The organism is Neobacillus sp. DZ-9 (assembly GCF_059587065.1).
Genome location: NZ_JCAIOL010000011.1, coordinates 115,344 through 173,014 on the forward strand (window position 1 = coordinate 115,344; position 57,671 = coordinate 173,014).

At 37.3% G+C, this 57,671-nt stretch carries 53 protein-coding genes and 2 pseudogenes; 12 read left to right on the forward strand and 43 right to left on the reverse strand.

Features of this window, described 5'->3' with window-relative positions:
* Positions 1-223: 223 nt before the first annotated feature.
* The 20 genes and pseudogenes from AC59HZ_RS25330 to AC59HZ_RS25425 all read right to left on the reverse strand — a co-directional run.
* A pseudogene (locus AC59HZ_RS25330) lies at positions 224-397 on the reverse strand (hypothetical protein); the annotation flags it as partial.
* 203 nt (positions 398-600) lie between these two features.
* Positions 601-1,935, reverse strand: a complete 1,335-nt coding sequence (locus AC59HZ_RS25335) for a flippase (protein WP_496548529.1) — start codon at positions 1,933-1,935, stop codon at positions 601-603.
* Between the two features lie 411 nt (positions 1,936-2,346).
* On the reverse strand, positions 2,347-3,513 hold the full coding sequence (locus AC59HZ_RS25340) for a nucleotide sugar dehydrogenase (protein ID WP_496548530.1): 1,167 nt from the start codon (positions 3,511-3,513) through the stop codon (positions 2,347-2,349).
* Between the two features lie 32 nt (positions 3,514-3,545).
* Positions 3,546-4,673, reverse strand: a complete 1,128-nt coding sequence (gene wecB / locus AC59HZ_RS25345; protein ID WP_496548531.1) for a non-hydrolyzing UDP-N-acetylglucosamine 2-epimerase — start codon at positions 4,671-4,673, stop codon at positions 3,546-3,548.
* Positions 4,674-4,676: 3 nt separating this feature from the next.
* The gene (locus AC59HZ_RS25350; protein WP_496548532.1) at positions 4,677-5,786 is read right to left on the reverse strand and encodes a capsular polysaccharide biosynthesis protein CapF; all 1,110 of its coding nucleotides are present in this window, start codon (positions 5,784-5,786) and stop codon (positions 4,677-4,679) included.
* A 15-nt stretch (positions 5,787-5,801) separates the two neighbouring features.
* The gene (locus tag AC59HZ_RS25355; protein WP_496548533.1) at positions 5,802-6,839 is read right to left on the reverse strand and encodes a polysaccharide biosynthesis protein; all 1,038 of its coding nucleotides are present in this window, start codon (positions 6,837-6,839) and stop codon (positions 5,802-5,804) included.
* A gap of 23 nt (positions 6,840-6,862) precedes the next feature.
* Complete coding sequence (locus tag AC59HZ_RS25360; protein ID WP_496548604.1) at positions 6,863-7,807, reverse strand: glycosyltransferase; 945 nt, start codon at positions 7,805-7,807, stop codon at positions 6,863-6,865.
* 320 nt (positions 7,808-8,127) lie between these two features.
* Complete coding sequence (locus AC59HZ_RS25365) at positions 8,128-9,363, reverse strand: hypothetical protein (protein WP_496548534.1); 1,236 nt, start codon at positions 9,361-9,363, stop codon at positions 8,128-8,130.
* 19 nt (positions 9,364-9,382) lie between these two features.
* A complete protein-coding gene (locus AC59HZ_RS25370; protein WP_496548535.1) occupies positions 9,383-10,429 on the reverse strand; it encodes an acyltransferase family protein in 1,047 nt (348 codons plus the stop codon).
* Between the two features lie 217 nt (positions 10,430-10,646).
* A complete protein-coding gene (locus tag AC59HZ_RS25375) occupies positions 10,647-11,876 on the reverse strand; it encodes a glycosyltransferase (RefSeq protein WP_496548536.1) in 1,230 nt (409 codons plus the stop codon).
* A gap of 113 nt (positions 11,877-11,989) precedes the next feature.
* Positions 11,990-12,790, reverse strand: coding sequence for a hypothetical protein (locus AC59HZ_RS25380; RefSeq protein ID WP_496548537.1), 801 nt, complete (start codon positions 12,788-12,790; stop codon positions 11,990-11,992).
* Entirely contained in the window at positions 12,777-14,087 is a 1,311-nt protein-coding gene (locus AC59HZ_RS25385; RefSeq protein ID WP_496548538.1) for a glycosyltransferase family protein, read from the reverse strand. Before AC59HZ_RS25385 ends, AC59HZ_RS25380 begins: the two co-directional genes overlap by 14 nt.
* Positions 14,088-14,139: 52 nt before the next feature.
* On the reverse strand, positions 14,140-15,060 hold the full coding sequence (locus AC59HZ_RS25390; protein ID WP_496548539.1) for a glycosyltransferase: 921 nt from the start codon (positions 15,058-15,060) through the stop codon (positions 14,140-14,142).
* A gap of 2 nt (positions 15,061-15,062) precedes the next feature.
* Entirely contained in the window at positions 15,063-15,677 is a 615-nt protein-coding gene (locus AC59HZ_RS25395) for a sugar transferase (protein ID WP_496548540.1), read from the reverse strand.
* A 282-nt stretch (positions 15,678-15,959) separates the two neighbouring features.
* A complete protein-coding gene (gene galU / locus AC59HZ_RS25400; RefSeq protein WP_496548541.1) occupies positions 15,960-16,841 on the reverse strand; it encodes a UTP--glucose-1-phosphate uridylyltransferase GalU in 882 nt (293 codons plus the stop codon).
* Positions 16,842-16,893: 52 nt separating this feature from the next.
* Positions 16,894-18,720: a polysaccharide biosynthesis protein gene (locus AC59HZ_RS25405; RefSeq protein ID WP_496548542.1), complete on the reverse strand. Its 1,827-nt coding sequence runs from the start codon at positions 18,718-18,720 to the stop codon at positions 16,894-16,896.
* Between the two features lie 171 nt (positions 18,721-18,891).
* Positions 18,892-19,362: a replication protein gene (locus tag AC59HZ_RS25410; protein ID WP_496548543.1), complete on the reverse strand. Its 471-nt coding sequence runs from the start codon at positions 19,360-19,362 to the stop codon at positions 18,892-18,894.
* 417 nt (positions 19,363-19,779) lie between these two features.
* The gene (locus AC59HZ_RS25415) at positions 19,780-20,544 is read right to left on the reverse strand and encodes a tyrosine-protein phosphatase (protein ID WP_496548544.1); all 765 of its coding nucleotides are present in this window, start codon (positions 20,542-20,544) and stop codon (positions 19,780-19,782) included.
* A 99-nt stretch (positions 20,545-20,643) separates the two neighbouring features.
* On the reverse strand, positions 20,644-21,345 hold the full coding sequence (locus tag AC59HZ_RS25420) for a CpsD/CapB family tyrosine-protein kinase (protein WP_496548545.1): 702 nt from the start codon (positions 21,343-21,345) through the stop codon (positions 20,644-20,646).
* Positions 21,335-22,066 (reverse strand): YveK family protein, encoded by a 732-nt coding sequence (locus tag AC59HZ_RS25425; protein ID WP_496548546.1) that lies wholly within the window; start codon positions 22,064-22,066, stop codon positions 21,335-21,337. Before AC59HZ_RS25425 ends, AC59HZ_RS25420 begins: the two co-directional genes overlap by 11 nt.
* A 369-nt stretch (positions 22,067-22,435) precedes the next feature.
* On the opposite strand from AC59HZ_RS25425, the gene AC59HZ_RS25430 reads away from it, so the two are divergent.
* Both AC59HZ_RS25430 and AC59HZ_RS25435 read left to right on the forward strand, forming a co-directional pair.
* The gene (locus AC59HZ_RS25430; RefSeq protein ID WP_496548547.1) at positions 22,436-23,134 is read left to right on the forward strand and encodes a response regulator transcription factor; all 699 of its coding nucleotides are present in this window, start codon (positions 22,436-22,438) and stop codon (positions 23,132-23,134) included.
* Entirely contained in the window at positions 23,124-24,629 is a 1,506-nt protein-coding gene (locus AC59HZ_RS25435) for a sensor histidine kinase (RefSeq protein ID WP_496548548.1), read from the forward strand. The genes AC59HZ_RS25430 and AC59HZ_RS25435 overlap by 11 nt, the downstream gene beginning before the upstream one ends.
* Positions 24,630-24,667: 38 nt before the next feature.
* On the opposite strand, the gene AC59HZ_RS25440 is transcribed toward AC59HZ_RS25435, so the two are convergent.
* The 7 genes from AC59HZ_RS25440 to AC59HZ_RS25470 form a co-directional block, all read right to left on the reverse strand.
* Positions 24,668-25,189 carry a hypothetical protein gene (locus tag AC59HZ_RS25440; protein WP_496548549.1) on the reverse strand — a complete coding sequence of 174 codons (522 nt, stop codon included), beginning with the start codon at positions 25,187-25,189 and terminating at the stop codon, positions 24,668-24,670.
* Between the two features lie 199 nt (positions 25,190-25,388).
* On the reverse strand, positions 25,389-25,541 hold the full coding sequence (locus AC59HZ_RS25445; RefSeq protein ID WP_496548550.1) for a YwzD family small protein: 153 nt from the start codon (positions 25,539-25,541) through the stop codon (positions 25,389-25,391).
* A gap of 159 nt (positions 25,542-25,700) precedes the next feature.
* Positions 25,701-26,162 (reverse strand): NUDIX domain-containing protein, encoded by a 462-nt coding sequence (locus AC59HZ_RS25450; RefSeq protein WP_496548551.1) that lies wholly within the window; start codon positions 26,160-26,162, stop codon positions 25,701-25,703.
* 61 nt (positions 26,163-26,223) lie between these two features.
* Positions 26,224-26,424 (reverse strand): hypothetical protein, encoded by a 201-nt coding sequence (locus tag AC59HZ_RS25455; RefSeq protein WP_496548552.1) that lies wholly within the window; start codon positions 26,422-26,424, stop codon positions 26,224-26,226.
* A 198-nt stretch (positions 26,425-26,622) separates the two neighbouring features.
* Positions 26,623-27,633, reverse strand: a complete 1,011-nt coding sequence (locus tag AC59HZ_RS25460) for a DUF3231 family protein (protein WP_496548553.1) — start codon at positions 27,631-27,633, stop codon at positions 26,623-26,625.
* A gap of 209 nt (positions 27,634-27,842) precedes the next feature.
* A complete protein-coding gene (locus AC59HZ_RS25465; protein WP_496548554.1) occupies positions 27,843-28,118 on the reverse strand; it encodes a DUF4190 domain-containing protein in 276 nt (91 codons plus the stop codon).
* A gap of 110 nt (positions 28,119-28,228) precedes the next feature.
* Positions 28,229-28,648, reverse strand: coding sequence for a hypothetical protein (locus tag AC59HZ_RS25470; protein WP_496548555.1), 420 nt, complete (start codon positions 28,646-28,648; stop codon positions 28,229-28,231).
* A 90-nt stretch (positions 28,649-28,738) separates the two neighbouring features.
* Here AC59HZ_RS25470 and AC59HZ_RS25475 point away from each other — a divergent pair, with 90 nt between their 5' ends.
* The 5 genes from AC59HZ_RS25475 (at position 28,739) to AC59HZ_RS25495 (ending at position 33,594) form a co-directional block, all read left to right on the forward strand.
* Positions 28,739-29,254 carry a YcxB family protein gene (locus AC59HZ_RS25475; protein ID WP_496548556.1) on the forward strand — a complete coding sequence of 172 codons (516 nt, stop codon included), beginning with the start codon at positions 28,739-28,741 and terminating at the stop codon, positions 29,252-29,254.
* 965 nt (positions 29,255-30,219) lie between these two features.
* Complete coding sequence (locus AC59HZ_RS25480) at positions 30,220-30,414, forward strand: hypothetical protein (protein ID WP_496548557.1); 195 nt, start codon at positions 30,220-30,222, stop codon at positions 30,412-30,414.
* Between the two features lie 330 nt (positions 30,415-30,744).
* Positions 30,745-31,992 carry a hypothetical protein gene (locus AC59HZ_RS25485; RefSeq protein ID WP_496548558.1) on the forward strand — a complete coding sequence of 416 codons (1,248 nt, stop codon included), beginning with the start codon at positions 30,745-30,747 and terminating at the stop codon, positions 31,990-31,992.
* 354 nt (positions 31,993-32,346) lie between these two features.
* Entirely contained in the window at positions 32,347-33,081 is a 735-nt protein-coding gene (locus tag AC59HZ_RS25490; protein ID WP_496548559.1) for a DUF899 domain-containing protein, read from the forward strand.
* 102 nt (positions 33,082-33,183) lie between these two features.
* Complete coding sequence (locus AC59HZ_RS25495; protein WP_496548560.1) at positions 33,184-33,594, forward strand: GNAT family N-acetyltransferase; 411 nt, start codon at positions 33,184-33,186, stop codon at positions 33,592-33,594.
* Between the two features lie 108 nt (positions 33,595-33,702).
* Here the strand turns inward: AC59HZ_RS25495 and AC59HZ_RS25500 are convergent, their stop codons facing one another.
* Positions 33,703-34,914: an MFS transporter gene (locus AC59HZ_RS25500; RefSeq protein WP_496548561.1), complete on the reverse strand. Its 1,212-nt coding sequence runs from the start codon at positions 34,912-34,914 to the stop codon at positions 33,703-33,705.
* Positions 34,915-35,208: 294 nt separating this feature from the next.
* Here AC59HZ_RS25500 and AC59HZ_RS25505 point away from each other — a divergent pair, with 294 nt between their 5' ends.
* Together AC59HZ_RS25505 and AC59HZ_RS25510 are read left to right on the forward strand one after the other, a co-directional pair.
* The gene (locus tag AC59HZ_RS25505) at positions 35,209-35,988 is read left to right on the forward strand and encodes an alpha/beta fold hydrolase (protein WP_496548562.1); all 780 of its coding nucleotides are present in this window, start codon (positions 35,209-35,211) and stop codon (positions 35,986-35,988) included.
* 387 nt (positions 35,989-36,375) lie between these two features.
* A pseudogene (locus AC59HZ_RS25510) lies at positions 36,376-36,821 on the forward strand (YfmQ family protein).
* Between the two features lie 95 nt (positions 36,822-36,916).
* Here the strand turns inward: AC59HZ_RS25510 and AC59HZ_RS25515 are convergent.
* Positions 36,917-37,210 carry a hypothetical protein gene (locus tag AC59HZ_RS25515; RefSeq protein ID WP_496548563.1) on the reverse strand — a complete coding sequence of 98 codons (294 nt, stop codon included), beginning with the start codon at positions 37,208-37,210 and terminating at the stop codon, positions 36,917-36,919.
* 355 nt (positions 37,211-37,565) lie between these two features.
* Between AC59HZ_RS25515 and AC59HZ_RS25520 the strand changes: the two genes are divergently transcribed.
* The gene (locus AC59HZ_RS25520; RefSeq protein WP_496548564.1) at positions 37,566-37,766 is read left to right on the forward strand and encodes a cold-shock protein; all 201 of its coding nucleotides are present in this window, start codon (positions 37,566-37,568) and stop codon (positions 37,764-37,766) included.
* A gap of 186 nt (positions 37,767-37,952) precedes the next feature.
* Here AC59HZ_RS25520 and pdxR read toward each other — a convergent pair whose 3' ends face one another.
* The 13 genes from pdxR to AC59HZ_RS25585 all read right to left on the reverse strand — a co-directional run bounded on the left by pdxR (position 37,953) and on the right by AC59HZ_RS25585 (position 53,824).
* Entirely contained in the window at positions 37,953-39,389 is a 1,437-nt protein-coding gene (pdxR, locus tag AC59HZ_RS25525) for a MocR-like pyridoxine biosynthesis transcription factor PdxR (protein WP_496548565.1), read from the reverse strand.
* A 479-nt stretch (positions 39,390-39,868) separates the two neighbouring features.
* Positions 39,869-40,210, reverse strand: coding sequence for a DUF805 domain-containing protein (locus AC59HZ_RS25530; protein ID WP_496548566.1), 342 nt, complete (start codon positions 40,208-40,210; stop codon positions 39,869-39,871).
* Between the two features lie 402 nt (positions 40,211-40,612).
* A complete protein-coding gene (gene glaH, locus AC59HZ_RS25535; protein WP_496548567.1) occupies positions 40,613-41,551 on the reverse strand; it encodes a glutarate dioxygenase GlaH in 939 nt (312 codons plus the stop codon).
* A 318-nt stretch (positions 41,552-41,869) separates the two neighbouring features.
* Positions 41,870-42,208 carry a DUF3870 domain-containing protein gene (locus AC59HZ_RS25540; protein ID WP_496548568.1) on the reverse strand — a complete coding sequence of 113 codons (339 nt, stop codon included), beginning with the start codon at positions 42,206-42,208 and terminating at the stop codon, positions 41,870-41,872.
* Between the two features lie 27 nt (positions 42,209-42,235).
* Positions 42,236-43,450: an L-2-hydroxyglutarate oxidase gene (gene lhgO / locus AC59HZ_RS25545; protein WP_496548569.1), complete on the reverse strand. Its 1,215-nt coding sequence runs from the start codon at positions 43,448-43,450 to the stop codon at positions 42,236-42,238.
* Between the two features lie 36 nt (positions 43,451-43,486).
* Positions 43,487-44,929, reverse strand: coding sequence for an aldehyde dehydrogenase family protein (locus AC59HZ_RS25550; RefSeq protein WP_496548570.1), 1,443 nt, complete (start codon positions 44,927-44,929; stop codon positions 43,487-43,489).
* 49 nt (positions 44,930-44,978) lie between these two features.
* Positions 44,979-46,460 carry a sodium:solute symporter family protein gene (locus AC59HZ_RS25555; protein ID WP_496548571.1) on the reverse strand — a complete coding sequence of 494 codons (1,482 nt, stop codon included), beginning with the start codon at positions 46,458-46,460 and terminating at the stop codon, positions 44,979-44,981.
* Between the two features lies 1 nt (position 46,461).
* Entirely contained in the window at positions 46,462-46,650 is a 189-nt protein-coding gene (locus tag AC59HZ_RS25560; protein WP_496548572.1) for a DUF3311 domain-containing protein, read from the reverse strand.
* Between the two features lie 98 nt (positions 46,651-46,748).
* Positions 46,749-48,176, reverse strand: a complete 1,428-nt coding sequence (locus AC59HZ_RS25565) for an amino acid permease (protein WP_496548573.1) — start codon at positions 48,174-48,176, stop codon at positions 46,749-46,751.
* Between the two features lie 42 nt (positions 48,177-48,218).
* Positions 48,219-49,394, reverse strand: coding sequence for a Glu/Leu/Phe/Val family dehydrogenase (locus AC59HZ_RS25570; protein ID WP_496548574.1), 1,176 nt, complete (start codon positions 49,392-49,394; stop codon positions 48,219-48,221).
* 106 nt (positions 49,395-49,500) lie between these two features.
* On the reverse strand, positions 49,501-50,949 hold the full coding sequence (locus AC59HZ_RS25575; protein WP_496548605.1) for an aldehyde dehydrogenase family protein: 1,449 nt from the start codon (positions 50,947-50,949) through the stop codon (positions 49,501-49,503).
* 80 nt (positions 50,950-51,029) lie between these two features.
* The gene (locus tag AC59HZ_RS25580; protein ID WP_496548575.1) at positions 51,030-52,703 is read right to left on the reverse strand and encodes a thiamine pyrophosphate-binding protein; all 1,674 of its coding nucleotides are present in this window, start codon (positions 52,701-52,703) and stop codon (positions 51,030-51,032) included.
* A gap of 74 nt (positions 52,704-52,777) precedes the next feature.
* The gene (locus AC59HZ_RS25585) at positions 52,778-53,824 is read right to left on the reverse strand and encodes an aromatic ring-hydroxylating oxygenase subunit alpha (RefSeq protein WP_496548576.1); all 1,047 of its coding nucleotides are present in this window, start codon (positions 53,822-53,824) and stop codon (positions 52,778-52,780) included.
* Positions 53,825-54,175: 351 nt separating this feature from the next.
* Between AC59HZ_RS25585 and AC59HZ_RS25590 the strand changes: the two genes are divergently transcribed.
* Positions 54,176-55,546, forward strand: coding sequence for a sigma-54 interaction domain-containing protein (locus AC59HZ_RS25590; protein WP_496548577.1), 1,371 nt, complete (start codon positions 54,176-54,178; stop codon positions 55,544-55,546).
* A gap of 164 nt (positions 55,547-55,710) precedes the next feature.
* Here the strand turns inward: AC59HZ_RS25590 and AC59HZ_RS25595 are convergent, their stop codons facing one another.
* Positions 55,711-56,310 (reverse strand): pyridoxamine 5'-phosphate oxidase family protein, encoded by a 600-nt coding sequence (locus AC59HZ_RS25595; protein WP_496548578.1) that lies wholly within the window; start codon positions 56,308-56,310, stop codon positions 55,711-55,713.
* A gap of 565 nt (positions 56,311-56,875) precedes the next feature.
* On the opposite strand from AC59HZ_RS25595, the gene AC59HZ_RS25600 reads away from it, so the two are divergent.
* Positions 56,876-57,427 carry a PepSY domain-containing protein gene (locus tag AC59HZ_RS25600; RefSeq protein WP_496548579.1) on the forward strand — a complete coding sequence of 184 codons (552 nt, stop codon included), beginning with the start codon at positions 56,876-56,878 and terminating at the stop codon, positions 57,425-57,427.
* Positions 57,428-57,671 lie beyond the last annotated feature (244 nt).

Here is a 57,671-nt window from a genome sequence, read left to right on the forward strand (position 1 = left end):
AATTTCCTACAATAAAAAGGACCATATTTCGGGCGGTGACAGGCGCCGGAATCAATGATCCAAAATAGCGAAGCTAGCATGATTACTTTGATAGAATCAGATAAAATTTTTGAGGATGTTCTTCAGAATCCTTTTACTAATAATATTACTACAAGTTGTATCGACAAATAAAACAACCCCAATGATGCCATTGAGGTTGTTTGTCTATCCATAATAATCGCTTTTACTTCCTAACCCCATTAGATTTGAAGTAATTCCGCTTTCCACTGATCTTCATCCAACCGGTTTTCATTACACCATTACTATCTAGGTAGTACCATTTGTTGTCTTTTAACCAGGCAGTTGCCATTGCACCAGTTGACTTTAAGAAGTACCAAGTTTCCTTAATCCTGTACCACCACTTAGGGTCTAGTGCCCATCATTATCTTATTTTTTCAGTTAAAATCTCCTCGTGAAACATTTTTGTGATACAAGATTTTCCGGGTGGTGACAGGCAACAGTACCAATTATCGAAGAGCAAAGACTATTTCTTTTCACAAAAAAAATAATACTATAATTCTCCATGTATCTATTCATGAACCATACTTCTTGCAAAAGATATCATCTGTGTAAAAGGTATTTAATCAATCTATTAGGATTAAATGATTTAATAATCATATTTGTGGTTATTCTTGTTTTCTTAAATATTATTAAAACCAAAATATTTGTAATCTGGGCTACTAAAGTAGCAAAAGAAGCTCCATATGCACCAAATTCAGGTATAAGAACAAGATTGAGAATTATATTTACCAACAAACCGGAAATCGTATAAATTAATGTGTACCTTTGTAAGTCTTCACTAATCAACCAAATACTCCGGGCCGATCCTAGAATGGCGAATGTTCCTGCCCAGACATTTATACTTAGAATATCAGCAGCTTCCAGGTATTCCCCTCCATAAAGTATATTAACAATTATTTTTGAAAATAAAAGTATAACTAAACCAAATACTAATCCAGTCCATGTAACAATTGAATATAAAACCTGAACAGAATTAAGATAGTTATTTTCATTTTCTATTTTATTTTTCATAATAACTGGCTTAAAAGAGGTTATTATTGCCATAGGAACGAAGTACCACATTTCTGCGATTGTAACTGCCGCAGAATAAACACCTACTTCTTTAGTATTTGTCATTGATCCTAACATAACTTGATCTAATCTCATATATAGAGTAACCATCAAACCGGAAAGTATTAAATACCAACTTTGAGATAATATGCCTTTTGCATAACTAAAGTTAATTCTCCATCTTGATTTTTCAGTTCTAAATTTAAAATATGAAATTATTAAGGCAACACCAACTAAGATCGCATCAAAAGTATAGATACACGCATACTGAAGAATTGTTCCTTCCATAAAAACCAATAACAGCTTCAATCCTGAAGAAATTACATACACACTCATTCGAATAATTGAAGAAATCTTTGCCCATTGATAGGCTTGTATCCAATATTCAATAACCTCAAAGGCTTTTACAACCATAGAAAATGATATTACCAAAACTAATAAGTGAAGATTGGCATTATGTGGTTGAATGATCCTAATTATTATAGAAGCAATAATTGTTAATATTACACCACCGATTACCCTTAATACCAGACTAGTAAATAGAATAGTTCCCTCACTTACTTTTTTATCTATTATTGATTTTACTGTTAATGTTTCTAATCCCAGAGTAGACAGTGCAGTAAGTAAAGAAACAAATGCCATAGCATAATTAAACTGACCAAACTTTTCTGGCCCAAAGTAACGTGCTACAATTGCAGTAGCAAAAACCCCTATAAACATAGTTATCAGCTTATCACTAACAAGCCAACTAGAATTTTTAGCTATCTTTGAAGCTCTTATATTTTTTAAGATTGACTTTTTTTCTAATTTCGCTTCTTCTATCAATTTAAATACCTCTTGTCTATCTCATATTCAACAAAAGTATGAATTTACATTCGAATGTACTCCAATGGCATTTAAATTGCAAAATATTACAGCCTCTTATAATTGCCAATTGGATATTTCTCTAATTATTTAAACCATATCAAAAATGTTAGTTCAATCTAGATAGGGAGGACCTTAAAGGCTTTACATAACAACCTTCCACCTATTTGAGAACTTCAAGATGTTCACAATAAAAAGGAACCAGTAACTGAAACCTGGATTCCTACTAAAATTTCCCCTTCAATCTCTAGTTTACAATGCACACCTGTTTTCAAAGTACAAACGTCCGAGCAAAGGAAGTTGGAAGCCAGTTAACCTAAGCATTATCATAATTCTAACTTGGTATTTGAGACTCGTCATAGCATAAGCGAATTAATCTCTACTAAAAATATCCCTTGTATACACCTTATCCCATACCTCACGTAAATCATCAGTCAAACGATTCGCAACAATGACATCTGATACTTTCTTAAATTCTTCAAAATCATTGATTACTCTAGAATTAAAGAACTTCATCTCATGAAGTGCGGGCTCATATACAACAACTTCAATGCCCTTAGCTTTTATACGCTTCATAATACCTTGAATAGCTGATTGTCTAAAATTATCTGAGTCCATTTTCATAGTAAGTCTATATATACCTACAACCTTTGGTTTTGTTTTTATAATCATATCGGTAATGTGATCTTTCCTCGTTCTATTTGCATCGACAATTGCCTTCATTATATTATTGGGTACATCCGCATAATTAGCTAGTAACTGCTTAGTATCTTTGGGAAGGCAATAGCCACCATAACCGAATGAAGGATTATTATAATGATTCCCTATTCGTGGATCTAGCCCCACACCTTCGATGATTTGTTTTGTATCTAAACCTCTAACTTCTGCATAAGAATCTAGTTCATTAAAAAAAGCGACCCTCATCGCTAGGTATGTGTTTGCAAATAGTTTAATAGCTTCTGCTTCAGTTGAGTTTGTATATAAAACAGGTATATCTTCTTTAATAGCTCCTTGAACTAGCAATTCAGCGAATACCTCAGCTCTTTCAGACTGTTCACCAATGATTATACGTGATGGATATAAGTTATCATATAGAGCCTTGCCTTCTCTTAGAAATTCCGGAGAGAAAATAATTGTATCTGTCTCAAACTTCTCTTTTATTTTCTCTGTGTATCCCACCGGAACGGTCGATTTAATTACCATTACTGCTTCTGGATTAATAGATAATACATTTGCAATAACAGCTTCAACTGTTCTAGTATTAAAGTAGTTCTTTTCTGGGTCATAATTCGTTGGTGTGGAAATTATGACATACTCAGCATCTTTAAAAGCTTTATAGTTATCAGTTGTTGCAGTTATATTTAGCTCCTTGGTTGCTAAATATTCTTCAATCTCATTATCAATAATGGGAGACCTTTTATTATTTATCATATCTACTTTTTCTTGTATAATGTCAAAAGCTATAACTTCATTATGTTGGGCTAATAATATTGCATTAGATAATCCGACATAACCTGTTCCTGCAATTGTAATTTTCATTTTATTGTCCATCTTCCTTTATCTCAAAGAAATTACATTTTACCCCAAACAACTCTATTGACATAATCTGTATATGATAAGATTATCCTAAGGACTTTTTCCGACACATTAGGCATACTATAATCATTGACAAGCCTTAGGGTATCAATATTTTGTGTTTCTAGGATTTCTAAACCTTGCAAGATTCTTTCCCTTGTTAAACCTACCATCATAACTGATGATTCTTCCATTGCCTCTGGTCTTTCATGAGCTTGTCTAATATTAAGTGCTTTAAAATTTAGTATAGAAGACTCTTCACTAATTGTTCCACTATCACTTAGGACTGCCTTGGCTTTTAGTTGAAGTTTTATATAATCATTAAACCCTAGTGGCTTCAAGGTTTTCACTAATGAATTGAACTGTATCCCTTTAGCAGTAATCATATTTCTAGTTCTCGGGTGCGTACTTATAATAACAGGCATATTATATTTTTCTGCTATCGCATTTAAACTTTCGACTAAATCCATAAAATTGGTTTCTGAGTTAATATTTTCTTCTCTGTGAGCTGACACAACAAAATATTTACCCTCTTTTAGTTCTAGTCTCTTTAAAATGTCTGATTTCTCAATCTCATCTTTTCTAGAATTAAGCACTTCAAACATAGGGCTTCCGGATTTTATAATCCTATCGGAAGGGAACCCTTCTCTTAATAGGTATTCTCTAGCAATATCACTGTAAGTTAAATTTACATCGGCTGTATGGTCAACAATTTTTCTATTTGTTTCTTCTGGTACCCTTTGATCAAAGCACCTATTTCCTGCTTCCATATGAAAAATCGGAATATGCCTTCTTTTAGCTGCGATAGAAGATAAACAACTATTTGTATCCCCTAATACCAAGTATGCATCAGGTTGTATCGCATCCAAAATAGGATCAATTTTTACTAGTATATTTCCTATCGTTTCAACTGCTGTACCTGTAGCTGCATTTAGAAAATAATCAGGTTTCTTAAGATTAAAATCTTTAAAAAATACCTCATTTAATTCATAATCATAATTTTGTCCTGTATGGACAAGCGTATGTTCAATTGCATTTGATTTTTCCAATTTATTAATAACAGCTGATAGCCTTATAATTTCCGGCCTCGTACCCACGACTGTCATTACTTTTAATTTCTTCATTGTTTATACCTCCACGAAGTAAGTATCCGGCTTTTCTTGATCAAAAGGTTCATTGGCCCACATTACCGTAACCAGGTCTGTTTCTCCTATATTTACAATTGAATGAGTATATCCAGTAGGGATATCCACAACCTGTAGTTTTTCTCCACTTACTTGATACTCAATAATTTCATACGAATCTAATTTTCTAAATCGAATTAAACCTTCTCCACTCACAACCAAGAACTTTTCATTTTTAGTATGGTGCCAGTGGTTACCTTTCGTGATTCCTGGTTTTGAAACATTTATTGAAACTTGTCCTCTTTCATGGGTCCTTATAAATTCTGTAAATGATCCTCTTTGGTCGCAATTCATTTTAAGATCATAAGAAAACTTATCCTGAGGTAAAAAGCTTAAATACGTGCTATAAAGTTTTTTAGTTAATGGATCTCTCATATTAGGAACACTTAAATTGGTCCGACTTTCTTTGAAACTTTGTATAATTTCAGCTAAAGTTCCAAGAGAAATCGAATGGGTGACAGGTACAACACAGTAATTGCCTTCAATAGTGGGCTGACCGTCTAATACTCTTAAAAATTCATCTAATACATCATCTATATAACAAAGGTTAAGCTCCGCTTCAGGATTGTTTACCTGGATATCAAAATCTCTTGCAATATTATGACAAAATGTTGCCACTACTGTATTGTAGTTCGGTTTGCTCCATTTACCGAATAGGTTAGGGAGTCTATATACATAAACTTTAGCGTCTGTTTCTTTATAATAGTGAAATAATAAATCTTCCCCTGCTTTTTTACTTCTACCATAAGGATTATCTTTTTCTGCTTGGATGGAGGAAGTAATAAGCACAGGCGCTTTATTTTCATGTTTTTTTAGCAATTCTAGTAAGTGCGACGTGAGTTCTATATTGCCCTCCGTAAATTCCATTTCATCTTTTGGTCTATTTACTCCAGCTAAATGGAATACAAAGTCACAATCCTTTGAATACAAATCAAGTAATGCAGGGTCACTTTCTCTAGTATATTCAAAAATATTATTAAAACCCTTATTCCTAAGCTCGGCAATAAGGTTTTTCCCTAAAAAACCCTTTGCCCCTGTTACAAGAATGTTCATCGTCTAATCCATCCTTTAGTTCATGACGTGAATTTTTTTGTTCATTTCTATTAATTCATTTTGTACGTAGTCTAATTCTAGTAGTTTTTCTTTTATTTGTTGCACATTAAGGATTTGGGTATTATCCGAATTGTATTCATCTATAGTAGTTAGCTTTTCATTTCCTTCCGCAAAATACTTATCATAGTTCAAATCCCTTTTATCAGCAGGAACCCTATAAAATCCACCTAAATCTTCTGCTACTACATATTCTTCTCTAGTTAGGAGAGTTTCAAATCGTTTTTCCCCATGTCTAGTTCCAATAATATTAATTTCATTATCTGCATTAAATAGTTCTTTTATAGCTTTAGCAAGATCGCCAATAGTACTAGCCGGAGCTTTTTGAACCATAATATCTCCTGCTTCAGCATTTTGGAAAGCAAAAACAACTAGCTCCACTGCCTCTTCTAAACTCATTAAAAATCTTGTCATAGAAGGATCAGTAACTGTTAACGGTTGTCCCTTTTTTATCTGTTCAATAAATAATGGGATTACAGAACCACGTGAAGCCATTACATTCCCATATCTAGTTCCACAGATCAGTGTCCTTTCCGGATCAACAGTTTTTGATTTGGCTACTAATACCTTTTCCATCATGGCCTTTGAAATCCCCATCGAATTAATAGGATAAGCAGCTTTGTCGGTTGATAAGCAAATAACTTTCTTTACCCTCGCCTCAATTGCTGCTGTTAAAACATTATCTGTTCCTAATACATTTGTTTTTACTGCTTCTAAAGGAAAAAACTCACAAGATGGTACCTGTTTTAGTGCTGCTCCATGAAATATATAATCTACCCCATGCATAGCGTTCTTTATTGATTGTAAGTCTCTAACATCACCTAAATAAAACTTTATTTTATTATTTTTATATAGTTTTCGCATATCATCCTGTTTTTTTTCATCACGAGAAAAAATACGAATTTCTCCAATCTCAGTATCTAGAAAACGATCAAGTACGGCATTTCCAAAACTTCCTGTCCCACCTGTAATCAATAACGTTTTTTGTTTGAACATATTAAATATCCTCCTACATACGTTTATTTTGATAAAATATTTGTCTTAACAAAATTATAGACTCTTTTGATGTAACCTATATGGAATACATCTTCATACTCAACTTGAATACTTGGATTTATCTCAACATTATCAAATTTTGTTTCTATATATTCATCATCAATATCCACCCAAAATGGATCCGACATTGACGGTTTCCAAGAATGTGTTCCGCTTCCGTCATGTCCAATATTATTTACACGACTTCTTGCTGGCAATATATTGTACATTTCATTTTTCCACATATTGTAATCAAATCGAATTGCCCAAGAGTTAATTTTATGCTTCATTTGTTTATCAAGCATTAACGACTTATCATTACCCCAATTATTAAATGATTTTCTCTTCTTTAAGTTCCACTTCAACGAATTATAATCCAATACTTCCCAATCGATACTTTCCCATCTATTAACCCATGTTCCCCATGCATAACTACTACTTCTTTGGTTCTTAAAAACGTCTTTACCATACCTCTCTTTAATATTTTTCAAAAACGTATATCCACCCACAGACCATATAGTTTTATTCTTTTCAAAAAATTCGAGAGCACCATTCATATAATTTAAGAAATCCGGAGTTGTTACTACATCATCCTCAACAACAATTACTTTTTGATATTTTTTTATTACTTCAGTTACTCCTGTAATAATTGACTGAGCAAGACCTATATTTTTATCTCTAATCACAAGTGTTAAATTAGGTATCTTCCCACTTAATTTCAATTCTTTAGTGTACTCTTTAACCGCTTCAACTTTGGAATCATTCTCAATCTTGGGACCGTCTACAAAGACAAAAACATCAGATAATACGAACTCCGGATTTTTCAGCAGAGACGTAATTAATTTTTCTAAGTGGTTTCGCCTGTTGTAGGCAAAAATCACTACAGGTGCGTACATTTTGGCTCCCCCAATTTCATAGTTTATTATTATATATTTTTTCTAAAGCTTTATTATCATATCTCAATCGTCACCAGACTATTGGCCCTTAGTTAGGGGCCGTTCTGATTCGTTTCAATAAAGCGATAGGACTTCATTTCCAGAGATGTAGAGAGTAATATTAAATTTCACTTCTGCCTTAAGTAACCGAAATAGAATCTTTTTTTACGTGACATTCGTTATTCATGAGTGAAATACTGACCAATCTTCTAATATTCTTTCTTTCATTATTTATTACATAAAATTACTCTCAACTTTTTAACAAGGCAAAACAAATATACAAGTAATGTTTGCTGTTTATAAAGGTTTTAATGTTAATCTGTTTTAGATAAATATGCAGCCAACATACCATCAATTATACAAAACGCTAAAAGCAACTTAGGACTTCCAGCCATGATTGGCTCAATCAGAAATTGAGCCAACATAACAAAATAAAATGCACCAAACAATAATTTATAACTTATGTCCACAGACTTCCTCATCAACAAAGCAAAACATCTCACACAAGCTCTTATCGTATACAACAATATGCATATATAGGGAATGATTCCCGCGGTATCGAAAATGTCCAGCCACAATTCATGAGAATAGCCAACACCGTTCCCTATACTAATTTTTTGTCCACCCCATGGATAAACAAAAAGCAACTTAATGTATTGTAATTTCCTTTCCAAGCGTGAATCTTCAGTTAAGTTTTGTCCCGATTCTGAAAAGAATCGGTGGTATAGATAACTAGATTTCAGAGTTTCTTGAATTCCACCTATATTGTTTTGATAAATAATTAAAGCTAATAAGCTAATTAAACCAACAAAAACCAAAGTTCTTACTAAGATAAATAAACTTTTACTTAATCTTCCTGAAAATAAAATAATTATTACTATACTAACCCCTATTGCCAATAGGGACAGCATAATAAACGAACGCCCACCAAGTTGAAGATTGTAAAATAACGCAAAAAAATACAATGCACCAAAAAACAACCGCATCTTTAGATTTCGCTCTAAAAATATTACGTAAAATACTATACATATTAACATAGTAAATTTAGTTGCTTGACCCGTTGACGAAGATATAGTACCAGACCAAAAATCATATGATCGATTTAAACTTATACTATTATTAAACCCAAAAAGCTGTATATTATATAAAAAATTCAATAAACCGTGAATTGCCATAAATGCTGTTAATATATATAAAACTTTTTTTATTGAATTCAAACCTATTTTATTATACATATTGATGCCCCAAAAGAATGCAATAATACTACCAAAACCAATTAAGCTAGCACCAATGCTCAATGAGGAATTCAATGCTGAAAAACCAAAATACGTCATTGCAAATATATATAATATCCAGACATCATTATTTATCCTAATCCTTGATTGAACATTTCGAATTAGTAAAATAAAAAATCCACAATATAATAAATAGACTCCCATGAGTTTAAAATCTATGGCAAATAGCGCTAAAAAGAAAAATAGAATATAATTTCTTGGATTTTCATGCATCATGTGTAAATCAAATTTCTGTTTTTTTGAAGTTAACATCATTTATGATAATCCTCTTTCATTATTTTTTGCCGAACAAGAGCAACTTACTCCATTTATTAACAGAAATAATATGGATAAGAATTATACATGAAAATATGATTAGAATAAAAATAAATATGCAAAAGATTAACCCATCCAATGTTAGAAATTTTGGTTTCGATACAACATTTACAAGTTCCAGAAAATAGTAATGAAGAATATATAACTCTAGTGAATGCTGTCCAACGAATATAAGATATTTTTTTATTCTGCCATCGTACTGAGCAACAGTGATGGATATAGCATAAAATACTATTGCACATCCCAATAGAGATGCGGTTATCCTTACGATTATGTTAATAATATTATCAGCAGCAAAATATAAATTGGTATTTAAAATAATATATGAATATATCATTATTATGGGTAGATAAATAATATGCTTTGTCTTATTAAACCAATGTTGTTCTGATACTTGTTTTTCAAAAAATCCAAACAGAAAGCCAATATAATAAAACGGTAAATAGTATAATGTTAATTTAATACCCAAGGTATTCATGCCAAAAAGAAAACCTATGGTCAACAAAATTACCGAAAACAGAACAGATATTAATACTGTTAGTATCACCCTAATATGACTTCTTGAGGATAATTTACCTGCAATAAAATTTGATGTTCCAAATATTAACCATATTGACCACAAAGAAAATAGAAACCAATATCCAGAATCCATATTTGTGGAAATCCATCTAATGTATGAAATTAGGTCTGCAATACTATCTCCATTTATAAAAAGTCCTCTCACGAACGCAGTCCAAACTATCCAAGGGAGAAGGTATGCTAAACTCTTCTTCTTAAGGTGATAGAAAAAACTCTTGCCATTAGTTATTGGTCTAGAGTATTTAGTAACATAACCACTTATAAGCATAAATAACGGCATTTGCAAAGACCATATGATATTGTATAAAATTGATTCTTCAAATTCGACACTTTTAGTTGATATGATATGTCCCATCATCACCATGATAATAGCCAATCCGCGAACAACATCAATTGTTTTATTCCGAGAATCCGCTGTTTCTAGCACAAAAAAAGCCTCCTATTACATCATTAAAGTTTAATAACTTTTTATTGATTTTCGCTTCGGCTACGCAGTTTAATAAGTTAATCTCACATATATATTAATGTACCTAAAATATTATTAAACTCGTTTTAGTTCCAAATGAATAGTTTTAGTAAAAACACTAGTAATATTAAAAAAATATTGCACAGCTCATCTGACAAATTGACAATCTAGACAACTATTATTTACTTTTGTAAACCATTGAATTTTGATAGTCTTTTTTTAAAACATCTTGATAAAGCATAATGTATTCATTAAACCTATCTTCTTTACTAAAAATTGATGCACGTTGTATACAGTTCTCTTCGGGCATAGGGTTTTCATAAAGCGACATTATTGCATTTTGCATTTCGTCAATATCTTCCCTATCAACTACAATTCCACTTGTTTCATCAATGCATTCGGGACTTCCACCAGAATTAAATGTAATTACAGGTGTTCCACAAGCGTTAGCTTCTATGTTTACCATGCCAAGAACTTCTTCTCTTGTGGGATTGACAAACACATCTGCTGCTGTGTAAATACCTGCAAGTTCTTGCTGATCGTAAGTTTTTTGAATAGCGATAATATTATCTGGCAACAGTTTATCAACAGAGTCATTAGTGCCAACTAAAACAATTTTAAATCTGTCATCAAGTCTTTTCGCAAGTTCAATAAACACATCTAAGCCTTTCCGTTTTCCCCATCCAATAGCTACACCCAAAATAATAAATTTTCCATTAAGTCCATACTTCACTCTAAAATCGTTTTGTGTTGGTTTATAAATAGATAAATCAATTCCATTATGAATTACCTTTACAGAATATTCACTCAAGTATGATTGTTTAACGAGATCTGCAAGCCATTGTGACGGTGTAACAATAGTTAAATTGTTTACATTTGTAAACAATTCTTTTTTATCTTTATAAGATCTTGCTGAGCGATCTAAAAATAATGAAATTGGATATTCTCTCTTTTGTGGACAATCACCACATCCAGTTTTCCATTTATTACAATTAGCATAATCAAAATAGGCACAATGTCCAGTAAAACTCCAGCAGTCATGAAGAGTCCAAACCACAGGAATATTGCACTTTTTTATATATTTAAATAGGGTTTCAACATTAATGTAATTGCCATGAAGATTGTGAAGATGAATTATATCTGGCTTCACTTTATCAATCCACTTAATAAGCTTAGACGTTGTAAAATAATTATAAAACCCATGTTTACCTAATATTCTTGATTTTGCAGCATTATATTTTTGTGTAATGAGACTTTCCATCGCGTATATTTTATGATTACTAGATTTTCCGACGCCATACGCAATATAGGCTTCATCACCCCGTTCTTCTAAAATCATAGCAATATCACGAACTATCTTCCCTGTACTCCCTATTCCATATACGCAATTAATCTGTAATATTCTCATTTAAATAAGCGTCCTTTTGTAAAAAAAATTTTATAAAATTTACGTGTTATGCCTTAAAAAATATTTAGCTATCAGTCATTATGATAAAGATTCCACTGGCAAATTCATTATGCTCATTCGATATCACTATAAAATTGATGGCCCCTTTTAATTAAAATTCGTTTAATAAATTTAATAAAGCCACTCGGAAGAATTTCTTTCCCATAAAACATTAGATTAAGCTTAATTTCTTGTCTGTGGGATATAAGCTGTCTTGGGCCATCGTATAAATTATGCTTCTTTAAATACCTATTTGCCTTGTGCAAAAGCTTGCCTTTACGTACAACGTCCAGAATTTCGAACTCCTTTCCCTTGCTCATAGCACAAGCCGCGCCTACATCTCTAGCGATTTTAGTGAGCGAAACCTCATACTCCCATGAATTTAGTGATTTTTTGATGGTCTTTTCGATAAATGATTTACGCCACAAACCAGGATAGAGATTTACCTTATAATTACCGTTTAAGTCAACTTTATAAAGTGATTTGTATCCCTGCATCCTTTCTTTTGCTTTGGGCACCGAAAATATTCGAATATAATCGAGATCCTCTTTTTCCATTGCTGAAACTAAATACTCGATTTTTTCTGTCGAGATCTTTTTTGTAAGGAAATAATCGTCGAGAGTAATCAAAACAAACTCCGTATCGATTGACGGAAGAGCAGCTGCAGTTCGTTCGGATAGTTCTTTTCCATTTCCGGTAGAAAGCACCGTTATTCCGTTATAGGTTTTAGTCGTTTCTTTATCAGTTACCAAAAGTGTATCTATATTTCGATCTCCCCAGTGTTTATTAAGGAGGTGCACATGTACATCCCATAAATCTGAGAATTTGTCGCATGAATGGATCAATAAAGTCAGCTTTTCTTTAAGCATTTTCATCTCCCATCCTTTCAATAACCATATTAACAACACTTTCAAATATAGATGAACTTCGCTCTAAATTATGATTTTGCTGAGTTACACTCACAGCATTATCATAGTTACTTCTTTGGAAAGAAGTATTTTCAATTAACCCCTTTATACAATTAACCAAATCTTCTTGATTAACACATACTGCTGCACTGTGTGTACTTTGCAAATATTCGATAGCACCACACTCGATTGACCCATAACCTAAAATATTTGCACCTGATGCCAAAGAATCAGCAACCTTAGTAGAAAGAGAATATCTTGTAATGTCAACATCACGCTTTTTGAAGCCCTCTACAACTACCACAATATCACTCTGCAAAGTCCTGCTCTGTACCTCTGAATATGGAATGGAGCCATGATATCTTATATTCTTGTTGTTATAAAATATTTTATAATAACTGCTGTCAGTTTCATTTGAATATATATCTAGGATATAATTAGGGTTGATTTGCCCCAGTGCAAGTCCTATATCATTTAAAGAGTGATTTCTACCGAGACGGATATTTCCAAAGTAGGATATAGTTGGATTTCCAACATCAATCTCTTTGAATTCTCTCCGACGAATAGAGGATGTAAGGTAAACGGTTTTTCCATCCAGAACGAAGTATTGATTATACTTATCCCTTATCTTATCACCGATATAAATTGCACTTCCTTGATGATTTAAGACTTTACTGATGTGTTTTCTATATTGTGTTTTATATATATAATAAAATGGCGATAAGGAAAATTTGGTATTAAAAAAATAATCATCACCGATTGACGATACAATAGGTATATTAAAACGTTTAGCAACATACAGGGCAATCTCCGATATAAAAAAGTCATCTGAAAAACTAAGAAAAACACAGTCAGGATTAAATTGGTCTAGCCAATTGTTAAAATTTTCTGTACACCAATACTTTCTATCCCAAACAAATTTCCTTATCAGATATACAATTGGTCTTTTTTTACTTCCTAAACCGTATAACTTGGAAAACATTGAACTATTTACTTCAAGAGAATTGTCGGTCCACTCATTAGGTAATTCTTTATCATAAAAAATCACACCAGTTTCTATAGAACGTTTAAATCTTTTTCTTACAAGTCTTTGATCTGTGATTTGAAAAAGCGTAGCACAGTGACCCTTTGCCGGCTTTTTAGTATTAGAAAATACTTGTGCCAAGTTCCCTTTTTCCCAATTACAGAAATAAGACTCAAATGCTCTTGAAGTCGATTTTTTATTGTACGGAACTGTGCCAACAATTAATACTTTGGGTTTCATTTTTATTCACCTTCAATCAACTTCTTATTAATTTAGATTTAGATCCATTTTTTTATCTCGCTTTTTTGTTTCTTAAAATTCTCTTATAAATCAGTTCTTTTACTGCAGTTGGCATATAGACAAACACTCTAATTGATATCATATTTCGAATATACTTCCAAATAGATAACATATTATGCTTTAGCATATACCGACTCAAAAACTGCCAACTTTCAATATACTTTTTATTGCTCCGTCGCAGGACCATTCCATTACCTATACGGGCATGGACAAGATATTCATCTAGATTTCCCAAAATAGCCCCGTTTTTAATTGCTCTAACCCACAAAAAATAATCCTCAAGATACGGGAGATGCTGATATGAACCGCAATTTAAAATGTTTTCTTTCCTAAAGATAACTGTCATATGATTTATTGGATTCCTAAATGTAGCCATTTTGCAAATATCACTATGAGTAGTTGGAAGCACTTTTTTATTTACTGGAATATTATAATCAGAATCAAATTCATCAATAAATGAACCTAAGATTTCTACATTTGGGTGTCTTTTTAGAAATTTTATCTGCTTTTCAAAACGAGTCGAAACACACACATCATCACTATCTGCACGTGCTACCAGTGAATTAGTACATTTAGACAATCCAAACGCTAAAGCATTTCCTAATCCACCATTCTTTTCTAGTCTATATACTTTAACAATATCTGGAAATTGATTCTCGTAGCTTCCTATTACATTATCCAAATCCTTTGTTAATGGTCCATCACATATTAAGACAAATTCATTTGGAGATAACGTCTGTCGGCAAAGAATACTATCAAGTGCAATATCTAAAAATGCTGGTGTTTCCTTATTGTATACAGCCATAAGAACACTAAATTTGTATTTATCACTTTCTTCAACAGTTTGCATATCTATAATTCCTTTATTTTGATATAGATTCATTTCATGTATGCTTTTATTTTCTTTCTTCATTCTCAAGTAGTCCCCTGATCTTTCTGCGACACTCCATTACTACCCTCAACAACCCCATCGCTTTTTAGTACACTAATAATAGTTCCAAAAAAACACTTAACATCGAACCAAAAGCTGATCTTTTTAACATACTCCCCGTCCAATTTAGCTTTAACTTCAATAGGGAGCTCATCCCTACCATTAATCTGTGCCCAACCGGTAAGACCTGGTGGTACACCGTTAGCACCGTATTTATCCCGTTCAGCAATCAAATCATATTGATTCCAAAGTGCTGGTCTAGGCCCGATGATACTCATATGCCCAACAAAGATATTCCAAATTTGAGGTAGTTCATCAAGTGAAGTTTTTCTAAGGAACCTACCTACTCTAGTAATATATTTATCTGGGGTAGCTAATAAATGAGTTGGAGTATCACTTGGTGTATCTATTTGCATTGTACGAAACTTTAAAATATAAAAATGATTCTTGTTAATACCAACACGCTTTTGTTTAAACAACATTGGACCTCTTGAATCCAGTTTGATAGCAATGAATAGAATCAAAAAAATAGGGGATAGCGAAATCAGCCCAATTACAGAAAGAAAGATATCGATTAATCTCTTAATCCTCAAATACATCCCTAAAACTCTCCTTATAAATATTTTTTAGTAGATTAGAACTTATTTGGAAGCTTTGGAATTCACCAATCCAACCAACTACTAATCCACTAAAATACCACCTATTATAATTCCGAGCGTCGTAATCTCTACTAAATCAACCAAACAAAAATTTATTGAATTTTCCGTTCTTTTACGTTCATCGATTTTTTAAAAATTTTTATTGAGCATTAATGCAATCCTAATCACCAAAATTACGGCCCATGTCTATTAGTATGAAACATAGGCCATACATTCAATTCTCTATTTCACTTTCATCTCATTCATGATCTTTTCAAGATATGGTAATAATTCCAACATTAAATTCTGATCCTGTAACGCAAACTCAATTGTCGTTTTTACAAATCCAATTTTCTCCCCAACATCAAATCTTTTACCTTCAAAATCATAAGCAAATACTCGTTGAATTTGATTCAATTTTTGAATTGCATCCGTTAATTGTATCTCTCCACCAGCACCAGATTCCTGCTGTTCCAAAAACATAAAGATTTCCGGTGTTAGAATATACCGTCCCATTATCGCTAGATTTGATGGTGCTGTACCATGAGTCGGTTTTTCCACGAAATTGTTTACTTGAAAACGTCGCCCTTCTTGGGCTGCTGGATCAATAATTCCATATCGATGGGTTTCTTCATTAGGTACAGATTGCACACCAATCACTGAAGAGTGAGTTTCCTCATAAATATTAATTAATTGTTTTAGGCAAGGCGTCTCACTTTGGACAATATCATCACCAAGAAGTACTGCAAACGGTTCTTCACCAATAAAATTTCTCGCACACCAAACCGCATGACCTAAACCTTTAGGTTCTTTCTGCCGTATATAATGAATATCAGCTAGATTAGTAGAATAACGAACTTTTTCAAGGATATCCGTCTTACCTTTTTCAATTAAGTTTTGCTCTAACTCTGGAGCAAAATCAAAATGGTCTTCTATCGCCCGCTTGCCTTTTCCTGTGACGATGATAATATCTTCAATTCCTGAAGCAATTGCTTCTTCGACAATATATTGTATTGTCGGTTTATCAACAATTGGCAACATTTCCTTAGGCATTGCCTTAGTAGCCGGAAGGAATCTAGTGCCCAGTCCAGCAGCAGGAATAATCGCTTTACGAACCTTTTTCATATACACTCCACCTTTAATCTCTTTCTTTTAACATCCGCATATAGCGCTTTATTTAGTTTGCGGTTGATAAAGCAGCTGATCTGTCAAATTTATTATTCGCAACTTCTAATAACGTATCGTGCATTTCCGGTTCTGACATAGTTAACAGACTCTCGATTAACTCAGCTAAAGCAGTAGCATGAATAACCTTTGCCTTTCCAATATGAATCTTTGGAAAAACCTGCTCTGGATTTACTTCATTTTCATTAAGAAGCTCCTCGTACATCTTCTCCCCTGGACGAAGTCCGGAGTATTCAATCCCGATTTCATCAATTGTATAGCCTGAAAGTTTAATAAGATTTTTCGCCAAATCTACAATCTTAACAGGTTCACCCATATCAAGAACAAATACCTCGCCACCACGAGCTAACGAACCTGCCTGTATAACAAGTCTTGATGCTTCTGGTATCGTCATAAAGTAACGAGTCATTTCAGGGTGCGTAACCGTTACAGGTCCTCCTGCTGCAATTTGTCTTTTAAATAATGGAATAACACTACCACGACTGCCAAGAACATTTCCAAACCGTACCGCAACGAACTTTGTATTACTAGTAGCTGATAGACTCTGAATATTCATCTCCGCAAATCGCTTTGTGGCTCCCATCACATTCGGAGGATTAACAGCTTTATCGGAAGAAATCAAAACAAATGTATTCACACCAAATGTATCCGCAGCTTCCGCAACATTCCTCGTACCAAAAATATTATTCTTAACAGCTTCTCTCGGGTTATATTCCATCAACGGTACATGTTTATGAGCTGCCGCATGATACACCACAAATGGTCTATGCTCTTCCATCACTTCAAAGATTCTAACCCGATCCTGAATATCGCCAATAACAGGAACAATCTCGATTTGATTCTGATATTGTTTCCGCAGTTCCATATCAATCAAGTAAATACTGTTCTCTCCATGTCCCAAAAGGACAATTTTACTAGGGTTAAACTTACAAATCTGTCGGCAAATTTCTGAACCTATCGATCCACCTGCACCCGTAACCATTACTGTTTTTCCTGAGACATTTTCAGAAATCCCCGCAATATCTAACTCTACTGGTTCTCTTCCTAATAAATCCTCTACCTGAACATCACGGAACTGATTTACAGAAATCTTCCCAGTCATTAAATCCTCAAGCTTCGGAATAATTTGTGTTTTCACCTTGGTTTTTGCACACTCTTCAAAAATACGATTTAATTCCTTTTTATTTAAAGAGGGAATGGCTATAATGATATTTTCAATTTGAAATCTTTCAACTGTTTGAGTAATATATGCAGAACCCCCAACCACGGGTATTCCTAAAATATCCAACCTGTACTTTAATGGATCATCATCAATAAACGCTACCGGTTTTAAATCAACATCCTGGTTGTTTAATAATTGCCGAGCCACCATTGTTCCGCCTCTGCCAGCCCCGATAATTAACGTTGGTTTAATATTTTGCTGTTTAGTAATAAAATTGTCACGGAACATCCTCCAGGAAAACCGGGAACCTCCAATTAATAGAACATGGAGCATCCATGCGATCATCAATGCTCTCACATATATGTTATGAAAAACAATTTCCTGAACTAATGCCGTTACAATAATGGTGAACGTTACCGCTTTAACAATTGCAATTAATTCACCTACACTCGCATATTGCCATGCCTTATTATAGAGCTTATAAATAGAAGCAAATAAATGATGGCAGATTAATAAGGTTAGCGCAGTAACAAGCAGCATTGGAATTTTAAAAATTTGCAATTCCGGATTAAGTGTAAAATAGCTTATGTAGACTGCTGTTAATACAATAAGTGAATCCAGAATCGACAGAGCGGTTAACCTTTTCCCATATGTCATCCGTCCATTCCCCCTTTTCTAATAGATTTAATCGGATAATACTTTAATTAAATAAAGAACGCAGGCGAATTCCCCCTACCTCCCTTATAGGCATATTAAAAAACGTCACTAACTTATTTTAGTTTTCCTAAAACATAGTCCATGTTTTAGGAATTAAACTCATAAAAAACACTACATCTCCTCTTTCTTTTTGAGTAGTGGTTGAATATCAATTTTTGCATGGTTCACGTTCAAATAAAACAACTCACGAGCACGGTCAACATTAAAACCAGCATTATAAGGTGTAATCCATTTTCGTGGATCTTCAATTGAAAATAAATGTTCTTCTTGATTCCATATAATCACGTTCATATCAAGAAGTTTCTTTAATTCCTCTTTGATTATTTTCTTAGAAATTCCTGCAAGTTCAAAATCCTGCAACTTCGGTATCAAAGCTTCTCTTTTTTGGAAAGCAAATGAGAGCGTCATAATAAACTCAAGTATTACCATCTGTCTTTTAGTGAAACTGTGCCGAAGAATTTGCGAACGAACCAACATGTCATAAACAGCTAAATCGGGATCCCTTGGAGCGTCAAATTGTTCTTTAAATACGACTTTGTAAATCTCAACTTTTTGATCATAAGTAAGATCGGCCCATGCCATTGTTGAGTCTCCATTCAAGTTGAATTTTGTTTACTGTTTTTTAACATTTGAATTATACCCAAGACAGAGTAAATTAATAACTTCAGACGCAAGTTCTCCTGGTTTAAAACGAGTCCAGTCCATGTAATTTTGAATGACATTGTGCATAAAGGCGCTTTCTAAATACCTAATGGAATTGCAAGTGCTTTCACACTTATTCTTTCATTAGATATTTATTGTTTTGGTTTGTATTTCAATGGGCATCTAACCCATCCTCACGTCATTCTTTCGACAACACATGTCTAAGGTCCTCGTAAAAAAGACCCACAAGAAGACCGAGTGCCCCCATGGATAACGGACAGGGTAGCCTCGCCGTTCAGGCCCTTAAGCCTGAAGAATAGTTTAATTGTTTCTGTGTATTCGCATAGGCTTAGTTGGTTAAAATATTTTAAAGAACTTCTTCTTTTTAATTCGTTCCGGTGTTTCTTTGTAAACATGGCCGCCATCAATAATAATGGCTGCATTTTCTTCAAATAAATACACCATTTCATTTCCATACTTCGTTTGAATCGTATCAAACGCTTCACTCATCTTGAACGTACGGCTGCTCGTGTTATGAGCATCCGAAGCAATCACGTGAGTAAGGTTTGCTTCGATTAATTGCAGTGAAAAGTTTTTTATCTTTTTCCCAAAATCACCGCAAACACTTGCTGCTGTAACCTGAGTTAGCGCACCTTTTTCTACAAATCGATAAAGAATGTCCGGTTGTTCAATAATCTGCTGGTTTCGTTCGGGATGTACGATTACCGGAATAAGGCCTTTCATCTGTAAACCATAAAACAGCTTTTCCGAGTATCTTGGAACATGCGACGAGGAGAATTCTACTAACACATACTGTGTGTTATTGATTGGAAGTATCTCACCCGCCTCATATCCATCAACCATTTCACCGTAGATCCGAGTTTCTTGACCTGGAAGAACATTTAGATCTATTTTTTCTTGTACTAACGCGCGATTTAACTCTTCAACTCTAGCAACAATTTGTTGTCTATTATTTTCATATCGATTATTTAAATGATGCGGGGTAGCGACAATCGTATGAATACCTTGTTCAACGGCTTTCTTGGCCATTAAGATACTTTCCGATAAGTCCTTCGCCCCATCGTCTACTCCAGGCAATATGTGACAATGTAGATCAATCATACCCCACACTCTTTTCCAATAAACTGCTATTTTCCTACAACTTTATAATCGCACCACCGTCGAAAGCACTAGGAAATGGACAAAATTTGTCGAAACTTGTTATTTTGAACCATAATAATAGTAATAGTCATTATTCTTTATTTCTTTATGATTTAGAACTACACCTAGTAGTTTACTTTGTGCATTTCCGAGCAATTCCTTAGATTTTTTAGCTTGATCAATTTCTGTTTTTTCGCTATAAACAACGAGAATCGAGCCATCGCATTGGTTTGCAAGTATTTGCGGATCCGCTACAGCTAATAACGGTGGTGTATCAAAAATGATATACTCAAATTGTGTTTTTACTTCTTCCATAAATTGTTCCATGGATTTTGAGCTTAATAGTTCAGCTGGATTTGGCGGAACTGGGCCACTTGTTAAAACATATAAATCTTTTACACTTGTATCGAGTAATGCATTTTCAAGTGTTGCTTGTTTCGTTAAGACGGTTGTAAATCCAATAAGGTTATTTAACCCAAATGTATGGTGAACCGTCGGCTTTCGTAAATCTGCATCAACTAGCAATACTCTTTTCCCTAATTGGGAAAATGTAACCGCTAAGTTAGCGGCTGTTGTTGATTTCCCTTCAGCAGGACCAGAAGATGTAACCATGATCGCTCTGATTTCTTCGTCAACAGATGAATATTGGATATTCGTACGAATCGTTCGATATTGCTCAGAAATTGGTGATTTTGGTGCAATGGCAGTTATTAATTTTCGACTAGCATCACTACTGGTTATTTTCTTCTTTTTAAGCGCCAATGGAATCACCTCTGTCCGTTTTCTTTTTCAATTCTTCAATCTTTTGGTCATCAATTGTAGCGATTACACCTAAGATTGGAAGTTCTAATATTTTTTCGATATCTTGTTCGTTTTTGATCGTGTTATTAAAGTACTCAAGTAAGAATGCAAGTCCAACACCAGCCATTAATCCAACAACAATAGCAATTGCTACATTTAATAATTTTCTTGGTTTAATTGGTGATGGATTATCAGAAACATCCGCTTTTGCCAAAATGCTAACATTATCAACTTTCATGATTTTCGGAATTTCATTTTTGAAAACTTCTGCAGTTTTATTTGCGATTTCAGCTGCATCTTCTGCCTTTGGGTCCTGAACAGAAAGGTTCACAACCTGTGAATCCTTTTCACTTCCTACCGTAATCTTTTCTTTTAATTGAGAAGCCGTCACCTTTAATTTAAGTTCATCAATGACGATATCTAAGATCGCTGGGCTTGTAATAATAACATTATAGGTATTAATTAATTGAAGGTTGGTTTGTACTTCACCTATGTTGTACGACGTTTGGTCGTTTTTCGTTTGGTTTACGAGAATTTGTGTTGAAGCTTGGTAGATCGGGGTTAAGAAAACATAACTTACAATTCCACTGATTAATCCGGCAATGACGGTTATCGAAACGATTAATAGCAATCGTTTTTTCAAAGTCTCGAGCAACTCTTTTAAACTTATAGTCTCTTCCATTTCGTCCTCCTGAATACGTAAATACAAAACATTGTACATTATATCACATTTTGTCACATTTTTATTATTGTTGTAAAAAAATTGTCATAAATTGATTGTACATGAAATATTAAACACTTTTTTGTAATAAATTTGAAGAGGATATTGTTAATTGGTAGATATTTCAATTCCCAACTAAACCTTATTTAATATGACACAAGTCCTATTAAACTACAAAACTCAGAATACCACTACTTACCATTTCCTGAATGTTTTCTGACAGGATTGTAAGAATTTTGTCGTATAATGGACATAGCTCTCAAAAGGGATGCCAGATTGTATAGGGAAACTTAATATTTTTAGCCTTATTGTAAAATAATTATTATAGAGGTGGAGAATTTGCGATTATTACTTTTGGATGATGATGTGGTGATTGGGTCTTTTTTGCAGGAGATGTTACAGGAAGCATCCTTTGAGGTGGATTACTATAATAATGCCAAAGACACGTATATTGCCGCACTGGAAAACGAATATGACCTTATGATTTTAGATATCACGTTAGATCCTTATGCCCAACATGGCTTAATGTGTTCTGGTTTTGACGTGGCCAGAATGGTAAATGAAAAAAAGACGGTACCCTATATATACCTTACAGCTAGAGCTGATCCGGCAGATGTGACACAAGGGCTGTATTCCGGTGCGGAAGATTATATTACAAAACCTTATAATATACCGGTATTGATTGCAAAAATTCAAACCGTTATTCGAAGATTACAAAATTCGTCTAAGCCTTATATCAGCATATTGTCTTACAAAGACCTGACCATATCCTTAATCAATCGGCGGGTAACAGCAGGTAAACAGCTGGTGCATCTCAGCCCTACACTGTTAGATATCCTTGTATGCTTAGTAAAAAACAAAAACCATGCCGTTTCACGCGAGGAAATTGCCAAGGAAGTATGGGGGTACGACGAAATATCCGATTCTGACAAAAACAAAATTGATGTAGCCATCAAGCGTTTACGCGAAACGCTTCCCTATGATTACATCCAAACGGTACGAGGGGTAGGATATCTTCTTGAAGACTAATGTATCGGAATCAAAACGTATATCTGCTCGTCTGTCTATTCGGATCGCCTTCTTTATTACGATTATTTTTGTTGTCTTATCTTTCATCCGTACACCCTTTCTGCTGCTTTCTGAACTAGATGAGGTATTGACCTCTCGCTATCACTGGCAAAATATGAAGGTTAAAACAGGGCCGGATCTTCTGGGCGTCCCAGATCGTGCGATGCCTCAAAAAATAAAAGATAGGCATTTCCAACTGTTGGCCGGAGATGTATATTGTATCGTTACCTACAACCGGGATACCCAAATGGTTTCCAAGTACAATTCTAAGGCCAAACTTCATTTACCGGTGAGTCAATCACCCATCTCTTGTGGGGATGTTCCCATGACTCGAACCCCGCCATTTTTCCATGCCGTTACGAACATGACGGTAGAAGGTTATCGGTTTTTATTGGGACATGGCTTTTTTCAAAAAAATAAAAACATTCATCTTGTAAAAGATCAAGGTCTTTATTTTTCCTATGTAAGCAAACCTGTGGATGTACCTGGATTTCGCGGAGAAATTCGTACCTATGTGAATATTGAGTATGCCTACTTACTGCGGATCAAAACCATTTTATTTCAATTGATTACGGCCTTTTTCATGATTTATATAGCCGCCTTTTTGGCCGCGTATTACGCTGCTAGAGATATTTTCAAACCTTTACATACAGCATTAAAAAAGTTAAAACACGTGAACAAAGATAATTTTCGTGAACGAATTCCTTATCATTCAAAAAATAATTCCTATCTAAATCAATTAACAGATGAAGTGAATTTCATTTTAGAACGAGCGGAACAAGCGGTTCTCTCTCAACAGCAAAGCGCTCGGGAGATTACTCATCAAATACGAACACCGCTGCAGTCGATCCTGCATTCCGTTGATTATTTTCGAATGTTCGGATTTAAAAATGAAAAAAAGGTAGCAGAACGACTCGATATGATTGCTTCCCAGGTTGAACGGATTTCTTCAATGACCGAGAAGATTATTACGTTGTCAAAATTACAAGAAATCGAAACAGAAGGTGGGCATTCCTATAGTTTGTCCCATCATCTGATTGATTACCTTGATCGGAAAATGATGGATGACGAGAAAATCACTTATGAGATGAGCATACAAGAGGGGATAATCACCTTTATTCCTTATGAGCACATCCTCCATATATTGGATTCTATAATCGAAAATGCGGTGAAGTATTCGTTTGAACCAAAATGGATATATACGGGATTGTCTTCAGATGGGGCGAGTATTCAAATCACCATCAGAAATAGAGGCGTGGAAATACCAGAGGAAGAACTATGTCTAATCTTTGAACACTCTTATCGGGGAAAAGCTGTCCAAAAAGATTATGCCGGAACCGGCTTAGGTTTAGCGGTGGTCAAGAGATTCGTGGAGCTGCATAAAGGCCGGACGGATGTTACCAGCAAAAATAATATCACTACCTTTGTCGTGACTTTGCCTAACAAATTAAAGTGACTCAAGAACAACTTGGGTCATTTTTTTTCATTGATCATTCACCTTTTTATGTTTCGATACACCTTATTTTCCATAATGTGCCCAAGGATTCCAATGAGCAGTCCGAACACAATCCCGTTCACAACAGGATAATCTAAGAATCGAACCACGTGATGGTCCATGATAAAGCCGCCGTCATGCCAGAAAAGCCCGAAATCCATTCCGATGACCAATCCAAGGAAGAAACCGGAGAAATAGGTTCTCATTAGTCCTTCTCCCCCTGCAAGTTTTTCATTATTGGCTCTAGCGGAATTATAGGCCTGCCAGATCGCGTAACCATAAATCGATGGATAAAAAAGCCCCCAGCGATAATCAATCGAATGATGAGCTGAATTTATATCACCCATAAAGGTAGTGATAAGGGAAAAGTTTAAGTTTGCGTTCAAATTCACGACAAACTCCAAGACGATCAAGGCAAAGCCGACAAGATAATCCTTATTGTATAATTGGCCGAATCCCGGAAGAACTACCGACCACAACATTGCAGCATTGGGAGATTTATATTGTCGAGTTTGCCTCATCGTCATCTTCACCTCTGATGGAATTATGTGACGTATATTTCTACAAATAATTCCCAAATTCCTCCTAGTTCACAATTTTCAGTCATTACGTCATGCTATTTTTTTACTACTTAGGCAGTAATTCCTATTTTACTTAATGGTTACCCCATAAAAAACAAAAAACTGCCGATTACCTCAGGCAGCATTCAAATCTATATATTTAGCTAATCATCATATTTTTGAGATCGACTTTTATATCTTCAATTAATTTTTCCGGTGTCATTTCATTCTCATTGAGGCCCTTTTCATATGCCTTCTTCACAATCTCCGAAAAATCGGCGAGATTCGAGTTATTTTTATCTTCGCGTTCCAAATTCGACTATCCTCCTTTAATTAGTACTAGTAACATATTTTACTAGATTAGAGTATCAATGTAAATATATTACCAGTTGATAATTGTGGAAAACATATGAATATTGTCGAAGATTTGGAGGAAGATAAGCCAGACCGCTGTAGGACTGGCTTTTTTATGCTAAATGAATTTTTTCATGCTACCTTTTAATTCAGCAATCTTTTCTTTGATAAATGGCTCCATTTCTTCAGGCAATTCATCTAATGGGAAAAATGCAGCCTCGATTGCTTGATTCTCATCTGGCGCGATTTCTCCTTCATAGTCCGTACATATATATCCTATTGCCACCATCTGATACTCATTACTGTCGTCCTCTGGTTTTTCCATTAATGCCGCGCCGGAAAATACCCCAAATAAGGATAATCGGTTCAGCTTTAATCCAATCTCTTTTTGTACATTTCTTTTTAAACAATCTTCAACCGATTCATCTAACTGTAAGATCCCGCCAGGTATTCCCCAACTGCCGGCTGAAAACCTGCTCAGCAATATTTCTCCTTGCTGATTCATGACCGCAACACTTGGCCGTACGATGATCAAAGGGGTGTTCCCAATCATGCTCCGCATCATTTCACAATAATCCATAATCAAGCCTCCTATCGTTATGTATCCAAGGAGCAACCTACTCCTTTTTGGTTGGTACTAGTCAGCCACCTTCTACACAAGTAGCCATTGAACTGCCAACAAAATCATTTAATTCCTTCAGGAGAGTGAGCAGTACATCTGGTTTAACAACTGCTTCTAAGGTCGTTTCCATTATGGGAACATGATATTGTTTCAAAATGGTTGCTGCCCCTTCCCAAACCTCCACAATCGCTTTTGGTGACATGTTTGACTGAATGACCATTTTTTAATCAAGCTCCTTAAGCCTTTTATCATTTTTCTTAATTAATATTATAGGCTGTTTTCTGTTGTTATAATAGACTACGATTCGAAATGATTTTGTTTGATGCCAACTTGTATTGCATCTGATTTTGCCATTAAAAAATGGCTCATTTCACTATCATGAGCCATTTCTTGTTTCAATATCTAATTAAGAAAAACTTCATTTATCCTTCATTGCTAATTTCGTTCTGTCTTCGGCTAATGGAGGTTGTTCCAGCCAACCGTTATCAATCATCATGTCCATCCAATCGGTTCCAATTTTCACATCGCCAGAAATGGCCATCATGTAATGTGGAGTCAAATCCCTTCTGGGTGACGATGCCCATCCCGTCCCGTAATACACCATTGCGGTTGAGAATAAAAATCCGACTTGAAACATCATTAGCTTTTCTGAAAACGGAGAAGTGATAGAATCCGTAACTTCCGCTTCTAAAGTGGGCGGTGAAGGCAGATTTTCTTTATTCAATATGTCATTAAACATTTGGATGTGACTGTCTTTTGTTTTCACGGCTTCCAATAAAAAGTCTCGAACCTTTTTAAACGGAGCGACTTGGCAAAAGGCAACTGTGAGTGCTTTCGCCATGATGCTCTTCTTCAAATTAAAATAAATATCGGTGATCTCAATACAGCTTAACGGTCTTTTTTCACCAAACCATCCCGCTAAAAAGTTGTCGTTTTTGACAAAGTCAGGTTTTTCAGGTGGGTAAACCACAGGAGGGCGATAGTATAAGCCTTTTTCTATCAAAACATTCTTTGTCCGATTACATAATTCAACTGCAGAAGCATTACAGCTCGTATAATATTCCCGAATATCATGTCGAGTACTTGTTGTGACCGCCCCACTGTATCCATGACAGCCATGGATGCTCATGATATTTAAAAAATGCAAACAAAATACATCAGAAAAAAGACGGGGTGTGTTTGGAGTCACGTCATGATTCGTAAATCCAACGGGAACTGGAAAACCTTCACTGACAAGGAATTCTTTTATTTTCTCCAAATGTTTGGTACCGAGAGAAATCGCATATTCAAAAGCATCTTTGATTTCCTTGTCCTCAAGGTGTTCCATCATGTGATTGTGAAAGCAAAGCCCTGCTGTTTCGTTTAAATATTGTGTCCAGAGGGCAGCAATCTCTGCGGAAGTCAATTTGGTTTCATGATTGGAATTCACACAAGACACCTCATTGTTTTTTCATAGATTGTCTTGCATTGCCTTAAAATATACCTTATCTTTATTTACCCGTAAGCTTGGTCACTGCTCCATTTCCTTTGCTATCCCTTTGAAAAACCAGACACAAAACCATCTGGAAAAATCATAAAACACATAAAAAAAGAGCACATTTTGTGCTCCATTTTAGCTATTAATGTTGACCGCCAACTTTAATTGGTTATAGAACTGGATACCGAGAAGAAAAAGGCAACATAACCCAGTACCATTAAAAGTTGAATAACAATTCCAACAATACTACAAATTAAACCTGCGGTTGCTAATCCTCTGCCATTTTCACTTGTTTTATTAATTTGTTTTACAGCTTTTCTTGAAAAGACTATTCCAATAATGCCTAATATGAAACCAATAAAAGGAATTAATAATGATAAAATACCGACCGTTAAAGAGATTACTGAACTAGTGTTTGTTTGATTTTTTTCAGACATTCTCCATCCCCCTTTTTGATAATTTTACCATTTTTTCATTCCCGTTAGGTACTAATAAAAATGACCTACCCAAAAATGCGAGTAGGTCGATATGGCGAAGGAGAATATGCTTATTCGGATTCTTCTTCGGTGGTTTCATCGGTTGGTGGTATGTCGCCGCTTTCGTTGTGCTCGGAGCCTGATGCAATGATGCTCTTCTTCACGATGCTGTCGCGCACTTTGATGCCTTGCTGTCCGCCCGCTTCATCGTTATCATTACCGGCAATCCCGCTTCTGCCGTTGCCATCGGCGAAATTGGAATCGGTATTGGCCGATGCGCTGTGATCAATCGCATTTTGCCCGCCTTGATTGGCGTTTGTGCCCACGTGCTTGTTAATTTGCCCGCCGCCCTCTGCTCGCTGTTCGATATGATTTTCTGTGTTACCTATATTAAAGGTGTAATTGATGTTTATATTGATTTTGCAGCAGTCACATTTGTGTTCGTGTGTGGTTTCTTCTTCTTCCTTTTTATCTTTTTTGCTGCTCGACATGGATAAATCCCCCTTTCTTGTAGTGATACTATCAATATATGGCTGCCGCTAGATTTCGAATGGACAAGTTTAATGCAAAGGAGATTTTTTATGGAGATCCACTACCATTTAACCGAAGAAGACTATTTGAACTTCAATATGTTTCATGTCAAAAATTCCAAAGCTGCGATGCGTTCCTTGAATATTCAACGGTTTTTGCTGCCGGTTATATTTATTATTGCGGCATATCTGGCGTCTCGGTATGGCAATATGCCGTTTGGTACCGCGTTTGTTATTTATTTGATTATGGCGGTTCTTTGGATTATTTTTTATCCAAAGTATTTCTATCGTCATGTTAAGAGGATGACTTCGAAAATGATGAAAGAAGGTAAGAATGCCGGCCTGTTAGGCGATCATGTGCTGAGGATGACCGATGAGGGAATTGTGGATTCTAGCGCAAATGGCGAAACAAGGGTGAACTGGGCTGGGATTGTTGAGATGAAAGAGGATCAAAATAATATCTATCTCTACAACAGCGGGATTAGTGCTTGTATTCTTCCGAAGAGAGAGTTGAATGATGAGACGGGAGTGCGGAATTATCTTGCTGGGAAGATTGGTTCGAGTTGATGGGCAGAGGGTTTTATTTTTAGAAAGGAGTTTAATATGACCAGTTGCCAGCAATATCAAATTGACAATTAATTTACAATTGCTTTATATATTTTTCATAAAAAAGGTGTACACTTATATTATAAAACCTAAAGAGGTGGTCAACATGATGATGATATTCGAAATGCTTATTCGTCTTACTATTACGACTACATTCCTCACCCTGGTTTGCCCTTAATGCCTCTTAATTAAGGCTTTTTTTTTTGCAAAAAAAGATCCGGCACAAGGCCGGATGCGCAACAAATATTTTTATAAGGGGGTCAAAGAGAGAGTTGATTAAGCTGTTCTCTTCATGTACTTATAATACCCCCTACATATGAACAAACTATGAACAAATCTTTAAGGTTATTTAAAAATTGTAGAAAAGTATTAAAGCAGAGGATTTCACAACTAGATTACACTACTTTTAGTGTGGCATAGTCACTAGAAGAAATATTGACTACTGTAAAATTAAGAATACCTAACTTGCTAAATGCTACTTCTTGTTAGGTTAACAAAAACAAGGAATCGCGTTAGTACACCCCTTTTAAAACGTGCGATCCTTCATTATAACAGCGTTGAATTAGGACTTCCTTTCGACTAAATTCCGTATATGCTATACTATTCAATCGTTTGATTAAAACGACTTAAAATGCTTTCCTATCTGAAATTTTGATGGAAAGCAGGATTGAAAATTGTCGAGGTTCGCAAATGTATTTCGCAGGAAATATCCAATCTTTCAACAAAGTTGGACTGATTTCGCTTCCGATAACATCATTCTACCCCTTTCACTCATATTCTTCACTAATCAATCGTTTGATTAAAAATCCCTTAAGCCCATCTAATCATAGAAAAACTATTAACAGCCTAAAAAGTATGTCGAATCTTTTTTTAAACCTGTATTTATCTTTACATTTCCACACATTCTATTAACAGAGGTGAATTTTATGCGCGAAGACCATAAACGATTAAGTAACCCTACTAGTTATAAGGAAAGAAATCCTTATTTAGATACTAGTAATAATCCATCCATACAGGCAAATTTCGCTGGTGGCAGACCTTATTTAGATACAAGTGAGGATCGTTCCACAAGGACTAATTCTGAAGGCGGGAGTCCTTATTTAAATACAATTGAGGACTAATCTACTCTGGTCTATTGAAGGCTTATATTATCTTGGATTATACCATAAAAAACCAACTCCCCTCAGAGGCTGAAGGGAGTTTCAATTTAACAGCGGATAACCTCTATTTACTCTCGTATAGCCTGTCGGAAGGACATTTTTCTCTCAGATAAGCTATACTTACTCTCGGAGAAAGCATCTTTACTCTCGGATAAGTTAAAATCGCTCTCGCATATGCCACTTTTACTCTCAATATTCCCTGACTGGAAGGCATTTCCCCCAAAGCCTGCTCATTCTTACTCAATTTCCAATTCTTGCATAAAAATATAAGGAACGAGAAATATTAACAACATGACAACTCACCAAAATGGACGCAGACAGAGAGCATACCTCGGCACGCTACATCTGAATCTTTTACATTTCACGAATCCATGGGTAACCGTTGCTTGGGCATGGTTTATGCCTGGATTTGGTCATCTTTTATTAGGCCAGTATATATTAGGCTGGATTTTGTTTGTCTGGGAAGTTGTCCTCAATGTCCAAACACAATTCAACGTTGCCATTATTTATACTTTTAACGGACGATTTGATGAGGCTGTACAGATACTAAAACATGAGCATAGTTATTGGCTTTTAACTTATGGAGCTGTATTCGTTTTTACCGTTTACAGCACCTATAAAATTGCGGTAGATAACAATTTATTTTATGAGCTTGCTCATAAAGAGAATGCACCCATTTCTACATTCAAAATCGACCAAATTCAATGGAATTCTCTATCAAAAAGAAGCCCGATTGTGGGAGCTTTATGGTCATTGTTCATCCCAGGTATCGGTGCAGTTTATACGCAGCGGGTTTTAACGGCCGTTTTTGAAGTTTTGTGGTGGAACGTCATCTTGATGAAGTCGCATATTCTTGCAAGTATCCAATACACCTTACTCGGAAAATTTGATAAAGCTGTTTCCGTCCTTGATCCAGAATGGGCGTTATTTATTCCCTCGATGATTAGTTTTACCGCTTACTTTACCTACGTGATTACCGTAGAGCGAAATAAACTTTTTGATAAAGAACAATCAAACTACCTGGCGCAAAACTACCAACATAACAAACGATTTCCATTATGGATAAAGGATGACCCCCTAAAAATGCGATTTATAGCTTCCTTCAACCACTCAGAGCATTTGGAAAAGGCAATCACTGCATTAGAATCGCTCGGCGTTATGCAGGAAGACATTTTTGCAGCTCCGCTTGATAAACGAAATGAAAAGTCGCAATGGTTTGATACCATCCATCGCTCGGATGGGAAAAGCCTGTTCGATGGCATCATGCTTCTTGGTGCGTTAGGCTGTTTTTTCGGAACCGTTTACGGTTTTGTCCTTCACTGGGGGCCAGTTGTTTGGGGAGTTGCCGGGTTTATAGGCGGATGCCTGTTAGGCTGCATAATCAAGGGAATTCCTATTTTACTTACAGCAAAAAAGAGAAAGAAAACACCCAAGACTGAGGTCGTGTTGATTGTGGATTGTGAAGATGACCTCGCTCGTAAAACCGAGGCAGTACTTTGGTCGAACCACGCCTTCGGACTTTCCCAAATCAGAAATTAATATATGTTTGAAAAACTCCTAAGGGTATCATATGAGGAGTTTTTTTACTGCTTTGATCACCTTGCACTTCAGTCTATGTAATCCTCGGATTTAGGCCGGAATTCCGCCGATTACTCTATTAATTCCGCAAAACTACTCTTTGAAAGCATCCGCTACTAAATTACTATGAAGCCGATTCCTTTTAATCTCACTTTTATTTTTTTAACACCCTAACTAATAGAAATCCTACACCAACAATTAAAGCTAAGATTATTAGCGGTACTAATGTATTTGCAATCATATACCCGCCCCCTAAGATTCATTCATCCTTGCTTATATTTTACTATAAAATTCCATTTTTAGGAGATATTTATTTTGGATAGAATAAGTTGGAAAACTGGAAATTGGGGTGTTAATATGGAACACAAAGTTCTGCCAAGGAGCGAATGGCTCGAAGTGCGGAAAGAACTGCTGCAAAAAGAAAAGGAATTTACGAAACTAAGGGATGAACTCACCCAGCAGAGACGAGATTTGCCGTGGGAAGCCGTCAGCAAGTCTTATACATTCGAGGGTCCAAACGGTAAAATGTCGCTGGCAGACTTATTTGCCGGAAGAAGTCAATTGATTGTGTACCATTTCATGTTCGATCCTGGCTGGGATCAGGGCTGCAAACATTGTTCGTTTTGGGCCGATCACTACAGTGGGATGATTCCGCATTTAAATCACCGTGATGTTGCCTTTGTCTGTCTTTCTCGTGCCCCTTTAGAAAAACTGGAAGCATTCAAAAAGCGAATGGGTTGGACCTTTCCATGGTTTTCATCGGGACAAACAGATTTTAATTATGATTTTCAAGCCTCTTTTACTGAGGAAGAAGTCGAGAAAAAACAAGCCTATTACAACTATACCCTTCAGAATCCGATGAGTACGGACAGGGAAGGCGTGAGTGTTTTTTACAAGGATGAGGACGAAAATATATTTCATACCTACTCGACGTACGCCCGCGGCATTGACATGATGAATATCACCTACCAGTTCCTCGATTTGGTGCCAAAAGGCCGACAGGACGACCGCGGACTGCGGCATCGTGATCAATATGTTCCGAAAATATAGGGCCTGATAACTGGTACCATTAAAAAAGTAACTTCTGGAACTTACAATTTTGAAGGCTATTTCATAAAATTCGATTATACCTTTTATTGGAGGATCGAACTTATGGAAAATACTTCTCAAATCATGTACAAAATTAACACGGAAATCAGCCCGGAAGATATGTCAGCTGTTTTTAAAGCTTCAGGAATTATTCGCCCGTCCGAAGACTTGCAACGACTGCAACGAATGATTGATCATGCCGATATTATGATTACAGCATGGATAAATGACAAGATTGTTGGAATAGCCAGGGCGCTAACGGATTACAGCTACTGCTGCTATTTATCTGATTTAGCGGTTGACAAAGAGTATCAAAAGGCGGGGATTGGTAAAGAACTAGTCCGATTAGTACAAGATCGAATCGGAGAAGAAGCAACTCTAATCTTGCTGGCCTCCCCTATTGCGATGGACTACTATCCTAAAATTGGTTTTGAAAAGATAGAAAATGGATTCAAAATTGCTAGAAAAAGTTAGGGTTTCGCTTTTGATGCACTTAAAAAGTCAAATTGAAGTATAAAATTGACGGGCTGTAAACCTTAAAATTAAGAAGAGGAATTGCCGCAGCAATTCCTCTCTTATTGTTTACCCTCGTTGAGTACTTCCTTTTAATACCCGACTATTTTTTAACACGATCACAAAAACCACTACAAGCAGCCCTCCCGAAATTGCAAAGACACTCCGCACGCCAAAGTAATCGGATAAAAGCCCCATGATCAATGAACCAACACCGAAGGTTCCTGTGGTAATGGTACCAAAGGACGTATAGACCGTGGCCAATTGCTCTTTTGGCATACTCGTTTGGATGATGGTTTGTTGCGGAATACTTTTCAACTGCCCAAAAACGCCAATCAAAGCTGATAACAACAAAGCGATAAAAGGAGCACTGGTTAAACTGAAGAGAATGGTGAAAAAACAGTTCAATACGGTGCCTACCATAATAAATCTATATTGATTTCGTTCTAAAAACCGAGGAAACTTAACACACAACAAACTCCCCAGAACTAATCCGATGAAAAAGGCACTGTTAATAAAACCCCACCACTGCTCCTGTGAATTCAATGCCTGCTTGACATAGACAATTAAGATGGCCGCAATCCAAACGGAGTTTGCCATCGCTTCAAAGAATTCCATTTTCGCCAACGTTTTTAATACAGGCGTAACACGAATGGATTCCCATCCTTGTGTTATTAAATCCCGCATTCGTTCTTGTCGTTCCGCTTTGTGGTCTACATTTTTTAATAAAGCTAAAATAAAACTCGATAAAACAAATAACACTGCAACCAACAAGATTAGCTGATTCGGACTAAACACAACCAATAATAGACTGCCAAAAAACCAGGTCCCGATTTGAATCGATTGTGTAATGGTTTCTGCTATTCCATTCGCCTTGATTAGATGTTCTTTTTCCACATAATAAGGAATTAGCGTCTGCCTAATGGGATTAGCACAGCCGTCCAGGAGCGCAATTCCTGCTATCATGATAAAAACAAAATAATAATTGGTTAAAGCTAATCCGCTCATCATAAAAGCACTTAAACCAAACAAAATGACCGTTTTCCCTATTTGTGAACCGACCAACAGCTTTTTCAGATTCACCCTTCCAATCAGAATGGGTGTCAGGATGCTCGAAATGAACATAGCGAAGGTAATGGTAAAGGGCACGATGGCTGAGGCTGCGGCAGATTTGGTTATTTCAAAAATAAAACTGATAACAGCCACGACATATAACACATCCCCAGCATTGGCCAGTGACTGGCCCAACATGAGGAAAAGAAAATCACGATTACGTTTCAAGATGATCCCCCATTTTTAAATTTTTTTAAAATGAGGGGGAATTTAGATTGGATTACTTAACATATAACGAAGCTCCTTTGCAAAGAGGCAATTAGATAAAAACTAAGGGGGACAACTAGTTTTATCATCATTTCCTCCATTTCATCTTCTTAAATTATACTTCGTTTTTTTAGGATGGATACATCATTTTTTCCGTAATTAGAACAGGAACCTAGCACCGGTATAGGTATTCACCCATGTTTACCAAAATGAATATCTTATGCTTAAAACGATATGAATTAAGGAGGAATCGGGATGGGATACTTTGTTACGGTAGAACCGGGTGTGAATTTATATGTTGAGGATATTAACCCAAGCGGCAGCAAGACCATCGTCTTTATCCATGGCTGGCCGCTCTCCCATAAACAGTTTGAATATCAGTTTGATGTTCTTCCCGCAATGGGTTTCCGCTGTATTGGGGTTGATTGGAGAGGCTTCGGGAATTCGGATAAACCTATCAGTGGATACACTTTTGACAGACTAGCAGATGATATTCGCACGGTTGTTGGTACATTACAATTGCAAAATTTCACCCTCGTTGGCCACTCTACCGGGGGAGCGATCGCGATTCGATACATGACCCGCCACAACAGTTACGGGGTGTCCAGGCTCGTCCTTGTTGACGCTGCTGCTCCTACAGGCTTTACAAAGGAAACGGCCGATAAATTTCTTAAGGAAACCTTAAACGATCGCCCGAAGATGATGCAGGAAGTGACAGATAGCTTTTTCTTTCAATATATAACACCGCGATTCTCAGACTGGTTTTTTCAAATGGGGTCACAGGCGGCTGGCTGGTCCACCGCGGCAGTCGTTGTATTATTAAGAGATGAGACACTTTTTGAAGATCTTCCAAAAATAAATGCACCCACTTTAATTATTCACGGTATCCATGACAAAGTGATTCCGTTTGCACAAGCACAGGAAATGAATCAGAAGATACGAAATTCACAGCTTGTCCCGTTTCAATATAGTGGCCATGGCCCTTTCTGGGAAGAACGTGATCGGTTTAATCAGGTTCTGGCACAATTTGTTTGATAGTGAGTCAGCTGCCGTTGGTGCAGCTTTTTTATTTTGCTTGTAGAACAAACCCACCAAGTGGATGGTTAATTTTTAGGTGAATTGGATGGTTATTAAATGATCCAGCTGCGTTATTATATACTTGTTAAAGAAGAACATTATAGTACTAATGCGAGGTGCAGCATGAATATAATGATTGGTTTGGTCATTTTGATCTTAATTTTTTCGGTGGTTTCAACTCTAGTACTTACGAGGAAACCCGACGAAAACTACAGCGGTTCGACAAAAAGGAATACAACAAATTTAACGTTAATATATGTCGTAATTATTTTCATCGCTTTAATTTCATTAGGAATATACATTTGGTTGACTTAATTTAATTTAGAACTACCGGAGATGATGTACATGACTTGGACCGTGCTTTCGATCATTCTTATTAGTATGGTTAAAATTGCAATGACTTGCCTTCCAACCGGCCCTGTGAACTGGCTTATCAAAAAGTTTGAAATCCATTCGAAACTTAGTGATGAGAATGTAACCATAACTATTGACGGAAAGCGGCTAGAAGGGGCAGACAAAGTTCAAATTATTAATGATTTTAACGAGGCTACTTTTATCAAGCAGCAATATATATATCCTGGGACCGAAGAATTTTATTTATATCCAGAGAATCATCGGACACCTATTGTCATTGAAACTAAAAATGGTAAAAAAGATATGACGATATTTTTGTATCACAATAAGGATCAAGTTGATGTTGTTAAACAATATAAGAAGAAAGTAATCGCATATAGTTTGTTCTCCGATCGCCTCCAAAACGTTCTATGTTAGTAACAGGTGATTTATCTTAAAAAGACGGACAGGTACCCCTGCTTGTCTTTTTTTTGTAAAAAAGACAACAGTTTATATGAACTGTTACCTTCCAATGAAGTTAACAAGCTGGAATTCAGAGCTTCCAGCTTGGAAAATCTTCGTCTTTTTGTTTTTCATAATCCGTCATTCTTGAGTATGAGTTTCCTAACCTGCTTACAATGAATCCTTGAGGGCTCGCGGTTTCTTCCTTCCCGTTTAGCTCCTCTAATTTAATCTTTGCAAACATGTTTGCAACTGCAGCTAAACTTTCAATCGTGTCCATTAATGCAGGGTTATCACTGTTGTAACGTTTAGCAATGGAGTAAACATAATCAAGTCTACTTTTAATAAGCTTAAGCGTTTCTGTATCGAATTGTTCCTTTTTCATAAGACTCCACTCCTTATCCATATGCTTATGTGTAAAAAAGTGATTTTGGAACAAAGAAAATATAAATAACAAACAGGTTCTTTTTTCCTTTAAATGATTATATTCGCAACCGGAAAGCATTCTCTACAAAGGTATCTGGGCAACATCCTCCACCATTTCTTTGGGATATCCTACCACTTTTGGTGTCCATAGCCGGTCGTCCCCTTGCGAACACTTTGGAATAGTGCTATTATAAAGAGGAATTATTTTTGTTCGGTGGAAAGAAAGTATTATAGTACCGACTTTCGTCTTGAAGATCACTGAGGGCAAGGATAGTATTACAATGTGTGTACTAACACACTAGGAGGCAACAAAAATGGAAAAAGGCAAAGTAAAATGGTTTAACGGCGAAAAAGGATTCGGATTCATCGAGCGTGAAGGTGGAGACGACGTATTCGTCCATTTCTCAGCTATCCAAGGCGAAGGCTTCAAAACATTAGATGAAGGTCAAGAAGTGACTTTCGACGTTGAACAAGGTCAACGTGGTGCACAAGCAGCTAACGTTCGTAAAGCATAATCTAAATATAGAATTAGCCTCTAAATTTTAGAGGCTTTTTTATATTTATTAAAAAACAAAAAAAACCCCACTCACAAATGAGCAGGGAACATTGAAAAACAGTAAATCAAATGGTAAATCAAGTGTACCATACAATTAGAAAATGTCCTAATTTGGGCAAGTTGTGAAATTCGAGGAGAATACACATTAGGTTGAAACAACCGTTAGAGCATCCGCAAACCTCTTTATTCCTTCATTTATCAATTCTTCCTTTTCCCTAGCAAAAGTAAACCGGACAAATCCCTTCTCCGTCCCCATGGTTGACCCAGGAACATAAATGACTCCTCTTTTAATCGATTCCTCTAACAACTGGGTTTCATTAAACTCTTTTTTGATCCTGCACCACAAATGAATGCCGCCCTCAGGGATATGAAATTCGACTTGATTTTTTAAAAAGGAGTGAAGGCTGACAACCATTTGGTCTCTTCGACTTTCTAACTGCTTCACTAAATTCCCGATGTGGGATTCAAACTCCTTTGATTCTAAAAAATCATTGGCAATCCATTGCGAGTAACTGGCATGTCCAAAGTCGACCTGGTGTTTGGCATCTGCTAACCTTTCGATCACAGCCTTTGGTCCGATAATCCAGCCGATCCTCAAACCCGATGCCACTATTTTTGTCAGGGAGCTTATATATAAAACATTCCCGTGCTGGTCCAATGATTTGAGTGTTTCAATTTTTTCTCCTCTGAAAGAGGTTAGGCTGTACGGATCGTCTTCCACAACCGGAATCCCATATTCAGAGGATAATTCAAGAATCTTTTTTCTCCGTTCAACCGGCATTAGGCTTCCTGTAGGATTTTGAAAAATAGGATTCAAAAAAATCATTCTAATTCTATGCTTTTTATATAAAGTGGTGATGTCATCTGGGTTTATTCCGTCCTTGTCCCCATTTAAATAATAGGTTTTAATTCCCGCAGATTTAAATACAGGCAGATTGTAATGATAGGATGGATTTTCAATCGCCACAGCGTCGCCTGGCTTCAACAAACATTGAACGACCAGATGCAAGGCCTGCTGTGCTCCCGATGTAATTAAGATCGTAGATGGATTGGTTTCGATTCCGCGAAACTGTTTCACATGATTCGTAAGGGTCTGCCGGAGAATCGCATTCCCTTGCGGATGGTCGTATCCCAAAGTTCCGATAAAGGATCTGTTGGCCGTAATCTCTCTTAATGAGTTGAGCGGAAATAGGTCCTGCGACAGTTCCCCACTGGCTAAATTAATGAGTTTATGTTCTGCCATTTCTTTATGTATTCTTTGCGTGACAGGCACATTCGGCAGAAACGACCCGGCCTCAATATATCTGTTCCAGCTGGGAATCCGTTTTTTGGCCAATCCCCAAATATCTTTGCTGACCGTTGTTCCGCTACCTCGATTCCGATCGATAAGTCCATTGGATTCCAACTCGTCATAGGCCGAAACGACGGTGCTTCTGTTTACCCCGAGCTCTTTCGCCAAACCTCTTTCAGAAGGCAATGGTTTATCATGCGGAAAAGTCCCGTCGGCGATCCCGTTTTCAATATACATAGCAAGTTGTTTATAAATGGGTATTTTCGATACTCGATCCGGTTTCCAATCCATTGGTTACATCCTTTTTAGTTAGGTCTTGTAATATATATTGTATACTTTTTTAATTTGAAATTCATTGGGGAAGAAGATACACCCTCTGACGTCGATTTCACTCTTCAAGGGCTATATGAATCGTTCTTATCGACCCTCATGACACTTTTTCTGGCATGACGGGCTTTATGAAACACTCTTATCGACCAGCAAAGCACTTTTTCTGGCATGACGGGCTTTGTGAACCGCTCTTATCGACCGTCAAAGCACTTTTTCTGGCATGACGGGCTTTATGAACCGCTCTTATCGACCGTCATGGCACTTTTTCGGGTCTGAAGGGCTCTATAAAACGCCCTTATCGACTGTAAAGACACTTTTTCTGGCATGACGGACTTTATAAAGTCTGATAAACCTTTAATGAACAAGTAGATTTATATGTTGACTTCCCTTAGTAAAAGAAAAACCGCCTTATCTAAGATAGGCGGTTTATTGCGACAAACTTAATATTTAGGATTTTGACCAAATCGATTGTCGCCCTGGCTGTCTGAGCACAAGAATACAAGCATAATAATCCAGCCGACTAACGGAATGAGCCCAATCAACTGCATCCATCCACTTCTTCCGGTATCATGAAGCCGGCGGGCTGTAACAGCTAGGGTTGGTAACAATAAAGCCAAACCAAAGAGTCCCGTTAAAACATTATTAAGGCCTAGGGCATTTTGTATCAGCGCAAGTATAACGTCAAAGATGAAATAGAAAAGAATAAACATCCAATATTCTTTACGGTGTGCTCTTCCCTCAAAGCCTGCATAATTCTTTACTACTTTCAAAAACCATTCCATTCCAATTAACCCCCTTGGAAGTATTTCACAGAAATATTAATAATTACAATATTAAGTATATCAGGTTATAAGAATAATATGTTAGAGGATTTTGTTATTTTATGAGAGTTAATGTCTAAACTTGGCGAAGGCAAGTTACCTGGCCAGGCTCGCCGCCTGGCTTTTTAAGAAGTGACCGATAAATTTTTATCAAGCCTTAGATTTGGTTAGAATTCCGCGATCTTGGACCAGAATTCCGCAAACTTGGACCGGAATTCCGCGAAATGTTGATTTTATTCCGCCAATCTGAACCAGAATTCCGCGGATTACTCTATTATTTCCGCAAGGTGTATACCCCACTTTAGTGCACCCAACTAAAAAAAGAACAAATCCAAATGAATTTGTTCTCTTTAAGGATGTTAATTATTGATTAAAACGTCCGCGCTGACGAAGTAATTCGCGGTTCAGGTTAGGGTCTACCTCAAAGGCTGCACGCCCATGAAACCAGAATATATTGTTAACAATAACTAAATCCCCGACTGGAAGTCCAAGTTCTGTAACACTCTCATCGGTTTCCAATGAATGTGAAAGGTCACGAAGGTATTTAGCTTCTTCAATGGTTTCAGGACAAACAAATTGGTCGATGAAACATGCACCTGGCTTATTGTTGTAATTGAAGAAGGTTAAGCGCTGGATTTCTTGATCTACATTTTTACTAGATGGTGCTTTGTAAGTAAACTTATGGTTAGCTAATGGATGATTTACAAACTTATCAAGGTCTTTCCAATCATCAAGGTGTAATAATCGGGATTCACCACCCCGCGCATTTTCCTCCACTATTTTCATCATTAACAACCAATCGGTTGGCTCATCTACGAATGTCCCATCTGTATGAAGCGTGAATAAGCGATATGCTTGACGAAGATAGGAGTCACTGTTATCGGTATGTTTGACAGAAAAGCGTGCGTAATATTTACCTGACATCGAATCAAAATTTGATGAACCTAACAAATAAGAAATAGCAGTGGAGAAAATAACGTATTCATCTGTATCATTCGTAACACCATCCAATCCAATAGTAAACCCTCCTGATTCACGGTCATGAACGATGTTTCGAAGCAACTCGCCGAATTCTTCACCAACCTGATCTAATAGCAAGGAAGAGACAATAAGACGAGCATATGGTGTATATTCTAAATGCTGGACAGAATAATTTTCTGCTTTGACGGCATTTAAAAACCCTTGAATTGCCTCTTTCGAAAGTTGAATGTGGTATAGACGGTCCGTTTGTGGATGAACTTTCACTTCATACATTTTTGTTTTTGTTTCAAATTTTCCTCTTTGTTTTACTAAGATTGCCATTTTTCATTCCTCCAGTTTTGTGTAAGATAGGTAAACATATGGAAGCCAGGGAATATAAAAAGCCAGCTGCACAAAGTTCCCTAAAATAGCAGGGACTCTCAATGTACAACTGGCTTATATTCACTTCACAGCTCTATGGTTAATAGAGTCACAATGAATTAGCAGTTAATTATTATTTATATTTCCTGTTTCCAAGTATTTATAATCTATCCACGGTTCTGAAAGGGTGTTGTATCAGAAGGCGGAAGTATTAGAAATATTTACTATTTATAGTATAATTTGTATATACTAGATTGTCAATTAGTTATTTTATAAGATTTATAATACCTTCTGTTTTTCCTCTGTTTTTATTTGATGGAAATGAAGGCCCAGATCCTTTAATGCCGCAACAATAGCATTTGTCGCCTTGCCTCGATAGTAGGCTTCAATTTCTTCGATTGCATCTTCTACTCCATCTTTTAAACTAATGCCCCTTAAAATACGGCCAATAAAGTCGCGCCCCTGTTCGGTTGCTAGAGTACACGACGCCTCTAATATCACACCATATTTAATATCTACTTCAGCCGTAATTGTTAACGTATCGAAGACACTTTTTGCTGCCATTCCTTGCGGCAGACGAGCGTGGCCTGCAAGAAAAATTGTTTTTCCATTTAGCATAGTGGGTCTTCCTCTCGAAAGAATTATTTAAACGAATGTAGCTACCTTTAAGTTTGCTTGTTCTGGTATTCTATTCACAACTTCTTTTCCAATTTCGATGGAGGCCGTTGCAGCAGGAGATGGCGCATTGCATACATGGATCGTTCGTTTTCCTTGAATGATATGGAAATCATCCACCATATTTCCATCGCTCCTTAACGCTTGAGCACGGACTCCAGCAGGTGCGGGGATTAAATCATCTTCTTGGATTTCAGGAATCAGTTCCTGAAGGCTCTTTGTAAATTGTTTCTTGCTGAAGGAGCGAATATATTCATCCAGCCCCTCCTTCGCAAACTTCCCAGCCATTTTCCATAATCCAGGGAAGCTTAATGACTCTATTAAATCCTTTGCATTAAAATCTGTCTTTCTGTATCCTTCCCGTTTAAAGCTAAGCACAGCATTTGGCCCCGCATCGACTTCACCGCTGATCATTCGGGTAAAATGGACCCCCAGAAATGGGAACTTTGGATTTGGAACCGGATAAATTAAATTTTTTACTAAGTAGCGCTTTTCAGGTTTTAATTTGTAATACTCGCCTCTAAAAGGCAAAATCTTCATATCTGTTTTATATCCTGCTGCTAAAGCTACACGATCACTGTGAAGCCCAGCACAGTTAATGACCATTCCAGCTTTTAATGTTCCGCGATTCGTTTCAATGATTACTTGATTCGATTCCTCATGCATTTTCTCCACTTTTGTATTTAGACGAATCTCTCCGCCACTCTCTCGGATCATTTCGGCGAACTTTTCACTAACTTGTCTGTAATTTACGATGCCGGCCATCGGAACACGGATTGCGCCTAATCCATTAACATGTGGTTCAATTTCCTTTAATTCATCTGGACCGATTCTATGAACTGCTAATTCATTTTCCAGCCCTCGTTTATATAAATTTTCAAGAAGCGGTAATTCCTCTTGTTTCGTTGCAACGATTACTTTTCCACAAATATCATGGTCTATTCCATGTGTTTGGCAGAAGACGATCATCGATTTACTTCCTTGGCGGGCAAAACGAGCTTTGAAACTACCAGGCTTATAATAAATACCTGAATGAATCACTCCGCTATTATGGCCTGTTTGATGTTCCGCAACAACGGATTCCTTCTCAATGACGACTACCTTTGCATTAGGAAAACGCTCATAAATGGCCATCCCAGTTGATAAGCCAACAATTCCTCCGCCAACTATTGCAAAATCATACATTTTCAATAGGACCCCTCTCCGATTTAATAGTTAGAATTACATTGGATCCATATAAACAGTCTTCACTTCTGTATAAAACTCAATAGCAGCTTTTCCCTGCTCACGACTGCCAGAACTAGAATTCTTACATCCGCCAAAAGGCATTTGTGGTTCTGCTCCCGAAGTTTCCGAGTTAACATGTACAAGGCCTACTTCCGCATCTTCAACAAAGCGGCGGGCCAAGGTCAGGTTGTTTGTGCAGATGGCTGCGCTAAGACCAAACTCCGTATCATTTGCCATCTCTACTGCTTCTTGATAATCTTTGACTTTAAATAAAGCAATAACTGGACCAAAAATTTCTTCACGGGCAATTCGCGCGTCACGTGGCACATTTTCAAAGATTGTTGGTTTTACATAAAAACCATTTTTTAATTCTTCCTCTTCCGGAATCCCTCCACCGCAAAGCAGTGTTGCTTCTGATTTCCCCGCTTCGATCATTTCGAGCACCCCATCAAGCTGTGCTTTTGATACGGCGGGCCCGATAACGGTTCCCTCGTGAAGTGGATTACCAATGGTTAATTCCTTCGTCCGCTTTACAAGCAGGTCACGAAATGATTCGTAGATTCCTTCTTGGACAATCACACGACTCGTTGCTGTACATTTTTGGCCGGTAGATTTAAATGCTCCGCCTACAGCTATTTCAACTGCTCTATCCAGATCGGCATCATTTAGAACAACAAGCGGATTCTTCCCACCCATTTCCATCTGTACCTTTTTCCCGTTTTCTACAGCCTGTTTTTGAATCTGCCGCCCTACTTGGTTCGAACCGGTGAAGGAAATGGCTTTTATATCTGGATGTTTCACCAATTCATTCCCAATAACAGATCCTCTTCCAAATACACAATTAAGGACACCTGCTGGCAGACCTGCGTCATCAAAAGCTTTCATGACATAATAGACAGATTTCGGCGTTAAATCAGCAGGCTTAATCACCACTGTATTTCCATAGATAAGTGCTGGTGCCATCTTCCATACGGGGATGGCAATAGGAAAATTCCATGGTGTAATTAACCCAACAGGACCTAAGGGTGTACGAGTCGTATACAAAAAGGTATTCTCATTAGCGGACGGTATTACGTCTCCAAGCGGCTGCCGTGCTTCAGCTGCAAAATACTCGAGGATGCTTACTGCGCGATTAGCCTCCCCCATCCCTTCCGAAAATGCTTTTCCCTCTTCCTTAATGAGATCCCGTCCTATTTCCTCTATGTTTTCTCTCAAAAAAGCCGCAGCCTTTTGTAAATAAGCTGCCCTTTGTTGAATGGAGAGTTTTTTCCAAGCCGGAAAGGCATTTTTGGCAGCGGTTACAGCATCGTGTACATCAGCTGCGGCACTGGATGGGAATTCCCCTAAGCTTTCACTGTTATGCGGACTTAGGTTTTCTTTATATTCCTTTGTAGACGGCTCTTTCCATTGTCCGTTAATGTAATTTAAATAACGCATCCATAAATCCTCCTAAAATCATCTAGTATTCTTTTTTTCACCTTTTCCTTTATGCTGGATTACTAATGTCAGCATCATCTGTCAAACTAGCAGCCGTTTTTCTTGTCACCACACTTACACCTAACGTTACAGCAATGTTGATCATTAATACGGCTAATCCTATATCCAAATCCTTGATGACATTTGGCCAAGACGGGAATAACGTTGCGAGTGACGTTTCTGCGATCGTTGAATAGACGACGAGAATACTGCCAACAATCATTCCAGCAAAGGCCCCCTGAACGGTAACGGGGTTCTTTTTCCAAAGACTAAAAAACAAAGCAGGAAATAGCTGGACCATAAAGCTATAAGACATAAGATACAGCGTAAGAATGGAGTCCCCGCCATTAAATGTAAAGAAAAGGGTCACAAGTGCTATGATCGGCACCAGCATTTTAGTCAGCTTGGCCAACTGTCGATCTGTTGTATTTGGTTTCCATACTTTATAGATATTTTTAGAAAGAATCGTTGAAGTTGCCGTCAATACCAATGAACTCGGGATAAGGGCGGCCATCGCTCCAGCTGCCCCAATTAAACCAACAAACCAAGGGTCAAAAGATAATTTAGCCATTTTAAATAAGGCTAGATCTGTATCTGGACCTTTTAAATCCGGTACTTGAATAACAGCGGAAAAACCGATAAGCAAAGAAAAGACAATGATAATCTGATAAATAGGCATAATCCCTGCATTTATCCGCAGTGATTTCCCGCTTTTAGCAGAGAATATTCCCGCCATCATATGTGGAAACATGTAAAATGCCAGTGCTGTCATAATCGTTGCCGAAACAAACCATGAAATACTCAATCCTTGTTCAGGGAATATCAGAAATTCCTTTTTAGCTGTATGGATTGCTTCAAACATCGGCTGTATGCCGCCGTAATAATGAAAAGGAAAATAAAAACCCATAAAGACAACAACGCCCAAGATCAAAATATCCTTAATAATCGCTGTCCATGCGGCTCCGTGCATCCCAGATACCGTTACATAAATGGTTACTGCAATAACCGCTACAACGATTGCCATCTGAGGAGAAATGGAACCATAGGACGCTTCCGATACAATAATTCCCAATCCTTTTAACTGCATTACTAAGTAAGGGATAACAGCCACAACACTTATGATCGCTACGAGAATGCCAAGTGCCTGACTGTTATACTTTTTTTCGTAAAAATCTGATTGGGATAAGACTTTATTATCCTTGGCATACTTCCAAATAGGCGGAAGCATCCAGTAAGCGATTACAAAATAGAAGCAATTGAAAGCGTATAGGGCGGGAGGCATACCAGAGCGATAAGCACCACCACTTGCTCCTAGGAAGGTATAGGTTGTAAACATCTCACCTGCTAATAAAAAGAACATCAATAAACTTCCAAAACCCCGTCCCCCGACAGACCACTGCTCCATATTCATTTCTTTTCCTCTGCGGGCTTGCAAACCTAACCAAATACACAAAACTAGGAAAAAGAGGATAACTAGAAGGGCTGCGTTCATATTATTCTTCCTCCTTATTTGCTGGATCGAGCCTATTAGCAACGATCAAGAATAAGGACGTCAGACCAACCCAGCATATAGCCCAAAAAAGGACAAATGGCAATCCAAATATATAAGGTTCCACCTTATTGATGACAACCAGTGAACCCAAGGCTGGTATTGTAGTTAATATAAAAATCTTCTTCATCATTCACCATCCTAGTTTAAAAACATAATTGCAATAAATTTAAACGATATGATTTATTTGGACAGTTGTTGTTTGAACCTTCTGATAATTTAAACTCTACTCTATTGCACTAGCTTTTTGGGCTGGTCATTTGATAGGACCGTTGCATCGATTTTCTTTCTAGTAAATTTAAAATAGTAAAAAATATAACAAGCGGCAACAAAGCCAAATCCTATATACAGTGATGTCCGCTGGGCTGCGTCGAATGCGGTAAACACAACGATCCCTACGCACATGATGAGGCACAGAATTGGAAGGAGAGGAAAGAAAGGTACTTTAAATTTTAAATCCTTCAAGCTTCCTCCATCCGCAATATACTGCTTGCGGAATTTATACTGTGCAAGAGCGATTGCCATCCATGTAACGACCCCTCCAACCCCGCTGATAGCCAGCAGCACCACAAATAATGTTTCCTCTGCTATGACACTAGTAAGCAAGGATAGTAAGGCAAAGGCGAGGGTAACGAGCAAGGCATTCATGGGCACACCGCGCTTGTTTATCTTTCCGAACATACGGGGAGCTTGTCCGCTTTGGGAAAGAGAAAAAAGAATCCTCGTACATGCAAATAAACCTGTGTTCCCAACGGAAAGGATAGCCGTTAAAATAACGAAGTTCATAATATCCGCCGCATAAGGAATACCAATCATATCGAATACTGTTACAAACGGGCTTTCAAGTACACCTGCTTTTTTCCATGGAACAATTGCTGATAAGACAAAAGTTGCCAGCACATAGAAAAGTAAAATACGGACGATGATACTCCGGATTGCTTTTGGGATACTCTTTTCGGGCTCCTCAGTCTCACCTGCTGCAACCCCCATAATTTCCGAACCCATAAAAGAATAGACGACTGTCATGATTGATATAAATATACCGATGAATCCCTTTGGAAATAATCCATCACCAATAAAATTTGAAAGGAATGGAGCAGATTGCCCCTTGATCGAAACCAATCCGAATATCGCAGCCCCTCCAACCACGATAAAAAAGAGAACAGCCAATATTTTTATGGCAGAGAACCAATATTCCATCTCAGCAAAGCTTCTTGTTGTCAACGCGTTTATACCGAATAATATCAAGGTGAAAACGGCACACCAGACCCATACTGGTACATCAGGAAACCATCTGCCCATCAGCAAACCGGCCGCGATAAATTCTAGACCTACATAGATAGCCCAGCTTAACCAGTAAGTCCAGCCGATCATAAACCCAGAAGCAGGGCCGATAAAGCGCTCTGCATGAGCCTGAAAGGAACCGGAGACTGGCATCACTACCGATAGCTCTCCAAGACAAACCATGACCATGTACATAAGTAAACCGCCGAATAAATAGGCCGTGATCGCCCCCATAGGTCCAGCCTCACCAATCGCATACCCGGACCCTAGGAAAAGACCAGTACCAATGACTCCACCTATCGAAAGCATAAATAAATGTCTGCTTTTCATCGAACGTTTTAATTCTTTTGGTTGACTCCCCTGTTCTGGTTTCATCTAATTCCCCCTTTATTTTTTCTATCCATATGAATGAACCACTTATCTGACTGCTGCTTTTTCAGACGGATCAGCAAACTCTAATAAATCACTGACTTCTGGTTTAAAAATTTCATACGCAACATCTCGCTGATATCTGTTTTGTTTCTTCGCTTCTGAAAATAGTTGAATCGTATTTTTTCGGCATAGCTTTTCAATATCATCCATTACAGCCTGCGGGTCTGGTTTGACCAGTCCGAAAATCACAGCGTCATAAAATCTTATGGCCCCTAGGTTCGCAACAAAATCATTGACGATGTCAATTCCTCTTTGTTTGATGATCTCATCTCCTTCAGAAGAAATTGGGATATTAGCTGCTTCAACAATCAAGCTGGCTTTTACCTTATCTGCGTTAGACTGGTTGATAACGTCCTCTAATGCACACGGGATGAGAATATCGCAATCTACCTCAAGCCAGTCGGAGTTTGGCCTTACAGTATAGTTCGGTTCAAAATAAGTGGTATCCATTTCGCCATATACATTCTTATGGTCAATAAGAGTTTGAATATCCAATCCTTCTTCACATGTGACTAACAAGTTCGCATCTGAAATTCCGACGATTTTATAACCTAATTGAGATAGTTTTAATGCGCAGCTTGCTCCTACACAGCCGAAGCCTTGGATGACAACCTTCGCTCCGTCCTTGCCATTTTTAAACTTCCAAGCTTCATCGGCCGAAAAGGCAACACCATATCCTGTAACAGCATCATTTAAAAGCAATCCATCCATTCTTGTTTTCATCAGTCCATCAAAATCCTTTATCCCTTGAAGAATCGCAGGATCTTGTTTCATAGACTTTGTTAGAGGGATATCAATGCCGAATTCGTTAAAGATTTGGAGGACATCTTCATACTTCGTACCTAGATCACTTCCTAAGGATACGCCGTTATCAATATAAGGCATCATGGCAATTAAAAATCTTCTTAAGACGGCATAAGCATCTGGAGCTTTGTAATCATACTTAATACCCGCTTTACATCCACCAGTCGTTCCGCTGTCACTAGCTACATACTTATATGCCATTGCATGGGCTAATCTTTCAACCTCTTCTTTTGTCACTGACGGATGCATTCTCGTACCGCCACCTGTATATCCCTTCACGAAATTATGAACAACAAGCCACCCCTGTGCATCCGTTTCCGTATCATTCCACTCGACAACTAAATATGGTTTAGTCAATCCAATCCCTCCCAAAGATTTTCTCTTTCAAGCATCATGCAGTTATGATTAAAAAGCTTCTATAAACACTGTGATTATGTTGTTAATACTTTAAAAAAATAAGCTGCTATTCAAACCAACGTATAGGCTTTGGCTCCAAATTAATGTTAATCTGTTTCGTTTCCTGATATTCGTCCAACCCATACGTACTAAGGCTTCTGCCAATGCCGCTTTGTTTATAGCCCCCCCACGGCGCTTGAATATTCGTGAGGTGGTAAGCGTTCACCCATGTAATACCGGCCCGGACCTTTTTGATGACACGCATGGCCTTGTTATGGTCTGTAGAGAATACCGCTCCTGCAAGTCCAAAGTCGGTGTCGTTGGCGATCTTGACAGCTTCTTCTTCATCTTTGAATTTCTGAATGGCAACAACGGGACCAAAGATTTCTTCTCTGACAATCCGCATATCGCTTGTTACATGCGTAAAGACGGTTGGTTCGATGAAAAATCCCCTATCCAGCCCATCTTTCTCCATTCGATTACCACCAAGAGCAAGTTTCGCTCCTTCTTCTTTCCCAATCCGAATGTAATCTAGTATACTTTCAAAATGCTTTTCGCTCACAATGGCTCCCATTTGGGAATGTTCATCATTCCCGGGACCGACCCTAATCCCTTTGGCCTTTTCCACATATTTCTCTACAAAGGTATCGTAGATCCCCTCCTGGACAAGAAGACGGCTCCCCGAAGAACAAACTTGCCCTGAGCCCATAAAAATGCCAAATAGGGCATAGTCAATAGCTGTTTCCAAATCCGCATCATCAAAGATAATGTTCGGAGATTTCCCTCCTAACTCAAGAGACACTTTTTTCAAATTACCTGTTGCCGCCTGCATAATCCGGCGGCCGACCTCTGTACTTCCAGTAAAGGAAACAATATCTACATCATTACTTTCGGCAATCGTCTGACCCACAACTGATCCGATTCCCATAATGAGATTAGCTGCTCCTTTTGGTAAATCAGTCTCATCCATCAGTTCAAACAATTTTACCGCTGTCATCGGAGTAATTTCCGCAGGCTTTAGAAGAATGCTATTACCTGCTGCCAATGCCGGTGCAATCTTCCAAACACTCATCAATAAAGGAAAATTCCAAGGAACAATCAACCCGGCAACACCCATTGGTTCCTTCACGATTAATGTCTGCATATCCCCGGAAGCTTCATACGATTGGCCATTAGGCATCGTAAGCAGACCTGCATAATAACGGAATGTATGAGCGGCTTCCTCTACATCTGACTGTGCTTCTCTTCTCGTTTTTCCGTTATTCTGTACTTCTAGATCCCTTAACACATCCATGTTTTCTTGCAATTTATCAGCAATCTGAAGTAAAACTGCAGCCCGCTCCTGTGGGGATTGACCAGACCATACAGCGCTTTCAAAAGTTTTCTTTGCTATTTTAATCGCTTCGTTCGTTTCTTCTTTTGTTCCTATCGGAGCCCTGGCAATGACTTCCTGTGTGGCAGGATTAATAATATCCATTTTTTCCGGATTACTAGATTCAATCCAATTCCCGTTCATATAATGTTTCAATTCTATTACCAAAACTTTGTTCCCCCTATCAGTAGGCTTATGGTCTAACAATGGCTGAAGTTAGGAAATTATCCGTGTTTTGGACGGAATGATGCAATATATTCATCCGAATCTTTGTATTCCAATACTCCTACTGCTTCTACATCAACTACAACCATATAAGGTTGTTTGCTTACGATTGCATTCGCTAATGCTTCTTTAAATTCATTAACCGAGCGTACTTTCTCAGATTCGTAGCCCATTGATTTTGCCATCATGACGAAGTCCGGGTTTTTCAAGTCAACGGATGTGCGTCTGCCATATGCTGCTTCTTGGTAGTATCTTAAGATCCCGTAACCGCCATCATCGAATAATAGGACAATAATCGGTGCATCTTCCTGAACCGCGGTGATCATCTCACCAGCATTCACCATGAATCCACCGTCACCTGCAATCAGAACGACCTTCTTATCCGGCTGACCGATTTGTGCGCCAATTGCCATTGGCAAGCCTTGTCCGATTCCACCGCCGGTCATGTAGAGGTAATTCCTTGGTTCGTAAATGTCGAACAATTTATTCCCCCAAGTGTATCCAGGGATGGTCACGTCCGTCACCAAGACCGTATTCTCAGGCAGCTGTTCACGCATGATATCAGCAACTTCACCATATGGCCCAATTTGACTGCGGAGGTCATCACGAACACCTTGTCGGGCAGACTTCACTTCATCCACATAAGCAGGATCTGGATGGAGCTCCTTAGTTGCCAAAATACTGTTGATCTCATGTAAAACTGCCTTGGCATCTCCAACCAGCGTATACAATGTATCAAAGTTACGGTTAAATGCATCTGGATTTAAATCGATATTGATATGATTTTCAGGTACCGGAAGTGTCCAGTTATAGGTTTCCCCGCCACGGAACCGGACCCCAATACTAATGAGAAGATCCGACTTTTCCAGTAGTTCCTTCACTTGTGATGTAGCCGCAAAGTTGCCGATGCAAAGCGGATGATTTTCAGGGATAGCCCCTTTACCGGACTCGCTTGTAATGACAGCAGACTGGATGTTATCTACTAACGTTTGGAGTTCCTCTGATGCCCCTGAAGCAATCACTCCATGTCCTGCCCAGATGACCGGTCTTTTTGCTGCGGTGATTTTTTCCCAAACATCAGCTGGAATGTTGATTTTCACTTTTGGATCTTGAACCGTTTCCACTTCAAGCAATTGATTATCAGGAATAATCTGCGCCTGGAAATTCGTTGGAATGGAAATCGTTACTGGACCAGTAGGAACAGTCAGAGCCTCTTTGATCGCTTTGCGAATAAATGGTGTGATTAGCTTTGGCCGCTTCAGCAAATAGGCTGATTTGTTTGCGCCGTCCATCATTTTCAGCTGATCCTTCGCTTCGTGAATATAACGTTGATCTGTTCCAATATAATTGGAATCAGCTTCCCCGGTAATGTGCAATAATGGCGTACCTGAGTTCCATGTTTCCGTCAATGCACCTGCGCCGTTCCCTGCTCCAGCACCAGTACTTGTTAAGACAACGCCCAATTTCCCTGTAGCACGTGCATAGGCATCGGCCATGTTGACGGCTCCACTTTCACCGCGGGCAGTGACCATACGGATGCTTCCTTCACGCAGCATCGCATCATAAATCGGCATATTGTGAATACTGACGATGCCGTATACTACTTCCACCTCTGCTTGTACAAGCTCTTTTACAATAGCATCTGCAACCGTGAATTCTGTTTGATTGTTCATTGTAGTGTCCTCCCATGTCTAATCATATTTCTAGAAGCTTATCTTCTTTATTTAAGGGAACGTCCCTTCTTTCATTAGCCATTGATGGCGCTTTCATAAAGATTGTGGAAATATTTGAGTGCATACTCAGTCGGAGAATATACTCCGTACTTAAAGGCATTCGTGTGGAAACCTTTCTGCAATAACTCCACAAGGTCGAAATCCTCTTCTCTTACCTGATCCACGAAACGAATCAGTTCCTCTTGCTCTTCACTAATTTCATCTGATTTAAAGTAGTAGCTATAGATAGCTAGTGTTTTATTCGCGGACAGCGGTAAAATTTGACTTGTCGTCATATTCCCTTCTTTTCCAGGGTAGATGCTCACCATCAAGTTTGGCCACACCCAATAAAAATTGGCGTGATCTCCTTGATCTTCTTTTGATTTATTAGTCAATTCTGAATATTGACACGAGAAATTGTCATGTAAATCGATATGGTAATTTTTCATGTCAAAGGTTTTTGAAAACTCAGGGTGTGCAATCTTGCAGTGGTCACACTCCAAATAGTTATCAACAACCGCTTTCCAGTTAGCATCTATGACTCTTTGTGTGACACGAATCTTTTTCAATGAATCTAGGAATGTGTATTTTTCCAAACTGGCCATGAAATCTCCATAGGTTTCTGCCATTGGCCTTGCATCCGGATTCAAATTGATAAAGATCATGGACTGTAATACTTCAAGCTTTACTTGCGTCATACAGCTATGGTTTCCTAATTCATTCGTAGTAAAGTTTGGCGCTTTATTCAATTTCCCGTTTAAATGGAAGGTCCAGCCGTGATACGTACACGTGAAAACCTTTTTATTTCCGCACTCACTTTTTTCCACTATCGTCCCTCTATGTGGACAAATGTTGTAAAAGGCATTTAATTCATTGTTTCTATCCCTGCTAATAATGATCGGCTGATCGGCTATATCAAAAGTGAAGAAATCCCCTGCTTTCTCCACCTGGCTCATATGTCCTGCAAAGATCCAGCTAGATTGGAAGATTTTCTTCTTTTCCTCTTCAAATATTTGCGGACTCACATAATGATCATACGGAATAGTGTGCTCCAAGGCATAATTGGTTTGTAACTCTTTCATTTTGCCATTCCCCCATTCTAACATTCAAATCCCTTAAAGTTTTGTTTTCATAAAATATATATTGCAAATTCCATGCCAACTTGTCTTTTTTCATATTTACTGGGTTTTAGAGGATTTCAAAAGTTGAAATTGAGTTTATATGCGTTCAAAGCTTCCAATATAGCGTCTTGCCCCACTCATTTACAGTTCAAAATATTTAGACTATTATAAGGTGTAAAGTGATATAAATCACACCTACAAAGGTTATAGCTCCTTAGTTTGTTAGAATCACTTGGCAGTTTATTTTTCTGAACACAATTGTGCTCAGGTTGAGTTCACTCACACTCACATGATGTTTTCGGGAGGTCAATCATGACATTATCCAATATTTCAACCGATTTAGATTTAAATTTGGAAACGCTTATTAAAATTTTGGATTATTCTTCTGATGAAATTTTTGTACTGAATAAGGATAAGAAAATTATTTATGTAAATGATGCCTGTAAGAAGCATTATGGTTTAAATAAGGAAAATGTTTTAGGAAAAGTAAGCTTGGAATTAGTGAACGAAGGCTATTGGTATCCCTCCATATTCCCTGATATATTGGACAAAAAAGAGCCGATTTTAATGAAACAAACAACCATCCTCGGTGCGGAGCTTCTTACTTCCGCCATCCCTATTTTAAATGATCATAAGGAAGTAGAATTGATTGTAACAACCGCAAGGGAACTACAGAGCTACAACATGCTGAAGGTAAGAGAAAAGGATTCAAATCACAGAAAAGAAATGGATGATCCATTCGGCAGCATCATGACAAATAATGAAAAGATGAAAGATGTACTGAAATTTGCCAAGAAGGTAGCAGCTGCGCACTCTACTTTATTGATTCTTGGTGAGTCCGGAACAGGTAAAAGCATTTTGGCCCAATATATTCACGAAAACGGCAGTCGAAAGAACGGACCATTTTTAACCGTCAATTGTGCTGCCATCCCTGCTGATTTAATAGAATCCGAGCTCTTTGGCTATACTCCGGGATCTTTCACCAATGCAAGCCGTTCCGGAAAAAAAGGGATACTTGAAAGTGTCGATGGGGGTACACTGTTTCTTGATGAAATAGGGGACATGCCTTTGCCTCTTCAGGTTAAAATCCTGCAAGTCATTCAGGAGAAAAAATTCATTCCTATTGGCGGGAATAAAGAAAAGAAAGTGGATATCCGAATCATTGCCGCAACCAATAAAGATTTAAATAAAATGGTAGAAAATAAAATGTTTAGAGAGGATTTATATTATAGGCTGAACGTCGTTGATATTAAAATGCCTCCGCTTCGCGAAAGGCAGGAAGATATAGTCCCGCTCATCTATAAATTCATATATAAATTTAATCGAATCCATGAAATGAACAAATTCATTTCTAAAGATTGCCTCGAATGGCTTACCCATTATTCTTGGCCCGGAAACATAAGGCAATTAGAAAACCTGATCGAAAAGCTTGTTATTGTAAGCGATGAGGTCATTGGAATCGATGACCTTCCCGAGGGCATTTATAACCAAGGACTGCAGCAAATTGAAAACAGTGCCCCCGCTTCCCTGCAACAAGCGATTGAATTGGCAAAAAAAGAGATGGTTCGTAAATCTTATAAGCTGAATAAAAGCTCTAGGCGTGTAGCCAAGGATCTGCAAATCAGCCAAACGTATGCGGCCAAATTGATTAGAGAGTATTGTCAGGGCTTGTCGGAGGATTGAGCTTTTCTAAAAATGCGTGCCGAAATGACAGTCGTATTGGCATCGTTATTGGTATATAAAAAAAGCAAAACTCGCCATAGTAATTGGCGAGTTTCTTTATTAGGGATACCAAAACCTTATTTAACTAAAGTACCCTCTAGTTCAAGTGCATTTCTTCACAAGTTTTACTGTTTCATACTTTGTTTTGTCTTGAAGAAATCCCCACCCTTTTGTTTTTCATCATCAGTTCCCCAAAATATTTTTTTGTCCATTTGTTGTAGTCTTGGGATATGTTTTGAACAGTGAATATACGCTTCATCAACTTTTACCATAACCCAACGTTCAGGTTTGTTTCCTTCTTTTTCTTCAATATCAATTATTATCTCTTCTGGAATATTAAATGAGCTTAATTGGTTATTTTCTATAATAGCTGCCTTACCATTAACATGTAACCCTATGTTATTCTCAAAAAAATCTATAAACATTAGTCCTATATGGGGGTTTTCTATGATGTTACCTAAACTTGCCATAACACCATTCCCTTTATATTCGGGATAAATTATTGTTTTATCATCAATAACACGTACAAAACCTGTTGAGCCGGCCCTAAAAGTGGAGTCACAGTTTCCATTAGAATCAGCCGTTGCTATGAACATCATACCTTGATTCGATATAAACTCTGTCATCTTATTGTTTAGGTAGTTAAGCATTTGATTTTCATAAAAAGAGGATGCTCTCTTGGTTGTTCCATATTGTTCTTGAAGTAAATGTTCTCCTCTTGACATCGTCCAACATCCTTTTCAATAATGTGTCTATTATTTTAACACATAGTTTAACGAAATTTAGATATTGTTAAATGCCCCGTAATTTGTTCCAAGCATAGCCACTAAACATACTTTAGTATAATAAAGAAAGAGGCTGGATTCCGATTCCTATTAGAATTGGAGTCCAGCCTCTTTTATAATCATTTTTGAATATTGAACTATTTTTTTATGCCGCCTCATGCGTAATCAATCCCTTCATCATATTTTGAAATTGTTCGTGATCAATTTCAATTTACTTTAGCGCATCACCTCATTAACATATTATTTTACTAATATAGTATAATATGGAAAAATATTATTGACAAGCCTAATTTATCCCCGTAGAATCACATTTAAGTTGCTTTTTTTATTTTGAATATTCCAAATATTATCGGCGGAAATTAGGGTCAGGGGAAGGAGGATTTCTTGAGAATGTGAAAAGCTGTAGAAACTTCTTTACGAAGGAATGAGCATTAACAAATCAACAACGGCTTTAGAATGATCGGGGATAATTAATTTGAAATAAGACAAGGGGTGCGATGAAAATATGTCAAAAGCATTAAGTCTATACCAATTTAGTAGAAAAGCACATAAATGGTCTGGATTAATTTTATCTGTTGTTTTTATGTTCGTAGCAGTCACTGGCCTATTGCTTGTTTATATGATACCACTCGGAGTTGCTGATGATTTAAGAACAGGGAAGGAAGCGAGCCCAAGTCAATCGATACCTATGGATAAAGTCGTGTCCATAGCCACGTCTCAGGGGCTTCCAGGTGTATCATCGGTTGAAGATATCTTTAGAATAGAATATAGACCTGGTTTAAATATTTATCAGGTTCGCTTTAATAACAGTCAAGATGTTCAGATCGATGCGAGTACGGGAAAAGTTTTATCTACAAAACCAGATTACTCAACTTTCATCATTACTTTGCATGATGGATCCTTTTTTGGCAATTGGTATCGATACAGTGCTCTTACATTCGCAGGTTTAGCTCTTATTCTACTGTCATTTTCCGGATATTACATGGTGGGCTTTCCACTTTACAAGCGTTTAAAGGCGCGAAAAAAAGCGAAAGACTTGAAAAATATTGCTACATAGCAGTAAAAGTACACATGTTAGCCTAGAGGTTGATGCATATTAGTCATGTTAAATATGGATCAACCTCTTACTTCTTTTTCAATAATCGCACCCAATCGCTGAAGATCATAGTCTTCGGAGCTATCTTCACTTATTGAACTTTAGCACCCGTTCGTCGAATAAGAAAAGGCTACCATAATGACAGCCCTGATCTTCAACTCTTGCACCCTATAGTTTAAGTAGAAACCTTCACAATCTCTTTTAT

Bases quoted from the DNA above. Each gene is read 5' to 3' on its own strand.
- lhgO (WP_496548569.1), bottom strand. From the start codon at position 43,450: ATGTATGATTTTGCAATAGTTGGCGGAGGAATTGTTGGCTTATCAACT.
- AC59HZ_RS25350 (WP_496548532.1), bottom strand. From the start codon at position 5,786: ATGAACATTCTTGTAACAGGGGCAAAGGGTTTTTTAGGGAAAAACCTT.
- AC59HZ_RS25425 (WP_496548546.1), bottom strand. From the start codon at position 22,066: ATGGAAGAGACTATAAGTTTAAAAGAGTTGCTCGAGACTTTGAAAAAA.
- galU (WP_496548541.1), bottom strand. From the start codon at position 16,841: ATGAAAAAGGTTCGTAAAGCGATTATTCCTGCTGCTGGACTGGGCACT.
- wecB (WP_496548531.1), bottom strand. From the start codon at position 4,673: ATGAAGAAATTAAAAGTAATGACAGTCGTGGGTACGAGGCCGGAAATT.
- AC59HZ_RS25575 (WP_496548605.1), bottom strand. From the start codon at position 50,949: ATGAACGGGAATTGGATTGAATCTAGTAATCCGGAAAAAATGGATATT.
- AC59HZ_RS25560 (WP_496548572.1), bottom strand. From the start codon at position 46,650: ATGATGAAGAAGATTTTTATATTAACTACAATACCAGCCTTGGGTTCA.
- AC59HZ_RS25375 (WP_496548536.1), bottom strand. From the start codon at position 11,876: ATGAGAATATTACAGATTAATTGCGTATATGGAATAGGGAGTACAGGG.
- AC59HZ_RS25580 (WP_496548575.1), bottom strand. From the start codon at position 52,703: ATGAACAATCAAACAGAATTCACGGTTGCAGATGCTATTGTAAAAGAG.
- AC59HZ_RS25555 (WP_496548571.1), bottom strand. From the start codon at position 46,460: ATGAACGCAGCCCTTCTAGTTATCCTCTTTTTCCTAGTTTTGTGTATT.
- AC59HZ_RS25585 (WP_496548576.1), bottom strand. From the start codon at position 53,824: ATGAAAGAGTTACAAACCAATTATGCCTTGGAGCACACTATTCCGTAT.
- AC59HZ_RS25550 (WP_496548570.1), bottom strand. From the start codon at position 44,929: ATGCGTTATTTAAATTACATTAACGGACAATGGAAAGAGCCGTCTACA.
- AC59HZ_RS25470 (WP_496548555.1), bottom strand. From the start codon at position 28,648: ATGTCGAGCAGCAAAAAAGATAAAAAGGAAGAAGAAGAAACCACACAC.
- AC59HZ_RS25485 (WP_496548558.1), top strand. From the start codon at position 30,745: ATGACAACTCACCAAAATGGACGCAGACAGAGAGCATACCTCGGCACG.
- AC59HZ_RS25565 (WP_496548573.1), bottom strand. From the start codon at position 48,176: ATGAAACCAGAACAGGGGAGTCAACCAAAAGAATTAAAACGTTCGATG.
- AC59HZ_RS25590 (WP_496548577.1), top strand. From the start codon at position 54,176: ATGACATTATCCAATATTTCAACCGATTTAGATTTAAATTTGGAAACG.
- AC59HZ_RS25455 (WP_496548552.1), bottom strand. From the start codon at position 26,424: ATGGTCATTCAGTCAAACATGTCACCAAAAGCGATTGTGGAGGTTTGG.
- AC59HZ_RS25415 (WP_496548544.1), bottom strand. From the start codon at position 20,544: ATGATTGATCTACATTGTCACATATTGCCTGGAGTAGACGATGGGGCG.
- glaH (WP_496548567.1), bottom strand. From the start codon at position 41,551: ATGGCAATCTTAGTAAAACAAAGAGGAAAATTTGAAACAAAAACAAAA.
- AC59HZ_RS25410 (WP_496548543.1), bottom strand. From the start codon at position 19,362: ATGGCATGGGCCGATCTTACTTATGATCAAAAAGTTGAGATTTACAAA.
- AC59HZ_RS25395 (WP_496548540.1), bottom strand. From the start codon at position 15,677: ATGTATTTGAGGATTAAGAGATTAATCGATATCTTTCTTTCTGTAATT.
- AC59HZ_RS25480 (WP_496548557.1), top strand. From the start codon at position 30,220: ATGCGCGAAGACCATAAACGATTAAGTAACCCTACTAGTTATAAGGAA.
- AC59HZ_RS25495 (WP_496548560.1), top strand. From the start codon at position 33,184: ATGGAAAATACTTCTCAAATCATGTACAAAATTAACACGGAAATCAGC.
- AC59HZ_RS25515 (WP_496548563.1), bottom strand. From the start codon at position 37,210: ATGAAAAAGGAACAATTCGATACAGAAACGCTTAAGCTTATTAAAAGT.
- AC59HZ_RS25520 (WP_496548564.1), top strand. From the start codon at position 37,566: ATGGAAAAAGGCAAAGTAAAATGGTTTAACGGCGAAAAAGGATTCGGA.
- AC59HZ_RS25450 (WP_496548551.1), bottom strand. From the start codon at position 26,162: ATGGATTATTGTGAAATGATGCGGAGCATGATTGGGAACACCCCTTTG.
- AC59HZ_RS25365 (WP_496548534.1), bottom strand. From the start codon at position 9,363: ATGATGTTAACTTCAAAAAAACAGAAATTTGATTTACACATGATGCAT.
- AC59HZ_RS25530 (WP_496548566.1), bottom strand. From the start codon at position 40,210: ATGGAATGGTTTTTGAAAGTAGTAAAGAATTATGCAGGCTTTGAGGGA.
- AC59HZ_RS25385 (WP_496548538.1), bottom strand. From the start codon at position 14,087: ATGAAACCCAAAGTATTAATTGTTGGCACAGTTCCGTACAATAAAAAA.
- AC59HZ_RS25475 (WP_496548556.1), top strand. From the start codon at position 28,739: ATGGAGATCCACTACCATTTAACCGAAGAAGACTATTTGAACTTCAAT.
- AC59HZ_RS25600 (WP_496548579.1), top strand. From the start codon at position 56,876: ATGTCAAAAGCATTAAGTCTATACCAATTTAGTAGAAAAGCACATAAA.
- pdxR (WP_496548565.1), bottom strand. From the start codon at position 39,389: ATGGATTGGAAACCGGATCGAGTATCGAAAATACCCATTTATAAACAA.
- AC59HZ_RS25355 (WP_496548533.1), bottom strand. From the start codon at position 6,839: ATGTTCAAACAAAAAACGTTATTGATTACAGGTGGGACAGGAAGTTTT.
- AC59HZ_RS25540 (WP_496548568.1), bottom strand. From the start codon at position 42,208: ATGCTAAATGGAAAAACAATTTTTCTTGCAGGCCACGCTCGTCTGCCG.
- AC59HZ_RS25595 (WP_496548578.1), bottom strand. From the start codon at position 56,310: ATGTCAAGAGGAGAACATTTACTTCAAGAACAATATGGAACAACCAAG.
- AC59HZ_RS25390 (WP_496548539.1), bottom strand. From the start codon at position 15,060: ATGAAGAAAGAAAATAAAAGCATACATGAAATGAATCTATATCAAAAT.
- AC59HZ_RS25405 (WP_496548542.1), bottom strand. From the start codon at position 18,720: ATGACATATGGGAAAAGGTTAACCGCTCTGTCGATTCTGGATTCACTT.
- AC59HZ_RS25465 (WP_496548554.1), bottom strand. From the start codon at position 28,118: ATGTCTGAAAAAAATCAAACAAACACTAGTTCAGTAATCTCTTTAACG.
- AC59HZ_RS25440 (WP_496548549.1), bottom strand. From the start codon at position 25,189: ATGAGGCAAACTCGACAATATAAATCTCCCAATGCTGCAATGTTGTGG.
- AC59HZ_RS25380 (WP_496548537.1), bottom strand. From the start codon at position 12,790: ATGAAAATGCTTAAAGAAAAGCTGACTTTATTGATCCATTCATGCGAC.
- AC59HZ_RS25340 (WP_496548530.1), bottom strand. From the start codon at position 3,513: ATGAAAATTACAATTGCAGGAACAGGTTATGTCGGATTATCTAATGCA.
- AC59HZ_RS25505 (WP_496548562.1), top strand. From the start codon at position 35,209: ATGGGATACTTTGTTACGGTAGAACCGGGTGTGAATTTATATGTTGAG.